56 protein-coding genes and 1 pseudogene (2 of these 57 running past the window's edge) are annotated in these 55,313 nt (G+C 60.1%); 17 read left to right on the top strand and 40 right to left on the bottom strand.

Annotated features, from left to right (window positions below; all coding sequences use genetic code 11):
* From hemN to ccoN (C4J94_RS19705), 16 genes are all read right to left on the bottom strand, one after another.
* Window positions 1-456 carry the beginning of an oxygen-independent coproporphyrinogen III oxidase gene (gene hemN / locus C4J94_RS19780; RefSeq protein ID WP_124387695.1) on the bottom strand. Its footprint begins 927 nt before the window's first position, so the window shows 456 of its 1,383 coding nt (coding positions 1-456); the start codon lies at window positions 454-456; its stop codon lies beyond the left edge, outside the window.
* A 102-nt stretch (window positions 457-558) separates the two neighbouring features.
* Window positions 559-1,242: a sulfite exporter TauE/SafE family protein gene (locus tag C4J94_RS19775; protein WP_124387694.1), complete on the bottom strand. Its 684-nt coding sequence runs from the start codon at window positions 1,240-1,242 to the stop codon at window positions 559-561.
* Window positions 1,235-1,447, bottom strand: a complete 213-nt coding sequence (gene ccoS, locus C4J94_RS19770) for a cbb3-type cytochrome oxidase assembly protein CcoS (protein ID WP_124387693.1) — start codon at window positions 1,445-1,447, stop codon at window positions 1,235-1,237. Before ccoS ends, C4J94_RS19775 begins: the two co-directional genes overlap by 8 nt.
* A 22-nt stretch (window positions 1,448-1,469) precedes the next feature.
* A complete protein-coding gene (locus C4J94_RS19765; RefSeq protein ID WP_124387692.1) occupies window positions 1,470-3,914 on the bottom strand; it encodes a heavy metal translocating P-type ATPase in 2,445 nt (814 codons plus the stop codon).
* A gap of 106 nt (window positions 3,915-4,020) precedes the next feature.
* On the bottom strand, window positions 4,021-4,560 hold the full coding sequence (locus C4J94_RS19760) for a FixH family protein (RefSeq protein ID WP_124387691.1): 540 nt from the start codon (window positions 4,558-4,560) through the stop codon (window positions 4,021-4,023).
* 15 nt (window positions 4,561-4,575) lie between these two features.
* Entirely contained in the window at window positions 4,576-5,979 is a 1,404-nt protein-coding gene (ccoG, locus tag C4J94_RS19755; RefSeq protein ID WP_124387690.1) for a cytochrome c oxidase accessory protein CcoG, read from the bottom strand.
* 207 nt (window positions 5,980-6,186) lie between these two features.
* A complete protein-coding gene (locus C4J94_RS19750; RefSeq protein ID WP_124387689.1) occupies window positions 6,187-6,597 on the bottom strand; it encodes a type II toxin-antitoxin system VapC family toxin in 411 nt (136 codons plus the stop codon).
* Window positions 6,597-6,851, bottom strand: coding sequence for a type II toxin-antitoxin system Phd/YefM family antitoxin (locus tag C4J94_RS19745; RefSeq protein ID WP_124387688.1), 255 nt, complete (start codon window positions 6,849-6,851; stop codon window positions 6,597-6,599). The genes C4J94_RS19750 and C4J94_RS19745 overlap by 1 nt, the downstream gene beginning before the upstream one ends.
* A 166-nt stretch (window positions 6,852-7,017) precedes the next feature.
* Window positions 7,018-7,995 (bottom strand): cytochrome-c oxidase, cbb3-type subunit III, encoded by a 978-nt coding sequence (gene ccoP / locus C4J94_RS19740; protein WP_124387687.1) that lies wholly within the window; start codon window positions 7,993-7,995, stop codon window positions 7,018-7,020.
* Window positions 7,992-8,177, bottom strand: coding sequence for a CcoQ/FixQ family Cbb3-type cytochrome c oxidase assembly chaperone (locus C4J94_RS19735; RefSeq protein ID WP_005790274.1), 186 nt, complete (start codon window positions 8,175-8,177; stop codon window positions 7,992-7,994). Before C4J94_RS19735 ends, ccoP (C4J94_RS19740) begins: the two co-directional genes overlap by 4 nt.
* Window positions 8,178-8,182: 5 nt before the next feature.
* Window positions 8,183-8,791 (bottom strand): cytochrome-c oxidase, cbb3-type subunit II, encoded by a 609-nt coding sequence (gene ccoO / locus C4J94_RS19730; RefSeq protein ID WP_078734203.1) that lies wholly within the window; start codon window positions 8,789-8,791, stop codon window positions 8,183-8,185.
* Window positions 8,791-10,233 carry a cytochrome-c oxidase, cbb3-type subunit I gene (gene ccoN, locus C4J94_RS19725; RefSeq protein WP_124387686.1) on the bottom strand — a complete coding sequence of 481 codons (1,443 nt, stop codon included), beginning with the start codon at window positions 10,231-10,233 and terminating at the stop codon, window positions 8,791-8,793. The genes ccoO (C4J94_RS19730) and ccoN (C4J94_RS19725) overlap by 1 nt, the downstream gene beginning before the upstream one ends.
* 421 nt (window positions 10,234-10,654) lie before the next feature.
* Window positions 10,655-11,602: a cytochrome-c oxidase, cbb3-type subunit III gene (gene ccoP / locus C4J94_RS19720; RefSeq protein ID WP_124387685.1), complete on the bottom strand. Its 948-nt coding sequence runs from the start codon at window positions 11,600-11,602 to the stop codon at window positions 10,655-10,657.
* Window positions 11,599-11,799 (bottom strand): cbb3-type cytochrome c oxidase subunit 3, encoded by a 201-nt coding sequence (locus C4J94_RS19715; RefSeq protein ID WP_124387684.1) that lies wholly within the window; start codon window positions 11,797-11,799, stop codon window positions 11,599-11,601. The genes ccoP (C4J94_RS19720) and C4J94_RS19715 overlap by 4 nt, the downstream gene beginning before the upstream one ends.
* A 3-nt stretch (window positions 11,800-11,802) precedes the next feature.
* Entirely contained in the window at window positions 11,803-12,411 is a 609-nt protein-coding gene (gene ccoO, locus C4J94_RS19710) for a cytochrome-c oxidase, cbb3-type subunit II (protein WP_034108140.1), read from the bottom strand.
* 10 nt (window positions 12,412-12,421) lie between these two features.
* Window positions 12,422-13,846: a cytochrome-c oxidase, cbb3-type subunit I gene (gene ccoN / locus C4J94_RS19705; protein ID WP_124387683.1), complete on the bottom strand. Its 1,425-nt coding sequence runs from the start codon at window positions 13,844-13,846 to the stop codon at window positions 12,422-12,424.
* Between the two features lie 79 nt (window positions 13,847-13,925).
* Here ccoN (C4J94_RS19705) and C4J94_RS19700 point away from each other — a divergent pair, with 79 nt between their 5' ends.
* Window positions 13,926-14,645, top strand: a complete 720-nt coding sequence (locus C4J94_RS19700) for an alpha/beta family hydrolase (RefSeq protein ID WP_124387682.1) — start codon at window positions 13,926-13,928, stop codon at window positions 14,643-14,645.
* Between the two features lie 67 nt (window positions 14,646-14,712).
* Here C4J94_RS19700 and C4J94_RS19695 read toward each other — a convergent pair whose 3' ends face one another.
* The 3 genes from C4J94_RS19695 to C4J94_RS19685 all read right to left on the bottom strand — a co-directional run bounded on the left by C4J94_RS19695 (window position 14,713) and on the right by C4J94_RS19685 (window position 18,135).
* Complete coding sequence (locus C4J94_RS19695; protein ID WP_124387681.1) at window positions 14,713-16,278, bottom strand: PAS domain-containing methyl-accepting chemotaxis protein; 1,566 nt, start codon at window positions 16,276-16,278, stop codon at window positions 14,713-14,715.
* A 97-nt stretch (window positions 16,279-16,375) separates the two neighbouring features.
* The gene (locus tag C4J94_RS19690) at window positions 16,376-17,167 is read right to left on the bottom strand and encodes a CPBP family intramembrane glutamic endopeptidase (protein ID WP_124387680.1); all 792 of its coding nucleotides are present in this window, start codon (window positions 17,165-17,167) and stop codon (window positions 16,376-16,378) included.
* A 68-nt stretch (window positions 17,168-17,235) separates the two neighbouring features.
* Window positions 17,236-18,135: a DMT family transporter gene (locus C4J94_RS19685; protein WP_124387679.1), complete on the bottom strand. Its 900-nt coding sequence runs from the start codon at window positions 18,133-18,135 to the stop codon at window positions 17,236-17,238.
* 154 nt (window positions 18,136-18,289) lie between these two features.
* Between C4J94_RS19685 and aceK the strand changes: the two genes are divergently transcribed.
* Complete coding sequence (aceK, locus tag C4J94_RS19680) at window positions 18,290-20,005, top strand: bifunctional isocitrate dehydrogenase kinase/phosphatase (RefSeq protein ID WP_124387678.1); 1,716 nt, start codon at window positions 18,290-18,292, stop codon at window positions 20,003-20,005.
* An 85-nt stretch (window positions 20,006-20,090) separates the two neighbouring features.
* On the opposite strand, the gene C4J94_RS19675 is transcribed toward aceK, so the two are convergent.
* Genes C4J94_RS19675 through C4J94_RS19670 form a run of 3 tightly spaced genes read right to left on the bottom strand, consistent with a single transcriptional unit; the run spans window position 20,091 to window position 21,876 of the window.
* Complete coding sequence (locus C4J94_RS19675; RefSeq protein ID WP_256657709.1) at window positions 20,091-20,921, bottom strand: IS3 family transposase; 831 nt, start codon at window positions 20,919-20,921, stop codon at window positions 20,091-20,093.
* Between the two features lie 8 nt (window positions 20,922-20,929).
* Complete coding sequence (locus C4J94_RS27905) at window positions 20,930-21,238, bottom strand: transposase (RefSeq protein ID WP_256657553.1); 309 nt, start codon at window positions 21,236-21,238, stop codon at window positions 20,930-20,932.
* A gap of 23 nt (window positions 21,239-21,261) precedes the next feature.
* Window positions 21,262-21,876: a hypothetical protein gene (locus C4J94_RS19670; protein WP_124387677.1), complete on the bottom strand. Its 615-nt coding sequence runs from the start codon at window positions 21,874-21,876 to the stop codon at window positions 21,262-21,264.
* Between the two features lie 540 nt (window positions 21,877-22,416).
* Between C4J94_RS19670 and C4J94_RS19665 the strand changes: the two are divergent.
* Window positions 22,417-22,605, top strand: a pseudogene (locus tag C4J94_RS19665) (isocitrate dehydrogenase kinase/phosphatase-domain containing protein); the annotation flags it as partial.
* Here the strand turns inward: C4J94_RS19665 and C4J94_RS19660 are convergent.
* A complete protein-coding gene (locus tag C4J94_RS19660; RefSeq protein ID WP_124387676.1) occupies window positions 22,596-22,853 on the bottom strand; it encodes a hypothetical protein in 258 nt (85 codons plus the stop codon). The pseudogene C4J94_RS19665 and the gene C4J94_RS19660 overlap by 10 nt on opposite strands.
* Before the next feature lie 820 nt (window positions 22,854-23,673).
* Here C4J94_RS19660 and hrpA point away from each other — a divergent pair.
* The 4 genes from hrpA (at window position 23,674) to C4J94_RS19640 (ending at window position 30,043) form a co-directional block, all read left to right on the top strand.
* Window positions 23,674-27,585: an ATP-dependent RNA helicase HrpA gene (hrpA, locus tag C4J94_RS19655; RefSeq protein WP_124387675.1), complete on the top strand. Its 3,912-nt coding sequence runs from the start codon at window positions 23,674-23,676 to the stop codon at window positions 27,583-27,585.
* 468 nt (window positions 27,586-28,053) lie between these two features.
* On the top strand, window positions 28,054-29,175 hold the full coding sequence (locus C4J94_RS19650; protein ID WP_124387674.1) for a beta-ketoacyl-ACP synthase III: 1,122 nt from the start codon (window positions 28,054-28,056) through the stop codon (window positions 29,173-29,175).
* Window positions 29,176-29,201: 26 nt separating this feature from the next.
* Window positions 29,202-29,816 (top strand): RNA polymerase sigma factor, encoded by a 615-nt coding sequence (locus C4J94_RS19645; RefSeq protein WP_124387673.1) that lies wholly within the window; start codon window positions 29,202-29,204, stop codon window positions 29,814-29,816.
* A complete protein-coding gene (locus C4J94_RS19640) occupies window positions 29,810-30,043 on the top strand; it encodes an anti-sigma factor (protein ID WP_124387672.1) in 234 nt (77 codons plus the stop codon). The genes C4J94_RS19645 and C4J94_RS19640 overlap by 7 nt, the downstream gene beginning before the upstream one ends.
* Window positions 30,044-30,147: 104 nt before the next feature.
* Here C4J94_RS19640 and C4J94_RS19635 read toward each other — a convergent pair whose 3' ends face one another.
* Window positions 30,148-31,470, bottom strand: coding sequence for a putative porin (locus tag C4J94_RS19635; RefSeq protein ID WP_124387671.1), 1,323 nt, complete (start codon window positions 31,468-31,470; stop codon window positions 30,148-30,150).
* 285 nt (window positions 31,471-31,755) lie between these two features.
* Here C4J94_RS19635 and C4J94_RS19630 point away from each other — a divergent pair, with 285 nt between their 5' ends.
* On the top strand, window positions 31,756-32,880 hold the full coding sequence (locus tag C4J94_RS19630) for a GNAT family N-acetyltransferase (protein ID WP_124387670.1): 1,125 nt from the start codon (window positions 31,756-31,758) through the stop codon (window positions 32,878-32,880).
* Window positions 32,881-32,891: 11 nt separating this feature from the next.
* On the opposite strand, the gene aqpZ is transcribed toward C4J94_RS19630, so the two are convergent.
* The 5 genes from aqpZ to C4J94_RS19600 all read right to left on the bottom strand — a co-directional run bounded on the left by aqpZ (window position 32,892) and on the right by C4J94_RS19600 (window position 38,158).
* Window positions 32,892-33,593: an aquaporin Z gene (gene aqpZ, locus C4J94_RS19625; protein ID WP_124387669.1), complete on the bottom strand. Its 702-nt coding sequence runs from the start codon at window positions 33,591-33,593 to the stop codon at window positions 32,892-32,894.
* Between the two features lie 341 nt (window positions 33,594-33,934).
* Window positions 33,935-35,767: an ABC transporter ATP-binding protein gene (locus C4J94_RS19615; RefSeq protein ID WP_124387667.1), complete on the bottom strand. Its 1,833-nt coding sequence runs from the start codon at window positions 35,765-35,767 to the stop codon at window positions 33,935-33,937.
* 82 nt (window positions 35,768-35,849) lie between these two features.
* Window positions 35,850-36,413, bottom strand: a complete 564-nt coding sequence (locus C4J94_RS19610) for a peptidylprolyl isomerase (RefSeq protein WP_124387666.1) — start codon at window positions 36,411-36,413, stop codon at window positions 35,850-35,852.
* A 3-nt stretch (window positions 36,414-36,416) separates the two neighbouring features.
* The gene (locus C4J94_RS19605; RefSeq protein ID WP_124387665.1) at window positions 36,417-37,220 is read right to left on the bottom strand and encodes an alpha/beta fold hydrolase; all 804 of its coding nucleotides are present in this window, start codon (window positions 37,218-37,220) and stop codon (window positions 36,417-36,419) included.
* A gap of 14 nt (window positions 37,221-37,234) precedes the next feature.
* Complete coding sequence (locus C4J94_RS19600; RefSeq protein ID WP_124387664.1) at window positions 37,235-38,158, bottom strand: LysR family transcriptional regulator; 924 nt, start codon at window positions 38,156-38,158, stop codon at window positions 37,235-37,237.
* A gap of 49 nt (window positions 38,159-38,207) precedes the next feature.
* Between C4J94_RS19600 and C4J94_RS19595 the strand changes: the two genes are divergently transcribed.
* The 4 genes from C4J94_RS19595 to C4J94_RS19580 all read left to right on the top strand — a co-directional run bounded on the left by C4J94_RS19595 (window position 38,208) and on the right by C4J94_RS19580 (window position 40,836).
* Window positions 38,208-38,522, top strand: a complete 315-nt coding sequence (locus C4J94_RS19595) for a 3-phosphoglycerate kinase (RefSeq protein WP_124387663.1) — start codon at window positions 38,208-38,210, stop codon at window positions 38,520-38,522.
* Between the two features lie 152 nt (window positions 38,523-38,674).
* Window positions 38,675-39,274: an FMN-dependent NADH-azoreductase gene (locus tag C4J94_RS19590; RefSeq protein WP_124387662.1), complete on the top strand. Its 600-nt coding sequence runs from the start codon at window positions 38,675-38,677 to the stop codon at window positions 39,272-39,274.
* 203 nt (window positions 39,275-39,477) lie between these two features.
* Entirely contained in the window at window positions 39,478-40,353 is an 876-nt protein-coding gene (locus C4J94_RS19585) for a carboxylate/amino acid/amine transporter (protein ID WP_124387661.1), read from the top strand.
* Window positions 40,354-40,419: 66 nt separating this feature from the next.
* Window positions 40,420-40,836, top strand: coding sequence for an Lrp/AsnC family transcriptional regulator (locus C4J94_RS19580; protein WP_124387660.1), 417 nt, complete (start codon window positions 40,420-40,422; stop codon window positions 40,834-40,836).
* A gap of 35 nt (window positions 40,837-40,871) precedes the next feature.
* On the opposite strand, the gene C4J94_RS19575 is transcribed toward C4J94_RS19580, so the two are convergent.
* The 6 genes from C4J94_RS19575 to C4J94_RS19550 all read right to left on the bottom strand — a co-directional run bounded on the left by C4J94_RS19575 (window position 40,872) and on the right by C4J94_RS19550 (window position 47,299).
* Window positions 40,872-41,555, bottom strand: coding sequence for a phenylalanine--tRNA ligase beta subunit-related protein (locus C4J94_RS19575; RefSeq protein ID WP_124387659.1), 684 nt, complete (start codon window positions 41,553-41,555; stop codon window positions 40,872-40,874).
* 3 nt (window positions 41,556-41,558) lie between these two features.
* Window positions 41,559-42,785, bottom strand: coding sequence for an ATP-grasp domain-containing protein (locus tag C4J94_RS19570; protein WP_256657561.1), 1,227 nt, complete (start codon window positions 42,783-42,785; stop codon window positions 41,559-41,561).
* Between the two features lie 3 nt (window positions 42,786-42,788).
* Window positions 42,789-43,970, bottom strand: coding sequence for an MFS transporter (locus C4J94_RS19565; protein ID WP_124387658.1), 1,182 nt, complete (start codon window positions 43,968-43,970; stop codon window positions 42,789-42,791).
* Window positions 43,971-43,977: 7 nt separating this feature from the next.
* Window positions 43,978-44,292: a Rieske 2Fe-2S domain-containing protein gene (locus C4J94_RS19560; protein WP_124387657.1), complete on the bottom strand. Its 315-nt coding sequence runs from the start codon at window positions 44,290-44,292 to the stop codon at window positions 43,978-43,980.
* Between the two features lie 12 nt (window positions 44,293-44,304).
* Complete coding sequence (locus tag C4J94_RS19555; protein ID WP_256657560.1) at window positions 44,305-45,684, bottom strand: iron-containing redox enzyme family protein; 1,380 nt, start codon at window positions 45,682-45,684, stop codon at window positions 44,305-44,307.
* Window positions 45,685-46,009: 325 nt separating this feature from the next.
* Window positions 46,010-47,299, bottom strand: coding sequence for a mechanosensitive ion channel family protein (locus C4J94_RS19550; protein ID WP_124387656.1), 1,290 nt, complete (start codon window positions 47,297-47,299; stop codon window positions 46,010-46,012).
* 193 nt (window positions 47,300-47,492) lie between these two features.
* Between C4J94_RS19550 and C4J94_RS19545 the strand changes: the two genes are divergently transcribed.
* Window positions 47,493-48,839 carry a DEAD/DEAH box helicase gene (locus tag C4J94_RS19545; protein ID WP_124387655.1) on the top strand — a complete coding sequence of 449 codons (1,347 nt, stop codon included), beginning with the start codon at window positions 47,493-47,495 and terminating at the stop codon, window positions 48,837-48,839.
* An 81-nt stretch (window positions 48,840-48,920) separates the two neighbouring features.
* Here the strand turns inward: C4J94_RS19545 and C4J94_RS19540 are convergent, their stop codons facing one another.
* On the bottom strand, window positions 48,921-49,193 hold the full coding sequence (locus C4J94_RS19540) for a hypothetical protein (protein ID WP_124387654.1): 273 nt from the start codon (window positions 49,191-49,193) through the stop codon (window positions 48,921-48,923).
* Between the two features lie 154 nt (window positions 49,194-49,347).
* Here C4J94_RS19540 and C4J94_RS19535 point away from each other — a divergent pair, with 154 nt between their 5' ends.
* Window positions 49,348-49,749 carry a transcriptional regulator gene (locus tag C4J94_RS19535; RefSeq protein ID WP_124387653.1) on the top strand — a complete coding sequence of 134 codons (402 nt, stop codon included), beginning with the start codon at window positions 49,348-49,350 and terminating at the stop codon, window positions 49,747-49,749.
* A 48-nt stretch (window positions 49,750-49,797) separates the two neighbouring features.
* On the opposite strand, the gene C4J94_RS19530 is transcribed toward C4J94_RS19535, so the two are convergent.
* From C4J94_RS19530 to C4J94_RS19520, 3 genes are all read right to left on the bottom strand, one after another.
* Window positions 49,798-50,667, bottom strand: a complete 870-nt coding sequence (locus tag C4J94_RS19530) for a DUF6279 family lipoprotein (RefSeq protein ID WP_124387652.1) — start codon at window positions 50,665-50,667, stop codon at window positions 49,798-49,800.
* A 66-nt stretch (window positions 50,668-50,733) separates the two neighbouring features.
* On the bottom strand, window positions 50,734-51,456 hold the full coding sequence (locus tag C4J94_RS19525) for a TorF family putative porin (protein ID WP_124387651.1): 723 nt from the start codon (window positions 51,454-51,456) through the stop codon (window positions 50,734-50,736).
* 206 nt (window positions 51,457-51,662) lie between these two features.
* Window positions 51,663-51,842, bottom strand: a complete 180-nt coding sequence (locus tag C4J94_RS19520) for a hypothetical protein (RefSeq protein ID WP_003193095.1) — start codon at window positions 51,840-51,842, stop codon at window positions 51,663-51,665.
* Between the two features lie 324 nt (window positions 51,843-52,166).
* On the opposite strand from C4J94_RS19520, the gene C4J94_RS19515 reads away from it, so the two are divergent.
* From C4J94_RS19515 to C4J94_RS19505, 3 genes are all read left to right on the top strand, one after another.
* Window positions 52,167-53,003 carry a S1 RNA-binding domain-containing protein gene (locus C4J94_RS19515; RefSeq protein ID WP_057721276.1) on the top strand — a complete coding sequence of 279 codons (837 nt, stop codon included), beginning with the start codon at window positions 52,167-52,169 and terminating at the stop codon, window positions 53,001-53,003.
* Between the two features lie 53 nt (window positions 53,004-53,056).
* Entirely contained in the window at window positions 53,057-53,455 is a 399-nt protein-coding gene (locus tag C4J94_RS19510; protein ID WP_124387650.1) for a DUF2177 family protein, read from the top strand.
* 196 nt (window positions 53,456-53,651) lie between these two features.
* Window positions 53,652-55,094, top strand: a complete 1,443-nt coding sequence (locus C4J94_RS19505; protein WP_124387649.1) for an NCS1 family nucleobase:cation symporter-1 — start codon at window positions 53,652-53,654, stop codon at window positions 55,092-55,094.
* Here the strand turns inward: C4J94_RS19505 and C4J94_RS19500 are convergent.
* On the bottom strand, window positions 55,006-55,313 hold the end of the coding sequence (locus tag C4J94_RS19500; protein WP_124387648.1) for an MFS transporter. Its footprint extends 892 nt past the window's final position; the window shows 308 of its 1,200 coding nt (coding positions 893-1,200); its start codon lies beyond the right edge, outside the window; its stop codon occupies window positions 55,006-55,008. The two genes, C4J94_RS19505 and C4J94_RS19500, sit on opposite strands and share 89 nt — an antisense overlap.

Below are 55,313 nucleotides of genomic sequence, written 5' to 3'. Positions count from 1 at the left end.
AGGGTCGATTTCGATGCCGTAGTCGCCCGAATCGTCGTCCAGCACATTGAAGTGCTGGCGCAGGTGTGCCATCACCTGGCGCAACTCGTCGTGGCTGAGAAAGGTCGGCGTACCACCGCCGAAATGCAGTTGCTCCACCGGCTGTTTCGGGTCGAGGTGGCAGGCCACCTGCTGGATCTCTTGCATCAGGCGCTGCAGGTAGGCCTGGGCGCGACCGCGGTCCTTGGTGATCACTTTGTTGCAGGCGCAGTAGTAGCAGATGTTGGCGCAGAACGGCACGTGCACATACAGCGACAACGGCCGGGTGGCTTTGCGACTGTCGCGCAACGCATGCAGCAGGTCGAAGGTGCCGACCTGGCTGTCGAATTGTACGGCGGTGGGGTAGGACGTATAGCGCGGCCCCGCCAGGTCGTAGCGGTGAATCAGGTCTGTGTCCCAACGAATGGCGTCGAGCATGCGGGCGGTCCCCCGGATTGGCAAGTGGGCCGAGTCTAGGGGCAGGGTGGGGAGGGCATGTTGATTTGCGTCAACGGGGAGCGGCGCTATGCCACAGGCGGGTCAGTGGCCCATCAGCCAGTGCTGGTGCGGCCCCGGCAAGGTCCAGAGGCCGAACAGCACCACCAGCAAACCACCGGCCCGGCGCACGCTGCGCTTGCGCAATAGCGTGGTGACGCGTTCGGCGGCCAGCCCGGTGGCCAGCAACACCGGCCAGGTGCCCAGGCCGAACGCCAGCATTAGCAAGGCGCTGTCCAATGCATTGCCCTGGCTCGCGGCCCACAGCAGGGTGCTGTAGACCAATCCGCACGGCAACCAGCCCCACAGCGCGCCCAACAGCAAAGCGCGGGGCAGGCTTGAGACCGGCAGCAGGCGGTTGGCAATCGGCTGGATGTGCCGCCACAGGCCGCGGCCGAGGCTTTCGATACGGGTCAGGCCGCTCCACCAGCCGGCCAGGTACAGGCCCATGCTGATCAGCAGCAACCCGGCCAGTACCCGCATGAACATCGCCGCCGGACTGTTGGCGACCGCCCACCCGGCCAGGCCGATCAGCAATCCGGCAGTGGCGTAACTGACGATGCGCCCCAGGTTGTACGCCAGCAGCAGACGAAAACGGCGGCTGCGCTGTTCCTTGGGAATCGCCAGGGTCAGCGCCCCCATCAACCCGCCACACATGCCCAGGCAATGGCCACCGCCGAGCAGGCCGAGGATCAGCGCAGAGACCAGCAAAGGCGCCAAATCAAGCATGCGGCGGCGCTTTGGGTGGCGGCTCGGCGCGGTTGGCTTCGTCGATGGCGGCCAGGTGATTGGGGTCCTGGTCGTCGAACAGCACGCTGTGGGCCGGGCCGTCGAGGTCTTCGTACTGACCGCTGTCCACCGCCCAGAAGAAAATGTAGATGGCCACGCCCACTAACAGCAGCGCCGCCGGAATCATCACGTATAGAGCTGGCATCTGCACTCCATGCCCGCGCGGCTCAGGCCGGCAGCGGGCGATTGATCAAGGGGGCACTGGCGGCCGGCGCACTCGGCAGGCGAGTCAGGCGCAGGGCATTGAGCACCACCGTCAACGAACTGAGGGACATGCCGATAGCCGCCCAGATCGGGGTGATCCACCCCAGGGCGGCGAACGGCAACATCAGGCCATTGTACAACCCGGCCCACAGCAGGTTTTCAATGATGACCCGGCGTGTGCGACGCGCCAAGGTAAAAGCCTGTACCAGCGCTTCCAGGCGGTTGGACAGCAGCACCGCATCGGCGCTGGTTTTGGCCAGGTCCGTGGCCGAGCCCATCGCCACGCTGATATCGGCGGCGGCCAGTACCGGCACATCGTTGACACCGTCGCCGAGCATCAGCACCTTGCGGCCTTCTTTGTGCAGGCGTTGCAGCACGTGCAGTTTGTCGTCGGGACGCAAGCCGCCGTGCGCTTCATCGATGCCTAATTCGGCAGCGACGCTGGCGACCATCGGCGAGCTGTCCCCCGACAGCAGCAGGGTACGCCAGCCACGGGCCTTGCACGCGGCGAGCAAAGCTGGCGCATCGCTGCGCAGGCGGTCGTCGAGCACGAACCAGGCGAGCGCACCGCGCTGGTCGCCCAGCAGCAGCCATTGCCCTGCGTCGTCTGGAGATGCCGGGACCGGGCTGGCGCTCAGTTCACAGACAAAACCGGGTTGGCCGATGCGCAGCAGGCGCTCGCCCACACGTCCTTCCAGGCCCAGACCGGGGCTGCTCAACACGTCATCGGCAGCCAGTGGCGCGCGCCCGAAGGCGCGGGCAATCGGATGTTCGGAGCGGTTTTCCAGCGCCGCGGCGAGGCCCAGGCACTGGTCGCTGTCCAGTTCGCCCAGGGGCCTGATGGCGCGCAATGCCAGGCGCCCTTCGGTGAGCGTGCCGGTCTTGTCGAAAATCACCGTGTCGATCTGGTTCAGGCCTTCCAGCACATGACCACGGGTCAGCAGCAAGCCGAGAGTGTGCAGCGTGCCGGTGGCGGCGGTGAGGGCGGTGGGGGTAGCCAGGGACAGCGCGCAGGGGCAGGTCGCTACCAGCATTGCCAATACAACCCAGAACGCCCTCGATGCATCAAGCCCCCACCACACCAGGCCGATCACCGCAGCCGCCAGCAGGGAGCCGAGCAGAAACCACTGCGCGGCGCGGTCGGCGATTTGCGCCAGGCGCGGTTTTTCGGCCTGGGCACGCTCCAGCAGGCGCACGATGGCAGACAGGCGCGTGTCGTGGCCCAGGGCACGCACCTGGACGGTCAGCGCACCTTCGACGTTGAGCGTGCCAGCGGTGACGGCATCGCCGGCGCAACGTGGCTGCGGCAGGTATTCGCCGGTCAGCAGGGATTCATCGACGCTGGACTGGCCTTCCAGAATTACGCCGTCCGCTGGCAGCACCGCGCCAGGATGCACCAGCACCCGATCACCCACGATCAGTTCGCCGAGCAGGATGCGTTCGCTCTGCCCGTCCGCTGCCAGGCGCAGGCACGAGGCGGGCAGCAGGTTGACCAACTGCGCGGTGGCGGCGGCGGTGCGTTCGCGGGCACGCCGCTCCAGGTAGCGCCCGGCCAGCAGGAACAGCGCGAACATGCCGACCGCATCGAAATACAGCTCGCCAACGCCGGTGATCGCGGTCCAGATTCCCGCCAGATAAGCCCCGCCAATGGCCAGGGACACCGACACGTCCATGGTCAGGTGGCGTGTGCGCAGGTCGCGCAGCGCTCCTTTGAAAAACGGCGCACAGCTGTAGAACACGATGGGGGTTGTAAGAAACATCGCGACCCAGCGCAGGATCACATGCAACTCGGGGCTGAGGTCGATATTGAATTCAGGCCAGGTGGCCATGGTTGCCATCATGGCCTGGAACCACAGTAGCCCGGCAACGCCCAGTTGGCGCAGGGCCAGGCGATTCTCGCCGGCCAGTTGTTCGGCGGCACGGTCGGCTTGATAGGGGTGGGCGGCATAGCCGATATGGCGCAGTTCACCGAGCAGTTGGCTCAACGGTAACTGGTCGTCGGCCCAGCGCACATGCAGGCGGTGGTTGGACAGGTTCAGCCGCGCCTCGGCCACCGCCGGCAGGCCGCGCAGGTGTTTCTCGATCAACCAGCCACAGGCCGCGCAACTGATGCCTTCCATGAGCAGGGTGGCTTCAGCGAACTCGCCGGTGTGGCGCACGAACGGCTTTTGCACATCGGCGCGGTCGTACAGCGCCAGTTCGTCCACCAATTGCACCGGCAGCGCCTCGGGGTTGGCCGAGGCTTCGCTGCGGTGCTGGTAATAGCTTTCCAGCCCGCCCGCCACAATCGCCTCGGCCACTGCCTGGCAACCCGGGCAGCAGAGCTCGCGACGCTCGCCGAGGATGTCGGTGGTGAACCGGCTGCCGGCGGGGACGGGCAGGGCGCAGTGGTAGCAGGGGGTGGTCATGGTCGGGATCTTTGGTGGCTGGAAGGGCCTCAGCGCGGGCAAGCCCACTCCCACAGGGGATACGCGTTCCAATGTGGGAGTGGGCTTGCCCGCGAAGCGCGATCTTTTACTTCTTCAGGTCTTCGGCGCCTTGCAACGGTTCGTCTCCGAGCAGCAAATCCTTGTCGTGGCTGACCTCTTCTTCTTCGAACAGGCGCCAGGTCTTGTCGCCTTCCACACCGAGCAGTTCCACGAAGCGGCGGCCCTCGACCTTGTCGGTGACCTGGCCGATGTAGCGGCCGGGTTCGCTGTCGCTGCGGGTCAGGTTGATCTTGCGATCCTTCTCTGGCTGGGTTGGCGAGATCAGGTTCAGTTCCAGCGTGTTCGGGTTGCTGTAGCCGGTCAGATGCAGCTCGACTTCACCGGTCAGCTCGTCCAGGTGCAGCTTGCCGCGCAGTTGCAGGGTCTGGGCCAGACGTTCGCGGTCCAGGGAGCGGTTGATGCCTTTGCCAGCCTCGTAATAGTTGTCGTTGACCAGGTTGTCCGGGTGGTTCACGGCGATGGTCACCATGGACAAGGTCAGCGTCACCGAGCAGGCCAGGATCCCGATGATGATCCAGGGCCATAGGTGCTTGTACCAGGGGCTTGCGGCAGTGGTGGCGGGCATTCTTGTGTTCCCTGTTTAACGAACTTGGGGGCCGATGAATCGGCTCTTGGCTTCAATGTGAACGCTGGTGTCGTCGGCATCTTCGAGGATGAAGGTCACCTCGTTGGTGCTGGACGGCAGCTGTTCGGGTGCACTCGACAACTCGACCGGCAGGCTGACGATATCGCCGGCGGCCACCTTGATTTCGCGCCGGCCCTGCAGCTTGAGATCGGGCAGCCCGGCGGCGTCGAGCACGTAGGTGTGGTCACGCTGGTCCTTGTTCATGATCTTCAGGCTGTAGACGTTTTCGATGCGTCCTTCGGCGTTTTCGCGGTACAGCACGCGATCCTTGCTCACGTCGAAGCCCACCAGCGAGCGCATGAAGAATGCGGCCACCAGCAGGCTGATCATTGCCAGCAACACCAGGGCGTAACCGATCAGGCGCGGGCGCAACGTGTGGGTTTTCTGCCCGGACAGGTTGTGCTCGGTGGTATAGCTGATCAGGCCGCGGGGGTACTCCATCTTGTCCATGACGTTGTCGCAGGCGTCGATGCAGGCGGCGCAGCCGATGCACTCGATCTGCAGGCCGTCGCGGATGTCGATACCGGTGGGGCACACCTGCACGCACATCGTGCAGTCAATGCAATCGCCCAGGCCCTGGGCCTTGTAGTCGGCCCCCTTCTTGCGCGGGCCACGTACTTCGCCACGACGTGGGTCGTAGGAAACGATCAGTGTGTCTTTGTCGAACATCACGCTCTGGAACCGCGCATAGGGGCACATGTAGATGCACACCTGCTCGCGCAGCCAGCCGGCGTTGCCGTAGGTGGCGAGGGTGAAGAAGCCCACCCAGAAATACGACCAACCGTCGGCCTGGCCGGTGAAGAAGTCGAACACCAGTTCGCGGATCGGCGAGAAGTAGCCGACGAAGGTCATGCCGGTGACGAAACCGATCAGCAGCCACAGCGTGTGCTTGCTGAATTTGCGCAGGAATTTGTTGGCGCCCATCGGTGCCTTGTCCAGCTTGATGCGCTGGTTGCGGTCGCCTTCGGTGACCTTTTCGCACCACATGAAGATCCACGTCCACACGCTTTGCGGGCAGGTATAACCGCACCAGACGCGCCCGGCGTACACCGTGATAAAGAACAGGCCGAACGCCGCGACGATGAGGATGCCCGACAGCAGGATGAAATCCTGCGGCCAGAAGGTTGCGCCAAAAATGAAGAACTTACGCTCCGGCAGGTTCCACCACACCGCCTGGTGGCCGCCCCAGTTCAGCCACACCGTGCCGAAGTACAGCAGGAACAGACCGGCCCCGCCAAGCATGCGCAGGTTGCGAAACAGCCCGGTGAAGGCGCGGGTGTAGATTTTCTCGCGTGCGGCGTAAAGGTCGACGGTTTTGGCAGGCGGGGTAACGTCGTGTACCGGTATCTGGTCGCTCATCATTGCATCCCACGGCGGTGGAGATTTGCCTCGGCCAGTACGTGCCAACCGGGGTCAAAATAAGGGTGTTGCAGTGGCCCAATGATACGCCCCTGGTGGTAGGTGAAGGCTGCGACCTTTGGTCGCATTGGGGGTGATCAAATGATGGTGTATGTGATCTGGATCAATTGACTTGTGAAGTATGGATGGTTTTCGCGGGTAAGCCGATCATTCGCCCCATGGATTGATCAGAGGCACGCCGCTGGACCTGAAGTCGCTGACGTTGCGTGTGACAACGGTAAGCCCATGAACCAGCGCCGTAGCGGCGATCAGCGCATCACTTTCATTGGCTCGATCTGGCACATGCAGATGGGCGCAGCGCAGCGCAACCGCAGCGTCTACGGGCAGGATTCGCGCATCGAAAGCGGGCATAACATGACGTTTGAGCCAGGTCCGCAATACCTTCCCCTGCGCCGGGTCTCGGCGCTCGATGCGCAATACGCCGGTTTCCAGTTCTTTCAACGTAATCGCAGAAATAAACATTCGTGGCGCACTGACGCTTCTGGCCCAGGCGACGACGTTTGCGTCCGCCTGGGTTTTACGAAGTTCGGAAATAACGTTGGTGTCGAGTAGATACATCAAGACAAGTCCACGGGGCGATGAGTGATCAGGGCACGTTCGGTTTCGAAGTCGATATCGGCCGCTTCCGGCATTACCAGCAGGTCAACGATGTCGGCCTTCAGGCCTGTAAGTTTCTGGTAGTCCTCAATGCTTAGCAGTACATGGGCAGGCTTGCCGCGATCAGTGATAAATACCGGCCCTTGGCGTGCGGCTTTTTTGGCACCACTTGTGTCTTGGTTGAATTCGCGGCTGGAAATGGTCGTGATGGTCATGGGACGACCTCTTCGTAGAATTTGATGTAGTTACGTTACTACTTTGCGATTGCGCGTAGCAAGTACGAGGCTACGAGCGGTAGCGCGGTTCTATTTTGGGAGTTTGAAAGCCAGAAAAAAAAGCCCCGTCAGCATTCGCTACGCGGGGCTTTATGTACTCAACGATCTACTGCTCTTCAGCCTTCTTGTCCCCATGGGACAAACTGTAAACATACGCCGCCAGCAAGTGCACCTTGTCGTTGCCCTGCAGTTGTTCCTGCGCCGGCATCTGGCCCTGGCGGCCATAGCGGATGGTCTGCTGCAGTTGGGCGAAGCTCGAACCGTAGATGAACGCACCCGGATGGGTCAGGTCCGGCGCGCCCATGGCCGGGGTGCCTTTACCCTGTGGCCCGTGGCAGGCCACGCAGTTGGCGGCGAAGAGTTTTTCGCCGTTGGCGACGTCGGCCTTGGCGCCTTCGGGCAGCTTGCGGCCGTCGAGCTTGGTCACCACGAAGGCGGCGACGTCGGCCACGCCTTGCTCGCCGATCACTTCAGCCCAGCCTGGCATCACCGCATGGCGGCCTTGCAGGATGGTTTGCTTGATGGTCGCCGCATCGCCGCCCCAGCGCCAGTCGGCGTCGGTCAGGTTGGGAAAGCCGTAGGCGCCCTTGGCGTCGGAGCCGTGGCACACCGAACAGTTGGAGGCGAACAGGCGGCCGCCCATCTTCAGCGCTTGCGGGTCCTTGGCCACTTCTTCAATGGGCATCGAGGCGAACTTGGCGAAGATCGGCCCGAACTTGGCCTGCGACCTGGCCATTTCCTTTTCCCATTCATGCACGCCGGTCCAGCCGGTCTGGCCGTTGGCAAATGCGGTTTGCTTGTCGTTGTCGAGGTAGTTGTAACCCGGCAGCAGGCCTTTCCAGTTGCCCAGGCCTGGGTAGAGCACCAGGTAGCCGAGGGCGAAGACGATGGTGCCGACAAACAGCATGAACCACCATTTTGGCAGCGGGTTGTCATATTCCTCGATGCCATCGAACGAGTGGCCGACGGTCTCGTCCGTCTGCTCGGCGCGCTGGCCCTTGCGGGTCGACAGCAGCAGCCAGGTCAGGGCGAAGATGGTACCCAGACTGAGGACTGTGACGTACAGACTCCAGAACGTAGTCATTCTTTGTTACTCCTAGACGCTTGCTCGACGTGCTTGATGGCTTCGGGGTCATCTGCAAAAGGCAGCATGGTCGCGTCGTCAAATTCCGATTTGCGCCGTGGGCTGAACACCCAGAGCGCCAGGCCGACAAAGGCCACCATCACCACGACGGTACCCAGGCCACGAATCATCCCGATATCCATGCCGGTCACCGTTTGCTTTTGATGATGGTGCCAAGGCCCTGCAGGTAGGCCACCAGTGCGTCCATTTCGGTCTTGCCCTTGACTGCGGCAGCCGCACCGGCGATGTCTTCGTCGGTGTAAGGCACGCCCAGGGTGCGCAGGACTTCCATTTTTTTCGCGGTGTCCTTGCCGTCGAGCTTGTGTTCCACGAGGAACGGATACGCCGGCATTTTCGATTCAGGCACTACGTTGCGCGGGTTGTACAAGTGCGCCCGTTGCCAGTCATCGGAGTAACGCCCGCCCACGCGCGCCAGGTCCGGGCCGGTGCGCTTGGAGCCCCACAGGAACGGGTGGTCCCACACGCTTTCACCGGCGACCGAGTAGTGGCCATAGCGTTCGGTTTCGGCGCGGAACGGGCGGATCATCTGCGAATGGCAGCCCACGCAGCCGTTGGCGATGTAGACGTCACGGCCTTCCAGTTCGAGGGCGGTGCGCGGTTTCATGCCTTCGACCGGCTTGTTGGTCACGTCCTGGAAGAACAGCGGGACGATCTGGGTCAGGCCGCCGATACTCACGGCAATGACCATGAAGAAGGCCAGCAGGCCGATATTCTTCTCGACTACTTCATGCTTCATCAGTGGGCTCCCACGACGGCGATCTTGGCGGCGGCTTCAGCTTGCTCTGGATCGGAGGCACGCACGGTGCGCCAGACGTTGTAAGCCATGAACAGCATGCCGGCGGCGAAGAACGCACCACCCAGCGCACGGACGATGTAGCCCGGATGGCTGGCTTGCAGCGCTTCGACGAAGGAGTAGGTGAGGGTGCCGTCATCGTTGATCGCACGCCACATCAGGCCCTGGGTAATGCCGTTGACCCACATCGAGGCGATGTAGAGCACGGTGCCGATGGTGGCCAGCCAGAAGTGAGTGTTGATCAGCCCGACGCTGTGCATCTGCGCGCGGCCGAACAGCTTGGGGATCATGTGGTACAGCGCGCCGATGGAGATCATCGCCACCCAGCCGAGGGCACCGGCGTGTACATGGCCGATGGTCCAGTCGGTGTAGTGGGACAGCGAGTTGACGGTCTTGATCGCCATCATCGGGCCTTCGAAGGTCGACATGCCGTAGAACGCCAGCGATACCACCAGAAAGCGCAGGATCGGGTCGGTGCGCAGCTTATGCCAGGCGCCCGAGAGGGTCATCATGCCGTTGATCATGCCGCCCCAGCTTGGCGCCAGCAGGATGATCGACATCGCCATGCCCAGGGACTGAGCCCAGTCCGGCAGCGCGGTGTAGTGCAGGTGGTGCGGGCCGGCCCAGATGTACAGGGTGATCAGCGCCCAGAAGTGCACGATGGACAAGCGATAAGAGTAGATCGGACGCTCGGCCTGCTTCGGCACGAAGTAGTACATCATCCCGAGGAAACCGGTGGTCAGGAAGAAGCCGACGGCGTTATGCCCGTACCACCACTGGATCATCGCATCCGTCGCGCCGGAATAGGCCGAGTAGGACTTGAACAGGCTGACCGGCAGGGACGCGTGGTTGACGATGTGCAGCATCGCCGTGACCAGGATGAACGCGCCGTAGAACCAGTTGCCGACGTAGATGTGCTTGGTCTTGCGCTTGACGATGGTGCCGAAGAACACCACGGCGTACGTCACCCACACGATGGCGAGCAAAATGGCGATCGGCCATTCGAGCTCGGCGTATTCCTTGGTGGTGGTGTAGCCCAGGGGCAGGCTGATAATGGCGCCGACGATGACCGCCTGCCAGCCCCAGAAGGTAAAGGCGGCGAGGCCATCGGAAATTAGTCGCGTCTGGCAGGTGCGTTGCACGACGTAGTAGGAGGTGGCAAACAAGGCACATCCACCGAAGGCAAAGATCACCAGGTTGGTGTGCAGCGGGCGCAGGCGGCCGAAGGTCGTCCAGGGCAGGTCGAAATTCAATTGCGGCCAAACCAGTTGCGAGGCGATGAACACCCCGAGCCCCATGCCAAGGATCCCCCAGACCACCGTCATGATGGCGAACTGGCGGACTACCTTATAGTTATAAGCAGTCGGACTGATTGCTGTGCTCATTCTAAGGTTCCACGGTTTAGGTTTTTTTATAGGTAAAATCGGCCGCAAGTATGTAGAAAGCGAGGGGCCATTGCAACGCAATGGCTGACCTGTATCAATGCGTTCCACGCCAGATTCTGCGCCCTTTCCATGTTTGGCGTAAGGATAAAATCCGAAATCAAAAGCTGATCAAGTGGACAAGAAAATTTCGAGGCCTCGACAGCGCTTGTCGCGTACGCCGAAATCGCTTCGCTTGAAAGCAAGCGTAGACCCGAATCCGGGGTGGGGAAAGTTGGATCTGGGAAGGGTGCGACACTTGGTCGCGCAAGCAGTGGCGAACCGTGGCGAGGGAGCTTGCTCCCGCTGGAGTGCGGAGCGCTCCCAGATTTTTGGGGCCGCTTCGCTGTCCAGCGGGAGCAAGCTCCCTCGCCACAGCTAATGGTTATTGAGGTTGGCTTTCCGGCGTTGCGCCGTCAGCGTTATGAGAAAGGCTGTAGACATAGGCCGCCAGCAGATGCACTTTGTCATTGCCTTGCAGCACTTCCTGCGCCGGCATCTGGCCTTGGCGGCCGTGGCGAATGGTCTGTTGCAGCTGCGCCAGGCTAGTGCCGTAGATAAACCCGGCTGGCTCGGTCAGGTTCGGCGCGCCCATGGCTTGCACACCATGGCCCTGCGGGCCGTGGCAGGCGACGCAGGTGGTGTTGAAGGCAGCTTGGCCCGCCGCCAGGTCGGCCGTGCTGTCGGCCGGCAAGGGCAGCTTGGCCAAGTCATGGCGTACGTAAGCGGCGACATTCTTCACCCCGTCTTCGCCCAGCACTTCGCCCCAGGCCGGCATCGCCGCGTGGCGACCGCCCATGATGGTCGCCTTGATCGCTTCGGCCGAACCGCCCCAGCGCCAGTTGCTGTCCGCCAGGTTGGGAAAGCCATACGCGCCCTTGGCATCCGAGCCGTGGCACACCGCGCAGTTGGAGGCGAACAGGCGACCGCCCATTTTCAAGGCCTGCGGGTCCCTGGCCACGTCTTCCACTGGCATGGCCGCGAATTTGGCGAAGATCGGCCCGAACCGGGCGTCGGCCTTGGCCATTTCCTTGTCCCATTCCTTGGCCTGGGTCCAGCCGCCTTCATAGCCCGGCAATATGCCTTTCCAATTGCCCAGGCCCGGGTAGAGGACCAAGTAGCCGACAGCAAACACCAGGGTGCCGGCGAACAGCATGAACCACCACTGGGGCAGCGGGTTGTCGTATTCCTCGATCCCGTCGAAGGCGTGGCCCATGGTCTGGTCGACGCTGCCTTTGGTTTCGCCCTTGCGGGTGCCGACCAACAGCCAGGTCAGGCCGACCAGGCTGCCCAGCGTCAGTACGCAGATCCATGTACTCCAGAAGGTGGTCATGGCCGAGTGCTCCTTGTTGCAGGCTCTTCTTGAGCGTCCGGTGGAGAAGGTTCATCGGCGAACGGCAGCAGGCGCGCCTGCTCGAACTCCGCATTGCGCCGGTTGTTGAACACCCACAGCGACAGGCCGATAAAAGCAATGGCGACCACCAGCGTGCCAAGGCCGCGGATGGTGCCTGCATCGAATTCAAATCCCATGGCTCACCTCTTGCTCTTGATGGCAGTGCCGAGCACTTGCAGGTAGGAAACCAGCGCGTCCATTTCGGTCTTGCCCTTGAGGCTGGCCACCGCGCCACTGATGTCGTCGTCGGTGTACGGCACGCCGAGGGTGCGCATCACCTTCAACTTGGTCTCGGTGTGGCTGCTGTCGACCTGGGCGGTGACGAGCCACGGGTACGCCGGCATTTTCGACTCCGGCACCACGTTGCGCGGGTTGTACAGGTGTGCGCGGTGCCAGTCGTCGGAGTAGCGTGCGCCAACCCGGGCCAGGTCCGGCCCGGTGCGTTTGGAGCCCCACAGGAACGGGTGGTCCCACACGCTTTCGCCAGCCACCGAGTAATGGCCGTAGCGCTCGGTCTCGGCGCGGAACGGGCGGATCATCTGCGAGTGGCACTGCACACAGCCCTCGCGGATGTAGATGTCGCGGCCTTCCAGTTGCAGCGCGGTGTAGGGCTTCATGCCTTCGACCGGTTTGTTGGTCACGTCCTGGAAGAACAGCGGGACGATCTGGGTCAGGCCGCCGATGCTCACCGCAAGCACCATCAGCAGCATCAGCAGGCCGACGTTCTTTTCAATCGTTTCGTGTTTCATTAAGGACTCCTCAGGCCATCTGCACAGAAGCGACGGCCGCGGCCGGTTGTGCCGAACGCACGGTGCGCCAGGTGTTGTAAGCCATCAGGAACATGCCGCTGAGGAACACCGCACCGCCTACCAGTCGCACGATGTATCCCGGGTGGCTGGCCACCAGGGTTTCGACGAAGGAGTAGGTCAGGGTGCCGTCTTCGTTAATCGCACGCCACATCAGGCCCTGGGCGATGCCGTTGACCCACATCGAGGCGATGTAGAGCACGGTGCCGATGGTGGCCAGCCAGAAATGCGCGTTGATCAAGCCGAGGCTGTACATCTGCTCGCGGCCGAAGACTTTGGGGATCATGTGGTACAGCGCGCCGATGGAAATCATCGCCACCCAACCGAGTGCGCCGGCGTGGACGTGGCCGATGGTCCAGTCGGTGTAGTGGGAGAGGGCGTTGACGGTCTTGATCGCCATCATCGGGCCTTCGAAGGTCGACATGCCGTAGAACGCCAGGGACACCACCAGAAAGCGCAGGATCGGGTCGCTGCGCAACTTATGCCAGGCGCCCGACAACGTCATCATGCCGTTGATCATGCCGCCCCAGCTCGGCGCCAGCAGCACCAGCGACATCACCATGCCCAGTGACTGCGCCCAATCCGGCAGCGCGGTGTAGTGCAAGTGGTGCGGGCCGGCCCAGATATACAGGGTGATCAGCGCCCAGAAGTGCACGATGGACAAGCGATACGAATACACCGGGCGTTCGGCCTGCTTGGGCACGAAGTAGTACATCATCCCGAGAAAGCCGGCGGTGAGGAAAAAGCCTACCGCGTTATGCCCGTACCACCACTGCACCATGGCATCCGTCGCACCGCCGTACAGCGAGTAGGACTTGGTCAGGCTGACCGGGATTTCCAGGTTGTTGACGATATGCAGGATCGCCACGGTGATGATGAACGCACCGAAGAACCAGTTGCCCACATAAATATGCTTGGTGTTGCGCTTCATGATCGTGCCGAAGAACACGATGGCGTAGGCCACCCAGACGATGGTGATCAGGATGTCGATCGGCCATTCCAGCTCGGCGTATTCCTTGGAACTGGTGTAGCCCAGCGGCAGGCTGATCGCAGCCAGCAGGATCACAAGCTGCCAGCCCCAGAAGCAGAACGCGGCGATTTTCGGCGCGAACAGCTGCGTCTGGCAGGTGCGCTGCACCGAATAGAAGGAGCTGGCGAACAGTGCGCAGCCGCCGAAGGCAAAAATCACCGCGTTGGTGTGCAGTGGGCGCAGGCGACCGAAGCTGGTCCAGGGCAAATCGAAGTTGAGCGCAGGCCAAACCAATTGGGCCGCGAGAAAAACCCCGAGCCCCATGCCGACGATGCCCCACACCACCGTCATAATGGCGAATTGGCGGACCACCTTGTAGTTATAGGCGGTACTTAAAGTAGTGTTCATGGTTCCCCATCCACGGTTCAACCCAAGCCAATGCGGCGCTTGGGCTGGAGTTATAGGCAGACTAAAAAGCGAGGCAAGCATGGGCAAAGAGCACAAGGCCAGTATTGACGGGGATCAATGGGCGCAGTGTGTGCGCGAACGCGGCTGGCTGTGGGATGTCGCGGCGGATGGGAAGTGCGGCAACCCCGTCACGTTGATCCTGGCCCACGGCGCCGGTGCACCGATGGACTCGGCGTTCATGAACGACATGGCTGCGCGCCTTGCCGGGCATGGCGTCAACGTGGTGCGCTTCGAGTTTCCCTACATGGCCCAGCGCCGACTGGATGGGGGCAAGCGCCCACCGAACCCGGCGCCGAAACTGCTGGAAGCGTGGCGTGAGGTGTACGCCCAGGTGCGACGTCATGTCGCTGGGACAGTGGCGATTGGCGGCAAATCCATGGGGGGGCGGATGGCCAGTTTATTGGCCGATGAACTGGGTGCCGATGGCTTGGTGTGCCTGGGTTATCCGTTCTATGCGGTGGGCAAGCCGGACAAACCTCGGGTGGAGCATCTGGCCGCGCTGAAGACGCCGACGCTGATCGTGCAGGGCGAGCGTGATGCGCTGGGCAATCGAGCGGCGGTGCAGGGGTATGCGCTGTCACCGAGCATCGAGGTGATGTGGCTGGTGGCGGGGGATCATGATTTGAAACCGCTGAAGGCTAGCGGGTTTACCCATGAGCAGCATCTGGAGGAGGCTGCGGTGAAGGTGGCTGGGTTTCTGTTAGGGCCCTATCGGGGGCAAGCCCCCTCCCACACTTGACTGCATTCACACATAGAAATGTGTGAACCCAATCCAATGTGGGAGGGGGCTTGCCCCCGATAGCGGTTTACCGGTTAAACCGTTCCACCAGCGAATACTGCGTATTGGCCGTATGCGTCAACTCTTCACTCAACTGTGCCGAGTTCATCGCCTGCTCCGAGGTCTGATCCGCCAACAGCGCAATCGTGCTGATATTGCGGCTGATCTCTTCAGCCACCGCGCTTTGCTCTTCAGTCGCGGCGGCGATCTGAGTGGTCATGTCGGTGATATTGGCCACCGCCTCACTGATCCCCACCAACGCCTGATCCGCTTCCATCACCCGTGCCACACCTTCTTCGGCCTGGCGGTGCCCGGCGTCCATGGTTTGTACGGCGGCTGCGGCAGTCTGTTGCAGTTTGGCGATCAGGGTGTGGATCTGCCCGGTCGATTCTGCGGTGCGTTGCGCCAACTGGCGCACTTCATCCGCCACCACCGCAAACCCACGGCCCATCTCACCGGCGCGCGCCGCTTCGATGGCAGCGTTCAAGGCCAGCAGGTTGGTCTGGTCGGCAATGCCTTTGATCACATCGACCACGCCGCCGATTTCATCGCTGTCCTTGGCCAATTGCGTGACGGTGACACCGGTTTCGCCCACCGCCACCGACAGGCGCTGAATCGCCTCGCGGGTTTCCCCGGCGATATCGCGGCCGCGCCCGGTCAGGCGATTGGCTTCCTGGGTGGCGTCTGCCGTGCGCTGCACATGGCTGGCGACTTCCTGGGTGGTCGCAGCCATCTGGTTGACCGCGGTGGCCACCTGTTCTGTCTCCACGCGCTGGCGTTCCAGGCCGCTGGAGCTGTTGTGCGCCAGGGTGTTGGACTGCGCTGCCTGGTCGTTGAGGTGTTCGGCGGTGTCCTGCAGGCGGGTGAGGCAGGTCTTCAGGCGTGCTTCCTGGCTGAGGATCGACATTTCCAGCCGCGCCTGGGCGCCACGGCTGTCGGTATACATCTGCGCGATCAACGGGTCGGAGGTGGTCTGCTCGGCCAGGCGCAGCAGACGCTTGAGGCCGCGCTGCTGCCAGCTCAGGCCCAACAGGCCCAGCGGCACCGACAGCCCAGCCGCCAGGGCAAAACCCCAGTGGGAGTTGAGAGTGGCGCCGATCATGAAGCTCAACTGGCTGACCAGGATAAACGGCAGCCAGTCCTGCAACACCGGCAGCCACTTGTCCCGCTGGGGAACGGCCGACTTGCCCTGGTTGATGCGTTGGTAGAGCGCTTCGGCCCGGCGGATCTGCTCGGCGGTGGGCTTGATGCGCACCGATTCGAAGCCGATCACCTGGTTGCCGTCGAACACCGGTGTTACGTAGGCGTTAACCCAGTAGTGATCACCGGTCTTGCAGCGATTCTTGACAATGCCCATCCATGGCAAGCCTTGTTTGAGCGTGGACCACATGTGCGCGAACACCGCCGCCGGAACGTCAGGGTGACGCACCAGGTTGTGCGGGGCACGAATCAGTTCGTCGCGGGTGAACCCACTGATTTCGACGAAAGCGTCGTTGCAGTAGGTGATCACACCCTTGGCGTCGGTGGTGGAGATCAACCGTTGCTGAGCGGGGAAGGTACGTTCGCGCTGGGTAATGGGTTGGTTATTACGCATGATTGTTCAATCCGCAAGGCTTTCAGGGGTTATCGGCCATGCAGGGCATTTATTTAACTTATTTTTTGCAACAATCCCTGGAGAACGCTGCGGCAGATCAACCGGCCAGCATTGGGTAGGTAAACAAACCGAAGTGCAGCAGGTTCAAGCCAAAATGCGTGGCAATCGCCGCGCCCAGGCCGCCGAATCGATACGCCAGGCCGTAACCTGCGCCCGCAATGCTCGCCAACAGCACCCATTGCCAGCCCGCGCCTAGATGCACCAGGCCGAACAGCAGCGAGGCCAGCAGCAGTGCGAGGTTGTCGCCGTAAGGCAGGTGTTTGAAGCGCTGGCTCAGGCCGCCCTGGATATAGCCGCGGAACAGCGCTTCTTCCACCAGCGTCACCAGCAGCAGGTTGTTCAACACCCACAGCCACGCCGCGTCCGGCCATTTCGGTGCCCAACTGATCATCCCCAGCAGCGCTGCGCCACCCAAGGCTGCGATGGCCGTCAGGGTCACGGCCAGGGCGGTGACGCACATCGACAGGCGCAGTGAGCGCCGCGCCACGATCCATGGGCAGGCCAGCAGCAACCAGAAGCCAATCAGCGGTTTGTCCTGGTTCAGGTACATCGAGAACGGTACGGCATCGGCGGTAAAACGCTGCGGCTCAATGCCCCGGCCATTGTAGAAACCCGGCAGCCAGTGCATCGCCAGGCCCAATGCGAGCACGATGAACAAACCATGGCCGAGGTAGCGTGCCCACGGGTTGCGTTGCTGGCGCACGGCATACCCGGCGATCAGCAACAGCGCCACGGAAACCGCCGCCAGCATCCCCAGTTGCCCGTGGATCAAGGCCACGACGTAGCCAATGGAAAGCAGCGCAAGGTACAGCCAGGGCAGAGCAGTCATGTCAAATCCTTCGAAAAAAACCGGGCGCATTATAGCGAGCGGTCTGGTTCGATGGCATGAAAGCTCCGTTATTGTAAGACGCTTGCTAGTTTCTGCGGCCGCAACACCAGCCACAACGCCCCGGCAATCAGCACTCCGCCATACAGATGCGCCAGTGACAGCGGCTCACCCAGCAGCAACGCGCCCCACAACACGCCGAATGGCGGGATCAGGAAAGTCACGGACATCGACTTGACCGGGCCGATCGATGACAGCAGGCGGAAGTACAAAATGTAGGCGAATGCCGTACACACCAGGCCCAACCCCAGCAACGACAGCCACACCGGCCAGCCACCCCAGCTCGCCGGTGGCTGGCTGATGGCGCTGTACGCGAATAACGGCAGCAGAAACAACGTCGCGCCCAGCATGCTACCCAGTGCCGACAGGCGGCTGTCCAGCCCGCCGCGCTGATCCAGCCAGCGCCTTGCGAGAAAGCCGGCAAAGCCGTAGCACGTGGTGGCCAGCAGGCAGGCCAGCGCGCCCATCAACAACTGCATGTCAAACGCCACCGGCCCTGCGCGGGTCAGCACGCCCACGCCGAACAGGCCAAGGCACACCCCGGCGATTTTCGACGGGGTCAGGCGCTCACTGAAAAACATGCTGCCAATCAGCACGCCCATCAATGGCGTGGTGGCGTTGAAAATTGCCGAGTAACCCGCCGGCAATACCTGCGCGGCCACCGAATACATCGTGGCCGGAACCCCCGAATTGATCACGCCGAGCAGCAGGACGGTCTTGAACTTGCCCTGGAAATCCCAGCTCACGCCCATTAGCGCCAGAATCACCAACAAGCCGGCGGCAGCGATCGACACGCGAAAAAACGCGGTCGGCACGCTGCCGATTTCCGGCGCGATGATGCGCATGAACAGGAAACTCGCGCCCCAGATGGCGGCCAGTCCCAGCAAGTACAGGGTGTCTACAGGTCTCACGGAAAACTCCTACGCAATCAGGCGGCGGAGTGTTGCCCAGCGTTCCGGTCGACACAATCGCTAAGTACTGTGGTCGGTAAAAAATCCTTCTTCTCCTGTCTCGGTTGACTGGCTAAGCTCAGGGCTTCCCGATACCCGTTCGAGGTTTTTCCGCATGTCGCAGCCTGCCCTCGCTATCGCCCGGATGATCCTCGACGGTTTCGACGACTACCGTGAGCACTTTCGCCAGATCACCGATGGCGCTCGCGAGCGCTTCGAAAAGGCCCAGTGGCAGCAAGGGCAGGCCGCTTCGGCGGCGCGCATCAACCTGTATGAAGAGAAGGTGGGAGAGGTCACGGCGCGTCTGCAGGCCGCTTTCGAGGCAAGTGTGTTGCAGGACATTGACCTGTGGCCACAGGTGAAAAGTGCCTACATCGGCCTGATTGACCTGCGCTTTGACGATGAGCTGTCCGAAACCTGGTACAACTCGGTGTTCTGCAGCCTGTTCAGCCATGACCTGATCAGCGACGGCTGCATGTTTATCCACACCACGCGCCCCAGCTTGCGTCGGGCGCGGGCGGCGCAAACCCGCACCTACACGCCTGCCGGCAAGATCGCCGACATGCTCGAGCAGGTATTCGCCGATTATAGCTTCAGTGAGCCCTACGCCGACTTACCTGCCGACCTGCGCCGCCTGGAAGCCCAACTGCGGGAAAACCTGCCGGATTGGGTGTGCAAAGACCCCGATTTAAACGTCGAGCTGTTTTCCTCGGTGCTTTACCGCAACAAGGGCGCCTACCTCGTAGGGCGTATCTACACCCGCGACGAACAGTGGCCGTTGGTGATTCCATTGCTGCACCGCGAAGGCCAGGGGATCCAGATCGATGCGTTGATCACCGATGAAGCCGAGGTGTCGATCATCTTTTCCTTTACGCGCTCCTATTTCATGGTCGACGTGGCCGTGCCGGCGGAGTTCATCGACTTTCTCAAGCGTATCCTGCCCGGCAAGCACATCGCCGAGCTGTACACGTCCATCGGCTTCTATAAACACGGCAAGTCGGAGTTCTATCGCGCACTGATCAACCACCTCGCGACTACCGATGACCAATTCATCATGGCGCCCGGCGTGCGCGGCATGGTCATGAGCGTATTTACCCTGCCGGGCTTCAATACCGTGTTCAAGATCATCAAGGACCGTTTTTCACCGTCGAAAAACGTCAACCGCGCCACGGTGATCGAGAAGTACCGCCTGGTCAAAAGCGTCGATCGGGTAGGGCGCATGGCCGACACCCAGGAATTCGCCGACTTCCGCTTCCCCTTGAGCAAGTTCGAGCCCGACTGCCTCGCCGAGTTGCTGGAAGTGGCCGCAGGCACCGTCGAAGTGGAAGGGGGCACCGTGTTGATCCGCCACTGCTGGACCGAACGGCGCATGACCCCGCTCAACCTCTACCTGGAAAACGCCAACCCCGCCCAGGTACGCGAGGCCCTGGAAGACTACGGGCTGGCGATCAAGCAATTGGCGGCGGCGAATATCTTTCCCGGTGACATGCTGCTCAAGAACTTCGGCGTTACCCGCCACGGTCGAGTGGTGTTCTATGACTACGATGAAATCTGCTTTCTGACCGAAGCCAACTTCCGCCACATCCCCGCACCGCGCACGCCCGAAGACGAAATGGCCTCCGAGCCCTGGTATTCCATCGGCCCACTGGATGTATTCCCGGAAGAGTTTCCACCCTTCCTGTTTGCCGATGCCGGCCAGCGCAGGCTGTTCGATGAGTTGCATGGCGAGTTGTATAACGCCGATTACTGGAAGGGCCTGCAGGAGGCGATACGTGCAGGGAAAGTGATCGATGTGTTTCCGTATCGACGCAGAGAGAACGCTCACTCATAGAGAACGAGCGTTGCGCTGGATGCTGTTGAAGTGCGGGGGAGCCTAAATGTTCTGGTCAAGTTTTTCCGGACACCGATTACGGTGATTAAGCCGCCTCCTGCTCCATGGCTATTGGCGACAGGTAGTTGTTGTAGCTGTGGAGCCTGATTCGGTTGTATCGCATGAAGAAGCGGGTCATATCCTGCTTGGCTTCTTCAACTGTCGTATAGCCTTTGGTGGGCACCCACTCTGATTTGAGCGTCCCGAAGAAACGCTCTGTTGGCGCGTTGTCCCAGCACTGCCCCCTGCGGCTCATGCTTTGCGTTATTCCATGCTCCAGCAGCTCGGACTGAAAGAGCTGGCTGGTGTATTGGCAGCCTTGATCCGAATGAAACATCAAGCCTGCATGTTTGCCTCGAACCTCTACCGCCATTCTCAGCGCCTTGCTTACCAGGTTGGCGTCATTGATCAGAGAAAATGCCCAGCCAACGATTCGGCGGGCGAACAGATCGATCACCGCTGCCAAGTGATACCAGCGTTTCCCAACCATCAGGCTGGTAACGTCGCCGCACCAGACCTGATTAATTGCGGTTGGCTCGAAGTTACGCTCGAGCAGGTTCTTGGCCACAAATGCTTCGACGCCTCTAGAACGATACTGATGGCGGCGGCGCTGTTTGCTGGCCAGATTTGCCTCCGCCATGAGCTTTGCAACTAAATACCTTCCCACCTTGATCTGCTGGGCCTTCAAGCGCTGAGAGATCATCCGCGCGCCTGCACTTTCCCGGCTTTCGACATGCAATTGCACGACTTTTGCTCTAAGCGCGTCACGCTCGGCATTCGGCGCTGAGCGACGCTTAATCCAGTCATAAAACGCGCTGCGAGAAACGCCTAGCGCACTGCAAAGCAGGCTGGTCGGATATGAACTCGACTCCCTCAGTTCCTCGATCAGGAAAAACGATCGGGATCCGACATCAAGAGAGCCGTAGCCTTTTTTAAGATTTCAGCCTCAGTCTCCAGGCGCTTGACCTTGGCTCGTAGCTGTTGAAGCTCTCGCTGTTCGTCGCTGATAGCTTTGGTACCTGCCACTGGCTGCCCTTTGTGACGCTCTTTACGAACCTGATCAACCCAGCGGCGCAGAGCCGTAGGGCCAACGTCCATCGATGCACAGACGTCGGGAACTGAGCAGTTATCATCAAGAACCATGCTTGCAGCACGTTGCTTGAACTCGCGGGTATAGGTCTTTCGCTGTTGCATTTGGAACCTCCTGATTGGGCGAATCATATCGCCCTTAAGAGGTGTCCGGGATCATTAGGCCAGTTCAAAACGCCTCCTTTGCGGTTTTCTTTGCGTACTTGTTCCAGCCAGGGCTGTCCTTTTCCCAGCACCGTCAGTTGGTCGGTGACATTGCTTGCTCGGTTCTTGTCGGTTTGGTTGGTGCCGTTGGTCTGAACGTCACGCGCTTGTTTGTACAACGTCACCATTTCTTTATTGAACGCTTTATCGGTTTTTTTATCTTCTCGATAATGACTCAGTTTCGTCAGCGGGTTACTGGTTTCAGAGCGAGCTTCAAGATTTTTGATCCGCTGTTCCAAGAGGTTGATAGGGGCTTGGTAAGCCGTTTTGGGTAAGGCCGGCGTTGGGAAGTCAGTCGGTAATTTTTCCAGGGCGGCTTTGGTCGTATTGGCCTGGTCAAACTGTTGTCGATTAGATGGGCCCATCGTGGAGTAGGGTAGATTGCTGACTAGCGGTGTCGATGAATTGGAACTGCTAGACGATTGTCTCCAGGAACCTTGCGTCGAACTGGTTTGCGGCGCAATGCTCTGGTATTTATCACCGTATCGATCGGAATAGTTGTTGGAATGGCTGGAGTAGTGACTGGAGTCAATTGGCATAGGAAATCCTCTGATATGAAATTGGAACGCTCATGTTGAAGATGGCTACGCGATGTAGGGCGGAGCGAATTCATAACGCGGTGGTAGCTGCGTTTCTACCGAGCACGGTTGGGCCCACATGGATTCATGGTGGGTCGGCAGGTGCGGAGTAACTGAATCGATTGGCATTTCAAGCTCCATGTTCAATGGCAGACGTTCTGATTGGCCAGACGTATCTGGAGACCTATTGAAACGTAGGTATCTCATCCATCAAATCGGATTTTCACTTCTCAATAGTGCGAGAAGGCTCAAAAGGATGTACTAAAATTCGTTATTTGCTTGAGTACGGGAGACCATCGCAAAGTGAGGGGACACCTCATGACGGGTCGAAATCTGCGACAGTCCTCGCCTGCTTACTAAAAGACTGTTTTCGCCCTGATGACTGACCAATCGCCCACGATTGACCAACTGCTGAAAAACTTCGATCACGCCATGCTCGCCGATCGTCAGCGCTTACGGCACCAGTTGCTCGAGCTGCGCAAGAAGCCTGACGAACATCGGCCCACTGGAGTATTTCCGGAAGAGTTTCCACCGTTCCTGCTTGCCGATGCGGGCCAGCGCAGGTTGTTCGATGAGTTGCATGGCGAGTTGTATAACGCCGATTACGGGAAGGGCCTGCAGCAGGCGATACGTGCAGGGAAAGTGATTGATGTGTTTCCGTATCGACGCAGAGAGAACGCTCACTCATAGAGAACGAGCGTTGCGCTGGATGTTGTTGAAGTGCGGGGGAGCCTAAACGTCGCCTTGCGATTCTCTTCAAGTGTTTGCTCCAGCCGGGGCTGGCTTTTTCCCATCGCCCCTAATTGGTCGTTGATACTGTTTGCACGGGGCTTGTCGGTTAGGTTCGTGCCCTTGGTTTGCAGCGCGATGTTCTTGTGTTTGCAGTCGTATCGATCGGCATGGTTTCGCGTGCCGTTGGCATAACTCGACTTTGGCATCGGGTCATCGTGAGTTGCTGGCTCCAGAGGGAATCGGGAGCACAGCATCCGGGATCATCTGACCGCGTTGAATGTCGGGTTCATGGAGCGGTTACGACCTATTGAAGCGTCAAGATTCATTAGGCCCGTTCAGCAAGGTTTCATCTTGCAATTCGGTCATCGGGGTTCTCCGATCATTGCTAGTGCGTTTCCTGCAGGCTGGTACGCAAAACGCAGGGCCGTCAAGTTTGTTGCGCTCCCTTGCTCCGTTCGTCTGTTATCAGTAGAAGGAGGTTTTTGTGAATAAGGCGGTGGGAATTCATAGCTGGGCGGTGGCCATGATTCGCGGGACCGCGGTTGAGTTTGCATGGATTCTTGGTAGCTCGGCAGGCGTGGTGTGACGGAATCGATTGGCATTTTAAACTCCGGTTTCAATAGGCAATGTGTTGATCTTCTAGACGTATCTAGGGCTTCATTGAAACTCGCGTATTTGGTCTATTACATCGGATTTTCGCTTTTCAACCAGCAGAAACGGGATTAAGGATTTGTAGTAAAAGTCGCTGTCGAGGTAGGTGAGAGACCGAAGTGATGGAGCGTCACCCCCAATATTTTATTGCGCCAGTTGCTCGCGCGGTTGCGGTCCATTTTGGCTGATGGTGAAGTCGGAAAAAGCTTGGGCAGACTTCTCAGCGTTTCAATCGATAACTGCTGCAACCCTACGAAGCCGCCGTATTACGCTGACGAAAGGGCCTGGTTAGTTCACAGGGGTAGAAATCTGCGACAATTGCCGCCTACGTCACCGCAGGCTTACCTGCCTCATTAAAAGACCTTTGCGTACCTGATGACTGACCAAGCGCCCGCTATCGACCAACTGCTGAAAAACCTCGACCACGCCATGCTCGCCGACCGTCACCGCTTGCGGCGCCAGTTGCTTGAGCTGCGCAAGAAGCCCGATGAGCAGAAGCTGGCGCAGTGGGTGGCGCGCATGCAGGCGTCCTGTGCCCAGGTCACGGCGCGGCGGGCCAGCCTGCCGGTGATTCGTTACGACGACAGCCTGCCGATTGCCGCCAAGCGCGATGAAATCAAGGACGCGCTGAACAAACACCAGGTGCTGATCATCGCCGGTGAGACCGGCTCGGGCAAAACCACCCAGCTGCCGAAGATCTGCCTGGAAATCGGGCGCGGTCAATACGGCCTGATCGGTCATACCCAGCCACGCAGGATCGCGGCGCGCAGCGTGGCCAGCCGCGTCGCTGAAGAATTGGCGACGCCCTTGGGCGCACTGGTCGGCTATCAGGTGCGTTTTGAAGACCAAAGCGATTCCAACACCCTGATCAAACTGATGACCGACGGTATCCTGCTGGCGGAAACCCAGAACGACCGCTACCTGGAACGCTACGACACGATCATCGTCGACGAAGCCCACGAGCGCAGCCTGAACATCGACTTCCTGCTGGGTTACCTCAAGACCCTGTTGCCGCGTCGCCCGGACCTGAAAGTCATCATTACCTCGGCAACCATCGATCTGGAGCGTTTCTCCAAACATTTCGACGATGCGCCCATCGTGGAGGTGTCAGGCCGTACCTTCCCGGTGGAAACCTGGTACCGCCCGCTGACCCTGGAGCAGGACGAGGAGGGCAACCGCGTCGAGGACGACTTGACTGTCGACCAGGCGATCCTCGCCACTCTCGACGAAATCGCCGCTTATGAACGCAGCGAACGGCGTAGCCCCGGCGATGTGCTGGTGTTCCTGCCCGGCGAACGCGAAATTCGCGACGCCGCCGAGATGTTGCGCAAGGCGCAGCTCAAGCACACGGAAATCCTGCCGCTGTATGCGCGCCTGTCACCGGCCGAGCAGCAGCGCATTTTCCAGTCACACCCCGGCCGTCGCGTGGTACTGGCGACCAACGTTGCGGAAACCTCGCTGACGGTGCCGGGCATTCGCTATGTGATCGACAGCGGCACTGCGCGCATCAGCCGCTACAGCTACCGCGCCAAGGTGCAGCGCCTGCCGATCGAGGCAATTTCCCAGGCCAGCGCCAACCAGCGTAAAGGCCGTTGCGGCCGTGTCGAGCCGGGCATCTGCATTCGCTTGTACAGCGAAGAAGACTTTATCGGGCGCCCGGAATTTACCGACCCCGAGATTTTGCGCACCAACCTCGCGGCGGTGATCCTGCAGATGCTGCACCTGCGCCTGGGTGAAATCACTGACTTCCCGTTCATCGAACCGCCGGATGGCAAGGCCATCAGCGACGGTTTCAACCTGCTGCAAGAGCTGTCGGCGGTGGACCGCAACAGCCAGCTCACGCCGTTGGGTCGCCAACTGGCGCGCCTACCGGTGGACCCGCGCATGGGCCGCATGCTGCTCGAAGCCGCCAAGCTGGGCAGTCTGCAGGAGGTGCTGATCGTGGCCAGCGCCATGTCCATCCAGGACCCGCGCGAGCGCCCGCCGGAACGCCAGCAGGCCGCCGACCAGGCTCATGCGCAGTGGAAAGACCCGGACTCGGACTTCGCCGGGCTGGTTAATCTGTGGCGCGGCTTTGAAGAGCAGCGCCAGGAACTGACCGCCAGCCCGCTGCGCAATTGGTGTCGCAAGAACTTCCTGAACTACCTGCGCCTGCGCGAGTGGCGCGATTCCCATCGCCAGTTGAGCCTGATCTGCCGCGACATGCAGCTGACGATCAACAAGGAACCGGCGGATTTCCCGAAACTGCACAAGGCGGTGCTGTCCGGCTTGCTCAGCCAGATCGGCCAGAAGACCGAGGACGGCGACTACCTCGGTGCCCGTCAGCGGCGCTTCTGGATTCACCCCTCTTCGGGCATCGGCAAAAAGCGCCCGCAATGGCTGATGACCGCTGAGCTGGTGGAAACCACCAAGTTGTATGCGCGCATGGTGGCCAAGATTGACGCCGACTGGATCGAACCGCTGGCCGGGCACCTGATCAAGAAAAACCACTTCGAACCCCATTGGGAAAAGAAGCGCGGCCAAGTCGTGGCCTTTGAGCAGATCACCTTGTTCGGCCTGATCGTGGTCGGGCGCCGGCCGGTGCATTACGGGCCGATCGACCCGGTGGTGTCCCGCGAGCTGTTTATTCGCGAAGGCCTGGTGCGCGGGGAAATCCAGTCTCGCGCCAAGTGCCTTGCGGCCAACCAGCAGTTGCTGGAGCAGCTCGATGAGCTGGAAGCCAAGGCGCGCCGGCGCGACATCCTGGCCGACGAGGAAACCCTCTACGCCTTCTACGATGCGCGCTTGCCGGCCGAGATTCATCAGACGGCGACGTTCGACAGCTGGTACAAGGTCAACAGCCAGAAAGACCCGCAACTGCTGATCATGCGCGAGGAGGACGTGCTGGCCCGCGAAGCCAGTGAAGTCACCGCGGCGCATTACCCGGACACCTTGCACCTGGGCGATCTGGCCCTGGCCTTGAGCTACCACTTCGAACCCAACCACCCGCGCGACGGCGTGACCCTGCGCGTGCCGGCACCGCTGTTGCCGGCCTTGCCCGCCGAGCGCCTGGACTGGCTGGTACCCGGGTTGATCGAAGCCAAGTGCATTGCCCTGGTGCGCAACCTGCCCAAGGCGCTGCGTAAAAACTTCGTGCCGGTGCCGGATTTCGTCAAGGCGGCGTTGCAGCGCATCGAGTTTGGCCAGGGCTCGCTGCCCCAGGCGTTGGGCCGCGAGCTGTTGCGCATGACCGGCGCGCGGGTCAGTGATGAAGCCTGGGCGGAAGCTGCGCAGCAGGTGGAAAACCACTTGAAAATGAACCTGGAAGTGGTCGACGGCCAGGGCAAATTCCTCGGCGAGGGCCGTGACCTGGCGCAGTTGACCGCGCGTTTCGCCGAAGCCAGCCAGGCCGCCCTGGCGGTGCCGCAAACCGCAAAAAGCCAACAGCCGGTGCAAGCCAAGGCGTTTGCGCCGGTGGCCGAAAAAACCCAGCAAAACATTGCCGGCCTTTCGATGACGGTGTACCCGGCGCTGGTGGAAGAAAACGGCACGGTCAAGGAAGGGCGTTTCTCCACGGCCGCCGAAGCCGAATTCCAGCACCGCCGTGCTCTGCAGCGCCTGCTCATGCAACAGCTGGCGGAACCGGCCAAATTCTTGCGCGGCAAATTGCCGGGGCTCACCGAGTTGGGCCTGATGTATCGCGAGCTGGGGCGTGTCGATGCGCTGGTGGAGGACATCCTGCTGGCGAGTCTCGATAGCTGCGTCCTGGAAGGCGAAGCCACGCTGCCCCGCGACGGCGCTGGGCTGGCCGCGCTGGCCGAGCGCAAGCGTGGCGGCTGGACCGAACATGCCGAGCGTCTGGCGCGCCTGACCCTGGAAGTGCTGAAACTCTGGCATGGCCTGCAAAAGCGCTTCAAAGGCAAAATCGATCTGGCCCAGGCGGTAGCTTTGAACGATATCAAGCAGCAGTTGAGCAACCTGGTATACCCAGGGTTCGTGCGCGAAACCCCGGCACAGTGGTTCAAGGAGCTGCCGCGTTTCCTCAAGGCTATTGAACTGCGCCTGGAAAAACTGCCGAGCCAGGTGCAGAAGGACCGCGTGTGGAGCACCGAGCTAAGTGGTCTGTGGGCGCAGTACCAGAATCGCTTGAACAAGCATGCCCAGGAAGGCAAGCGCGATCCGCAGCTGGAGCTGTATCGCTGGTGGCTGGAGGAATACCGGGTGTCATTGTTTGCTCAGCAACTGGGGACCAAGGTGCCGATTTCCGATAAGCGTTTGAGCAAGCAATGGAGCCAAGTAGAGCCTTGAGCCTACCGAAACTGAACAGGTCCAAATGTGAGAGGGGGCTTGCTCCCGATCGCGGTGTGTCAGGGACAGATTCAGTGGCTGGTACTGCGCTATCGGGGGCAAGTCCCCTCCCACACTGGTTTTTGTGTTTTTACCTTGAGGACTCACCAGGCCGGCGAACAACGGCACTGGTATGACCTGCCCAATCTGAGAGGCAACACAGCTTAAATGTGGGAGGGGGCTTGCCCCCGATGGCGGTGTGTCAGCGACAGATTCGTTGGCTGGTGCTGCGCAATCGGGGGCAAGCCCCTCCCACAGTAAGGTGTTTGTCTGGCATATGGCGCCAAATCACCGGCGTTGTGGCAAACTTCGCGGCTACAAGATCCAATAAGCGTTGCCAGTTTGATACCCGCTGGACGGAATCGAACGACTTACAGTTTGGTACGACGGTACCAATATCTTCTGCCTGACAGATTTAGAGGAACGACCGTGCATAACGTCGTCATCAGCGGCACTGGCCTGTACACCCCGGCCAACAGCATCTCCAACGAAGAGCTGGTGCAGTCTTTCAATGCCTATGTGCAGCAGTTCAACAGCGAAAACGCCGCTGCCATCGAGCGCGGTGACGTGCAGGCGCTGACGGAGTCCAGCGCGGCGTTCATCGAAAAGGCCTCGGGCATCAAGAGCCGTTTCGTGATGGACAAGGACGGCATCCTCGACCCGCAGCGCATGGCCCCACGCTTGCCCGAGCGCAGCAACGACGAATGGTCGGTACTCTGCCAGATGGCCGTCGGCGCCGCCGAACAGGCCCTGCAGCGCGCGGGCAAGACTGCCGCCGATATCGATGGCGTGATCGTCGCCTGTTCCAACCTGCAGCGGGCCTACCCGGCCATCGCCATCGAGGTTCAGGAAGCCCTGGGTATCCAGGGGTTCGGTTTCGATATGAATGTGGCCTGTTCCTCGGCCACGTTTGGAATCCAGAATGCCGCCAACAGCATCCAGTTGGGCCAGGCCCGGGCGATCCTGATGGTCAATCCGGAAGTCTGCACTGGTCATTTGAATTTCCGTGATCGCGACAGCCACTTCATCTTTGGCGATGCCGCCACGGCGGTGATCCTCGAGCGAGCCGACCTGGCAACGTCCGAGCACCAGTTCGATGTAGTGAGCACCAAACTGCTGACCCAGTTCTCCAACAACATTCGCAATAACTTTGGCTTTCTCAACCGTACCGCGGAAGAGGGCATTGGCGCGCCGGACAAGTTGTTCGTGCAGGAAGGTCGCAAGGTGTTTCGCGATGTCTGCCCGATGGTGGCGGAGCTGATCGGTACGCACTTGGCGGAAAACCAGCTGGGCGTCAACGATGTAAAGCGCTTCTGGCTGCACCAGGCCAACCTGAGCATGAACCACCTGATCGTGAAGAAACTGCTGGGCCGCGAGGCGTCGGTGGAAGAAGCACCGGTGATCCTCGATACCTACGCCAACACCAGCTCGGCGGGTTCGGTGATTGCGTTTCACACCTATCAGGATGACTTGCCCAAGGGCTCCGTGGCGGTGCTCAGCTCGTTCGGTGCGGGCTATTCCATCGGCAGTGTGATCCTGCGCAAACGCTGATGTGCTCGTTTACATCGAGGTGTTGAATGGCAGCAGCGGACGACGCGCACCTGCTCGAGCGCCTGCTCAAGGGCGAGCAGCAGGCCTACAAGGAACTGGTCACCACTTACCAGAGTGCGATGCGGGCGGTGGCCTATGCCATCGTCGGCCAGCGGCATGCCGATGAGGTGGTGCAGGACGCCTGGTTGTCGGTGGTTCGCAACCTCGCCAGGTTCGAAGGGCGTTCGAGCCTGAAGACCTGGTTGCTGACGATCACGGCGAACGCCGCCAAGGGCCGCTACAAGCAAAATCGTCGCGAGGTGTTACTCGACGATCTGCCTTCGCCCCATGGGACCATTGGCGATGAACGCTTCACGCCTGACGATGGTCATTGGGCTGTGGCCCCTTACGCCTGGCACCAGGACACCCCGGAAGCCTTGCTGACCGAGGAGGAATTGCGTAAATGCCTGGAACATACGCTGCTGAGCTTGTCCCAGTTGCAGAGCAGCGTGCTGGTGCTGCGCGAGCGCCAGGGCCTGGAGCTGGAAGAAATCTGTAATCTTCTGACGCTCTCACTCTCGAATGTACGTGTGCTGCTGCACCGGGCACGGCTTAAAGTCTTCGCTACCGTGGAGCATTTTGAGGAAACGGGTGAATGCTGACCTGTAAAGAGCAAGTGGCACGTTCCAGTGACTACCTCGATGGGCAATTGTCCTTTCGAGAGCGTCTGCTGGTGCGGCATCACTTGATGTTCTGCCCGAATTGCCGGCGGTTTATCCGTCAGATGCGCTTGATGCAGGCGACGTTGCGCATCATGCCGCAAGAGCCGGTGAAAGATGCGGATGCACTGGCCGAACGGCTCGCGGCCGAGCGGCGCCAAGACATGTAGGAGCGAGCTTGCTCGCGAAAAACGTCAACGATAGCGCGGGTATCCTGGATAAACGCGCCGCCTTTTCGTTCTTCGCGAGCAAGCTTGCTCCTACAAGGGGGAGGTTAGAACTTGGCTTCGGCGTCCAACTGCAAGGTGTTGGCGTTGGCATCACGCTGGGTACGGCTGGCGTAGTCGGCCTTGGTCAGGAAATAGGTGGCGCCGAGGGCGAAGTTCTTGTCGATGTCGTAACTGACCTTCAGCTTGTGGCCACGCGAACCGGTGGTGCCGTTGGCGAAGTCCGAATCGGTGAACGCGCCCACCACCGCGTCACGTTGGGTATCGCGGTAGTTGTAGTCCAGGTTGAAACCGAACACCTTGGACTTGGCGCCCAGCAACCACGCGGTGTCCTGATCGGTCACGGCATCGTTGTTCTTCACGTACTGGCCGTAGAACGCCAGAGGCACCGCCAGGCCGCCGATGTCCGCTTGGGCAAAACCTTCATACAGACGGAATTCACCGTTGGCCGAGTTGCCGTTGACCGCCAAGGCGCACGGGGTAGTGGTGGTCGTGCAGCGGCTGTCCTTGTCGTTCTGGTAAGCGTAGACACTGCCGCCCAGGGTCATTTTCAGGTTGTCGGTAAGCGAGAAACGCGTGCCCAGTTGGCCGGCGGTCAGGCGCAGGTCGTGGCGAAATTGCACGCCGTCGCCGTCGACGTTGTCCTTGAGGTTGTAGTTACCCAGGCTGCCGAACAGTTCGGCACTGCCGCCCAGTGGGTATTTGTAGGTGAGCGCCAGGCCTTCAGGGTTGATGTCGCTATCCCAGATCACATCGCCCATGTTCACCCACGGCTGCAACATCTTGCCGCCGATCACGTGCAGGTTCTTGATCTGGTCCGGGTGGTAGTCGATGTAGCCAAGGTCCAGCCAGATCGATTTCTTATCGAAGTAGCCATCCTGGTCCTGATTGGTGGAGCGCGCATCGTCGCCGCCGCCCGTGGCGATACGGATGCCGGTGTCCACTTGCGGGTTGATTTCGGTGTAGGCGCCCAGGCGCGCGCGGATACGTTGACGATCCTTGTCACGCCCACCATTGTTAGGCTCGCCATCGATCTTGATGGTTTCCTGGCGAAAGCGCACATCGCCCTTGAACTGGGTCTTGGCGGCCCAGGCCAGCTTCTGGTCGAAGCTGCTCAGCTCGTTGGTTTTTTTCGCGGTGGCAGCGATCTGTTCGTTGGTTTCCTGCTGAGCTTGCCGCGCGATCTGCTGTTCCTTCTGGTCTTTGGCCAATTCGTTTTGCAATTCGGTGTACTGCGACGCGGTGATTTGGCCGTTGGCCTTGAGCATGTCGAGCAACTTGGCGTCGACTGCAGCGCTGGCCGGAACGCTAAGGGCCAGCAACAGGCCGCCACACAGGGCCGCCGCAGTTTTAGTGGAAGCAAGACGCATATCAATCTCCGAAAGTGGGGAAGGGCTAGCAAGCCCTCCAGGACACAACCGACCGATCACGGGCGGAAAAAATGCCACCTGGCAATATCCAGATGCTCTAAAAACAGGCGTCAGTATCGCGACGGTTTATGACGGAGTAGTGGCTAAGTGATTTCATCTGCATGACAGGTTCGTTGCCAGCGGAACTATTGGTGTTGAGTTCTGTCCGGCTTTTTCGAGGTGTGTACGCGGCTGTGATAGGCGATACTCGCCAGGCTTTCACGCCAAGAAACAGTGAGGATGCCGATGCCGTTGCAACGCCTGGACAGCCTGTCCGAAATCACCCCGCAGGTCTGGGATGCGCTGGCGCCGCAAGCCCAGCCGTTCGTGCGGCATGCGTTCCTCAGCGCGCTGGAAGACAGTGCCAGCCTGGGCCCGCATTCGGGCTGGCAGCCGGAGCATCTGCTGCACTGGGAAGGTGACCGGCTGGTGGCGGCCTTGCCCGGTTATCGCAAGTTTCATTCCTATGGCGAGTACGTCTTCGATCACGGTTGGGCCGACGCCTGCGCGCGGGCCGGCATCGACTATTACCCCAAGCTGCTGACGGCGGTGCCGTTCAGCCCGGTCAGCGGCCCGCGGCTGTTGGCCGCCAGTGCCGAGGACGGCTCCGAGCTGCTGAGCAGCCTGCCCGGTTACCTGGAAATCGAAGGGCTCTCCAGCGCCCATATCAACTTCACCGATCCATTGGCCGACGACGCACTGGCCCGGCAACCCGGCTGGTTGCAGCGCCTGGGCTGCCAATTTCACTGGCAGAACCGCGGCTACCGCGACTTCCAGGACTTTCTCGACGCCCTGAGTTCACGCAAGCGCAAACAGATGCGCAAGGAACGCGAGCAGGTGGCGGGGCAGGGCATCGAGTTCGAGTGGCTGCAGGGGCATGAACTGAGCGAAGCCCAGTGGGATTTTGTCTACGCCTGCTATGCCAATACCTATGCGGTACGGCGGCAATCGCCCTACCTGACCCGGGCGTTTTTCAGCTTGCTGGCCGAGCGCATGCCCGAGGCGATCCGCGTGGTGCTGGCCAAGCAGGGATCACGCCCGGTGGCCATGGCCTTCAGCCTGATCGGCGGTGACAGCTTCTACGGTCGCTATTGGGGCTGCCTGGCGGAGTTCGACCGGCTGCATTTCGAGACCTGCTTCTACCAGGGCATGGACTTCGCCATCGCCCACGGGCTGCAACGCTTCGACGCCGGTGCTCAAGGCGAGCACAAACTGATTCGCGGCTTTGAGCCGGTGATCACGCGTTCGTGGCATTACCTGCGGCATGCGGGATTGAAAAACGCCGTGGAGGATTTCCTCGAGCGCGAACGGGTGGGCGTTCTGGCGTATGCCGAAGAGGCGAGGTCAGCGCTGCCTTATCGGCAGGGCTGACCTTATTTACCTCAGGCCGGCTGCTCCTTGCCCAGCCATCGATACGCCACGCCTGCGATCACCGCACCCAGGATCGGCGCCAGCCAGAACATCCACAGCTGCTGGATCGCCCACCCGCCCACTATCAATGCCGGGCCGGTACTGCGGGCCGGGTTGACCGATGTGTTGGTGACAGGAATGGAGACCAGGTGGATCAGGGTCAAGGCCAGGCCGATGGCGATGGGCGCAAGGCCTTTGGGGGCGCGGCTGTCGGTGGCGCCGAGGATGATCAGTACGAACATCGTGGTCATCACCAGCTCACACACGAACCCCGCTGCCATCGAGTAGCCGCCCGGCGAATGTTCGCCGTAGCCGTTGGACGCCAGGCCGCCCGCCAGCTCAAAGCCCGGTTTGCCGCTGGCGATGAAGTACAGCAACGCGGCGGCGACCACCCCCCCTATGACCTGGGCTGCGATATACGCCGGCAGCTCCCTGGCGGGAAACCTTCCGCCGACTACCAGCCCCACCGATACCGCCGGGTTAAGGTGACAACCGCTGATATGGCCGATCGCAACGGCCATGGTCAGCACCGTCAAACCGAATGCCAGCGCGACGCCCAGCAGACCAATCCCGACGGCGGGAAACGCTGCGGCCAACACCGCGCTCCCGCAACCGCCCAACACCAGCCAAAACGTACCCAAGCCCTCTGTGACTGAACGTTTGAACAAAGACATGCGACACATCCTTGATAGATCGCTCTACCGAATCAGCAAATCAGTGATGCTCCCTGCAGATTTACTTCAGCACCCCTCTGGGCACTGCACTGATTACAGCACGGTTTTGACACAAATCCAGGGCATGAAAAAGCGCCAGGGCCCTTTGGGCGCTGGCGCGCGGTGCAAATTGTGTTAACCCATTACGATCAAATATGAGAGCGGGCTGGTTGTGGCGAGGGAGCTTGCTCCCGTCCGACAGCGCAGATGGAGCCGGCTTTTTTGGGGGCGCTTCGCACCCCAGCGCAAGCAAGCTTGCTCGCCACAACAAGCCTGCTCCTACTGTTTGGAGGGTGTTTGGTTCAGTCAATGCCGACAAAGCCACCGGTCTGATGCTGCCACAACCGCGCATACAGCCCGCCATGGGCCAGCAGCTCGGCGTGGCTGCCCGTCTCGGCGATCTGGCCTTTATCCAGCACGACCAGGCGGTCCATACGTGCGATGGTCGATAAGCGGTGCGCAATCGCGATCACGGTCTTGCCCTGCATCAGCGTTTCCAGGCTTTCCTGGATCGCGGCTTCCACCTCGGAGTCCAGCGCCGAGGTGGCTTCGTCCATGATCAGGATCGGCGCATCCTTGAGCAGCACGCGAGCGATGGCGATCCGTTGGCGTTGTCCGCCGGAGAGCTTCACCCCACGTTCGCCGACGTGGGCATCCAGCCCGGTGCGGCCCTCGGCATCCGACAGCAGCGGGATAAACTCGTCGGCGCGGGCTTTGTGCACGGCGGCCCAGAGTTCTTCGTCGGTTGCATCCGGCTTGCCATACAGCAGGTTGTCACGGATCGAACGGTGCAGTAGCGAAGTGTCCTGGGTAATCATGCCGATCTGTGCACGCAGGCTTTCCTGGGCGACTTCGGCAATGTTCTGGCCGTCGATCAGGATGCGTCCGCCCTGCAGGTCGTACAGGCGCAGCAGCAGGTTGACCAGGGTCGACTTGCCCGCGCCGGACGGGCCAATCAGGCCGATCTTTTCCCCGGCCTTGATCTCAAGGTTGAGGCCGCCGATGATCCCGCTCTTCTTGCCATAGTGAAAATCCACCTGCTCGAAACGCACTTCGCCACGGGGCACGCTCAGGCGCGGAGCGTTGTCGCGGTCGATCACGGCCAGCGGCTGGGCGATGGTTTTCAGGCCGTCCTGCACCATGCCGATATTCTCGAAAATGCCGTTGACCACCCACATGATCCAGCCGGACATGTTGACGATACGAATCACCAGCCCGGTGGCCAGGGCAATCGCGCCCACGGAAATCAGCGACTGGGTCCACAACCACAGGGCCAGGCCGGTGGTGGTGACGATCAGCAGGCCGTTCATGGTAGTGATCACCACGTCCATGCTGGTCACCACACGGCTGGCCAGCTGGGTTTTTTCGGTCTGCTCGACGATCGCTTCCTTGGCGTACTGCTGCTCGTACTGGGTATGGGCGAACAGCTTCAAGGTGGTGATATTGGTATAGCCGTCGACGATGCGGCCCATCAGCTTGGAGCGCGCTTCGGAGGAAATCACCGAGCGTTCCTTCACGCGCGGCACAAAGTAACGCAACGCCAGGCTGTAGCAGACGATCCAGCTCACCAGCGGGATCATCAGGCGCCAGTCGGCCTCGGCGAACAGCACCAGCGAACTGATGGCGTAGATCGCCACGTGCCAGATCGCATCCACCGCCGCCACGGCGGAGTCGCGCAGGGAGTTGCCGGTTTGCATGATGCGCTGGGCAATACGCCCGGCGAAGTCGTTCTGGAAAAAGTTCAGGCTCTGCTTGAGCACGTAGTTGTGGTTCTGCCAGCGGATCAGGCTGGTCATGCCGGGGCTGATGGTCTGGTGCACCAGCAAATCATGCAGCGCGCCGAAGATCGGGCGCAGCAATAACGCGACCACCGCCATCCAGATCAGCTCGGTGCTGTGGAGCTGGAAGAAATTGGCGGGCGGCGTGCCCTGCGCCAGATCGATGATGCGGCTCAGGTAGCTGAACAGCGCCACTTCGATCAAGGCGCCGATCAGGCCCACCACCAGCAAGGCGGCGAAATGCGGCCACACCTGACGCAGGTAGTAGAGATAGAAGGGCAGGACTTGGTCGGGAGGGGCCGCGCTGGGAGCGTCGCGGAAGATGTCGATCAGTTGTTCAAAACGACGATAGAGCATTAGGCTTGACGCCCGCCGTGCGGGCTCTCCTTTCAAATGCGCACGTTGCCTTGTGAGCAACGTGCGAAGTTTCCTGCTGACCTCAGTCGATGCGCTTGGCCGACTTGATCAGGACAGGATCGATGGGCACGTTCTGCATGCCTTGCTTGGTGGTGGTCTGGGAGTTGACGATGATATCGACCACGTCCATGCCCTTGACCACTTTGGCGAACACGGCGTAACCGGCATCGCGACCCGGGTCGAGGAAGGCATTGTCGGCCACGTTGATGAAGAATTGGCTGGTGGCCGAGTTCGGGTCATTGGTACGGGCCATCGACAGCGTGCCGCGAACGTTATGCAGGCCGTTGCTGGCTTCGTTCTTGATCGGTGCTTCGGTCGGCTTTTGCGACATCTGCTGGGTGAACCCGCCGCCCTGCACCATGAAGCCCGGGATCACACGGTGAAAAATCGTGTTGGTGTAGAAGCCTTTGTCGACATAGGCGAGGAAATTCTTGCTACTGATCGGCGCCTTGACCGGGTCCAGTTCGATTTCAATGTCGCCATTGGTGGTGGAGATCAATACGTGGGGTGCCTTGGCGGGCTCGGCGGCCATCAGGTTGGCAGCGAACAGAACGGAACCGGCGAAGAAGGCGATTTTTTTCAGCATGGGTCAGTGATCCTGGGTAGTGGCATCGACGCTCTTGAGAAAGTCGAGCAGGGTAGCGTTAAAGACTTCGGGTTGATCCAGGGGCGTGGCATGGCGGGAATCTTCAATCACCACCAGTCGCGCGTTGGGCAGCAGTTTTACATAGATTTCTTTCTGCGCAACGGGGGTGTAATCGTGGTCGGCGCTGATGACCAGGGTTGGACAGGTGATCCTGGAAAGATGTTCCTGTACGCCCCAGCCTACAATCGCGTCGAAGCTGGCGAGATAAGCACGTTTGTCATTCTTTGCCCAGCGTTCGGCCATCTTGCGGCGCAGGTCGAACTGCTCGGTCTTGGGAAACAGCCGCTCGCCCAGGGCCTTGCCAATGGTACTCGGGCTGAGCAGGCGGGCCAGGCCGCGGCGCTTGGCCCACTGCCAATAGTCAGCGGCGCTGCGCACCTTGACCTCGGGCGCGCTGTTGACGATGCACAGGCTTTTGACCAGCGCAGGTTCGTCCACCGCCAGCTGAAAGGCAATCATACCGCCCATGGACAAGCCGACCACATGGGCCGCTGGCAGGGCCAGGTGTTCGATCAGGGCGCTCAGGTCGAAGCTGAATCCCTTGATGCTATAGCGCCCGCTGGGTTTGTCGGAGCGGCCATGCCCGCGCACATCCACCACGATCAGGCGATAGTACCTGGCCAGTACGGGCACTTGCAGCTCCCAATCCTGGCTGCTTGAGCCCAGGCCATGGATCAGGATCAGCGGGGCGCCGTGGCCGTATTCCTCGTAGTGCAGGCTGCAACCTTCATGGTCGAACCAGGCCATGGGTGAACTCCGTTTCAGGCTTGCCGTGGGGCGGCGAAGGGCGCGTCCAGCGGAGCGGTATCAAAGGTGCGCAACAACTCCACGAGGATCTGCGTCGCCGGCCCCAGGGGTTTGTCCTTGTTCGAATACAGATAGAACGTGGGATGGCGGCTGCCGCCCTGTTCCAACGGCAGTTGCTTGAGTACGCCTTCGGCAAGTTCGCGCTCGATCATGTGCCGGGGCAACCAGGCAAACCCCAGGCCGCTGCCCACGAACGCGGCGGCGGTGGCCAGGCTGCCGACGGTCCAGCGCTGTTCGGCGCCGAGCCAACCGACGTCCCGCGGTTGCTGGCGGCCCGAATCACGGATGACCACCTGCATCTGGCTTTCCAGGTCCTGGAAGCTCAGTTCCCGCTGCATGCGGTGCAACGCATGCTCGGGGTGGGCCACGGCGACGAATTCCACATCGCTCATTTCGGTGCCCAGGTAACCGGGGATGCTGAAACCGCAAATCGCCAGGTCGGCCACGCCTTCTATCAACAGCTCCTCGACGCCGGACAACACCTCTTCACGCAGGCGCACCCGGCACCCTCGGCTCTGCGGCATGAAGGCGGTGAGGGCGCGTACCAGGCGTGCGTTGGGATAGGCCGCATCCACCACCAGGCGCACTTCGGCCTCCCAGCCTTGTTCCATGTGGTGGGCGAGGTCTTCCAGCTGGCTGGCGTTTTTCACCAGTTGCCGAGAGCGGCGCAGCAGCACTTCACCCGCATCGGTGAGTACCGCCTTGCGCCCGTCGATGCGCAGCAGCGGCACGCCGAGTTGGTCCTGCATGCGCGCCACGGTGTAGCTCACCGAGGACTGCGAACGGTGCAGCGCTTCGGCCGCCTGGGCGAAGCCGCCGTGGTCGACCACGGCTTGCAGCGTGCGCCATTGATCGAGGGTAACGCGGGGCGCTTTCAAGATGAGCTCCTCTTGTCCTAAGCTGGCGGTCCTTATTGGAGACTGCCGAATGAGAAAATTCTGTTGTGTGTTGCTGGCGCTGCTGCCGATGAGCGCGTTCGCCTATCCCATCGACGTGACTAAAAAGATCGACGGTGTGAGCATCGATTACACGGCGTCCGACGTGGACGGCGATATCAGTTCGATTCAACTGAACAACTATGGCACTCAAGATGCTGTGTGTTCGGTAGTCTTTACCAACGGCCCTGAATCGCCGCGTCGGCGTACCGTCACGGTACCAGCAGGCAAAAGCACCAACACCACGGTCAAGTTCAACCGCGCGATTATCAAGATGCGCATCGCGCTGAGCTGCGCGCCCAAATAAAGCAAAAAGCGGAGCGTGCCCATCGCGACACTCCGCTTATAAACAAATTTATAGATTGGTTATAGCAGTTTTTTGCGCTTTTTAATCGAACTAGCCCTGGTTAATCTTTTCTCCATCGCCTTACAGCATTTACCGATGGAGCCTACATAGCCATGTCCAACGTTCTGATCATCGAAAGCAGCGCTCGCCAACAGGATTCGATTTCCCGCCAACTGACCCAGCAGTTCATCAGCCAATGGCAGGCTTCCCATCCAGGCGATCAGATCAAGGTACGCGACGTGGCGCTCAACCCGGTGCCCCATCTGGACGCCAACCTGCTGGGCGGCTGGATGAAACCCGCCGATCAGCGCAGCCCGGTCGAACAGGCGTCGCTGGACCGCTCCAACGAACTGACCGACGAATTGCTCGCCGCCGACGTCCTGGTGATGGCCGCGCCGATGTACAACTTCGCCATCCCCAGCACCCTCAAGGCCTGGCTGGACCACGTATTGCGCGCCGGGGTGACCTTCAAGTACACCGCTACCGGGCCGCAAGGTTTGCTCACCGGCAAGCGCGCCATCGTGCTCACCGCTCGTGGCGGCATTCACACCGGTGCAGCATCGGACCATCAGGAACCGTACCTGCGCCAGGTCATGGCGTTTATCGGGATTCACGACGTCACCTTCATTCACGCCGAAGGGGTGAACCTGAGTGGTGATTTCCAGGAAAAAGGCATCAACCATGCCAAGGCCCTGCTGGCGCAGGTGGCTTGACCCTTTAATCGCCAGATAATCCGCCCGTGTTTATCTAGGCCCACGCAATCCCTTCAAGTACGCGTACCGAACCTCCCTTTGCACTTGTTGCTCCTGAGTGCTCCTGCCCGACTGCCGCTTTAGCGAGGTCGGGTTTTTTTTGCCTCGAGTTTCTTCAAGCATCGAAAAGCTTTAATGTCGCGCCCATTCGAAACGAGGCGCACATGGGCTATCTACTGGTTGTCACCCTGATTCAGGCATTTTCCTTCAGCTTGATCGGCGAATACCTCGCCGGTCACGTCGACAGCTACTTCGCGGTGCTGGTGCGCGTGGTGCTGGCCGGGCTGATCTTCATCCCGCTGACCCGCTGGCGCTCGGTGGAACCGGCTTTCATGCGCAGCATGCTGATCATCGGTGCGCTGCAATTTGGCGTGACCTACGTGTGCCTCTATCTGAGCTTTCGCGTACTCACAGTGCCCGAGGTGCTGCTGTTCACCATTCTCACGCCGCTGCACGTAACCTTGATCGAAGACGCACTCAACCGGCGGTTCAATCCCTGGGCGCTGGTGGCCGCACTGGTAGCGGTGGCGGGCGCGGCGGTGATTCGCTTCGACCAGATCACCCCGAACTTCCTGATGGGGTTTCTGCTGCTGCAACTGGCCAACTTCACCTACGCCGCGGGGCAGGTGATGTACAAGCACCTGGTGGCGCGCTATCCGAGTGATCAGCCGCACTACCGGCGCTTCGGTTATTTCTACCTGGGCGCCTTGCTGGTGGTATTGCCTGCATTTCTACTATTCGGCAAGGCCGACTTCCTGCCCCAGGCGCCGCTGCAATGGGGTGTGCTGGTGTTCCTGGGGCTGGTCAGCACCGCGCTGGGCATGTACTGGTGGAACAAGGGCGCCTGCCTGGTCAATGGTGGCACCCTGGCGGTGGTGAATAACCTGCATGTGCCGGTGGGGCTGCTGCTGAACCTGCTCATCTGGAACCAGCACGAGCCGCTGGGAAGGCTGGCCCTGGGTGGCCTGGTGATTCTGGGGGCAGTGTGGATCAGCCGATTGGGTATCAAGCCGGGCTCTGGCGTAGAGTCTGCGACCTGAGGGTTCAGCGATGTGTGAGCGGTAATGAAAGTCTGTTATCGAAAAGAACTGTGTGGGGGTGGCCGAGTGGACAAGGTTGATGAACAGATAATTGCCGCCTTGAAGGACGACTCCCGAGTCAGCCTGGCGGAACTGGCGCGCCAGGTTCACAAGTCTCGGACCGCCGTGGAGTCGCGGGTTCAAAAACTCATCGAAAAGGGCATCATCCTAGGCTTCACCATCAATGTGGCCGGCGGGGATGAAGCCCAGCAATCGGCGTTTTTGATGCTCAAGCTCAACGGGAGCACTTGCCATCTGGTGTTTCCGAAAATCTACCAGTATCGCGAAGTGGTGCATGCCTATTCACTGTTCGGCGACCTGGACATGATGCTCGACGTGCGATACCGCAATTTTGAGGAATTGATGGTGCTCAAGGAGGATCTGCTGAAGATCGAACACGTGAATGAGGTGGTGGTCAACCCGGTGCTCAAGGCCTGGCGGTAGCCGATGCCGCCTGGGACGGCAGCGGCTTTGCGGTATCAGGCGCCAGCGTGGTCGTGGAGGGTTTCGAGAAAATAATGATTCAAGGCAGGCATCGTCTGGCGCAGGGTATCCACGAACTCCGCGATGACCGTCTGGTTGAACGCAAGCGTCGTGTCGTCATGCCCCAGTACGACCACCAGCAGAGTCGAGGATGCGTCCGTCAACCGGAAGTCATGGGCATCGGCATCCACCTTGCCGATGCTCGCCAACGGCTCGTCGCCGCAGGTATAGACGATGTCGCCCGCCGGAATCATGACGTCTTTCTTGGCAAACAACGGGCGGAAGGCCCTCGGTGCTGGCGAACGCATGACGTAGATATCGTCCCTCTGATGATAAGTGTGTACGCCGATGCTGACGCCGTGTCGGATCGCCACCGCGTTATAGGCATCGACAACGTTGTTGATGGGGCGTATGCCGTTGGCGATGAAGCGCCGCAGCAGTTTTTCGTTGGCACTCACCGTATTCGTGTAGCCGAGCTTTTCAAGCTGCCTGGCAAACCCTTCATAAACCAGGTTGGAGTCCAGTTCCTGGAGGTGTGAGGCCACATGATTCAAGTTGCTTTGCAGAAGGCCGACGAAACTCTGGTCATCAGACACGCTGATGTTTTCGACAACGGCGGCGCACGCGTTGTGCAGGCCCACGTCAAGGGCAGACTTGCGGATGATCAAACGACTTTTCATGCCTTAACTCCAGAGCTTTTTACGCAGAAGATCGGTGCTGGCATCCAACTGTTGTGTGCTCTGGTGTTGCAGCCAGAACAGCCCAGGGCAGGTGGCAAAGTCGATGGTGACCGGCGTGGTATCCCCTGGGCTGATGAAGAAGCGATGGCCGCAATAGGCTTCGTCCAGCATCGCGCTCTGCAGTGCCTGCGGCGAAGGGGCGTTGAAGGTGCGGCGTTCGTCTGAACAGAAAAAGCCAATACGGCCATGGCTGATCTGACGCGCAGCGCCGGCCGGCGGGCGAGGGCGCCCGAGGTAGCTGTCGATGGCCAGCGATAGCAGGTCCGGCTGGTACACCTGCTGAAACAGCAATGGAGCGATACCGCCATGCAAGCGGCCTCCCGCTTCAATCATCACCGGGCCGCTGTCGGACCAGATGATTTCCATATGAATTGGCCCTATCTCGATGCTCAAGGCCGCCGCTGCCTGGCGGGCGTAGTCGATCAGCGGTTGCAGCTCCTCTGCCTGGGGGTCGAGTGTGTCCAGGCTTTCATAGACGAACTTGCTGCCGTTTCTGTGGATCTTGCTGTACTTGCACACCGTGGCAATGGTGTATTCGCCATCAAAGGCAACCATGTCCACCACGTACTCGGGGCCTGCCACGAACGGCTGCACGATAAAACCGAGGTTGTATTCCCCCAGGTCGTTTTTCTGTCGCCAGGCCGCGTTGTTCAAGGCGGTTTCCACCTCGTGCCTGCCCTGGGCGAACACCACCCCTTCGGTGGCGGCCGAATTCAGGGGTTTGACCACATAGGTGGCCGCTTCCTCTAGGGAATCGACCACTTCGCGGATGCGGGTGGGCGAACTCAGCAGTTGTGAAGCAATGTTCGCCAGCCCGTGTTTCTTGAGCGCTTGCTGCATGGAAAACTTGTTGCGCCGCAGATCGCTGGTGATGCGACTGTTGCCTGGGATACGCAGGACTTCGGTGAGGTAATCGGTGAGGTAGATGGCGGTTTCGCAGCCCGCGATCACCGCGCTCAACCCCAGCTTTTCAAGGGTTTCCAGCAGGCTCTCTTCCCAGTGGTAAACCTGTTCGAAATCTTCCCTGACCAGGTCATCAGTGAAATGTCTGGGCAGGGTGTCGGTGGAAATCACTGCGATACACTTCACGCCCTGAGCCTTGAGCAAAGGCGCGTAGAGTCTGCCCGTGGAGAACGGGTCGACGATCAGTACGGTATTCAATTCAGGCATTCCTTATTCAAGGGTCGCGGTGGCCGGGACCGCCGGCGTGAGATTCCACGCCAGTACGGCAGCGGCCAGCAGGCCGGCGGAAACGATCATCAACAGGCGCGCACCTTCCAGCCCGAGGAATCCGGCCGTAGTAAAGAACGTCAGGATCATTGGCGCCGAACCGCTGACCAGCAAATAGTAGAGCGAGCTTTTTGCCGCAATCACGTCGGCAACCCGAGCATTGGGCGCCGAGTCGATCAGGTTCTTACGCAATTGAATCCGCAGGCTGTTGATGCAAAAGCCCAGCAGGAAAGCGGCCGCCATCATCACGTAGAGGTTCTGGAAGTAAACGATTGCCACGTCGGCCAGCAACACCAGCAGGATCGCGCTGTAGCTGTTGAGCTTGATACGCGGCAATACCGCCGCGCTGAACGCACCCAGGCCCGCCAGGCCGCTGGCCACGCCGAACAGGGTGGCGTTCCACTCATTCAGTTTTTGAAAAACGATCGGCACCAGGCTGTTGAAGGCGCCGATATGGAACCCGATCATGCTTAACACGATGATCAGCACGTAGAGATTTCGCGGCAGGTTCAGCGCTTGAGCGGCCGGGGTGTCTGTTGCCTGCTCGGTGGTCTCGGCGCTGGGCGTCGGCTGCACGAAAAGAATGGCCGCCAGCGACACAATCGCGGCCAGGCTGATGATCTGAAGCGTCTGGCTGACCGAGAACACGTCAACGATCACCCCACCCAGCAGCGCGCCGCCAAAGGCGCCGATCTGGATAGACGTTTGCATCAGCCGCGCCGAGGTGTCGCTGTTGGTCGCGCCGGCCAACACCAGTTTGGTGTTTTTCGACTCCAGGGTGCTGATGGTGAAATAGTCGGTGACCCCGACCACAAAGGCGATTGCCAGGAAGCCGATAGGCAGCACGGCGGCGTCGGTGAACGACAGCCCAAGCACGGCGGCGAACGCGGTCAGGCGTATGTACAACAGTCGCTTCATGCTCAGTTCAATGGTGAAGAATTTACCGATGTATTGTTCGCACACATACGGCACCACGGTTGCCACGCACAGGGTGGCCCCCACCAGGAATGTCGAGCCGGTGGTTTCCAGGCCGAACCAGACCATGGCAATGACAATCGCCATGTCCAGGCCGGTAAACAGGGTCACGATCGAATAGAACGCTGTGAGTGTTGATTTATGAGTCATAGGATCATCAGTCGTAACGAGAAAGTTTGAGTAAAGGCACGCACCGCTCGGTGTCGCCCACGACGGTACTGAACTGGTTTCTGACGCGAACGGTGGGGGGTGATTTCTTTTCCAGGTTGCACACCTTGTAAGCGTTGTCGTGCCACGGGCAGATCACGCTTTGCCCGTCGCCCGTGGTTTCACCCATGTGCAACGGGCCGCCCCGATGGGGGCAGGTGGTGGGCAACAGCTGAGTCGAATAGGTGTGGCGTTTGAGAAAGTAGGTTTTGTCTTCTACCGCCACGTAGTTGGCATCGGTAAGGTTCAAACGGATGGCTTTCATGGAGTCGCCTACTCAAAGGGCTGTGACGGTATAGGTGCAGGATGGGCTGACGACACGGGTGCCATGCAGCATGCCCTTGGGGATCACCACGCCTTCCCCTGCCTTCAGGCGCACCGTGAGTTCCGGGCTGGCGACAAAATCCAGCTCGCCGGTTTCAACCCAGAACAGCTCGTCATTGGGGTGGGTGTGCGGGACCGAAAGTTCGTGTTCGGTCTCGGTGATCCGCAGGTCCACCGGCTTCAGTCCTTGCTGGGCCGCAGCCTGCGCGCGGTGTTCATCCAGTTCGTCATGCCATTTGATATGGGCATAGAGTTCTTCGTCGGCGATGTCCTGCAGCAACCTGAATTCCTCGAAACCGCGAATGAGGTCGGGAATGATCTTGCTGCCAAATTGCTTGATCATGGGAAGAATGAGGCGTTGCAACGCCATTCTTCCGTGATGGACATCGATGTGTGAGTGCTCATCGAAATAGTCCGTGGAGACGCTGCCGTTGAAAATGGTCTTGATAGCGCTCGACTGGTGTTTGGTGGTGAGCGCCAGGGTGGCCTCGGTGTAATACATCGCGCCAATGTAGCGAAACAGCTCGCCATGGTTGGCTGACACGTAATGGAAGTAATTGGTCAGCGACAGCGAAGCCGCCGTGTAGAACTGCCAGTAATGGTGTACGTGGTGAGACATGCCCATGTCGTTGAGCATGTCTTCAAAGATGGTGCTGTGCTTCTTCTTATCGACGCCATAACCATATTCGTCGATCAGGATCTTGAACAACTCGCTGGTGTATACGCCGCAGTTGCCCAGCACATTACGCGCCATCGCCGAGGCTTCACTGAGGAAGTCGCCGGCGCATTGCGTCATGAAAAAACGCGCGGCACGTTCAGGGTTGCGGCTGGTGGTCAGCACCTGGTGCAGCTTGGACTCGGACTGCGAAACTTCCTCCAGGACCTTGTCGGTGTGAGCGACAAACGAATCCAGGCACCACGACCCATTGATATGCACCTCTTCCTTGAGCCAGTCGTACAGGTACTGCTCCAGCAATGGGCGGATTTTCTTGCCGCTGGCCGCGTGCTGGGGGTCATAGAACTGTTTGAATGCCTTGAGATCGAGCTCCATGGGCGCCTTGGGCAGAAATACCAGGTCCTGCTCATAGATATTCAACAGCAACCGTTGCGCCAATAGATGCTGGCTGTTTGAAAGCTGATCGCTGGTCAGGCGAGTGCTGATAATTGAATCGCAGATGTCCTGCGGTCGGGAAGGGCGCTGGTAGGGGCTGTTGGTATAAAAGCTGCGTGGCTGGGCGAAGGCGGTGGCGGCACAATAGTGGTTCAGTGCTTCGGCATCCGAACTGAGTGCGAAGTGCGGCGCATCATCTGACAGCTTAGTCGTCCATAACATAAGGAATGCCTTCTGGCTGATTTGTTCGATGGCCAGATGCTATAGATTTGGTTTTTCTAAAAACAGTTTGAAAATCGGGTGCGCAGATAGTGAATTTCACTAAACGCGTAGGTGGAGTGTTCTTTGTTATTTGGGTGAGTTGATTTGTTTGGAGGCGGCGACTACATACGCTCGCCGGCTTTTTAAGACGTGTCCGGGGTGCCTGTCAGTCGATAATGGTGTGATGTAGTGTTGTTATTTCTTTAGTTGAAGCGTGTAGTCCAGGACGACTGGGTGGCTAAATAGTCGCCACTGCGAGGGGCCGGTCAGCCCCTTGCCCACTGTGTCAGTGTTCCAGGGCTTCGACGGCCTGGGCATTTTGCGTCATCGCAAACAACCCGCCGCGCAGGTCCGTACCGCTTGGCTGCTGATACAGGCTCAAGCCAAATTCCGGCAACACCGCCAACAGATAATCGAATATATCGCCCTGGATCCGCTCGTAGTCCGCCCACGCCGTGGTACGGGTAAAGCAGTAGATTTCCAGCGGCACGCCCTGGGCGGTGGTTTGCATCTGGCGCACCATGCAGGTCATGTTCGGCTGGATGTCCGGGTGGCTTTGCAGGTACGCCAGGGCATAGGCGCGGAAAGTCCCCAGGTTGGTCATGCGGCGGCGGTTGGCCGACAGTTGTGCGCTATGGCCCTGGGCCTCGTTCCAGGCCTTGAGTTCGGCCTGCTTGCGGCTGATGTAGCCGGTGAGCAGGTGCACCTGGCTCATGCGCACTTCTTCGTCATCGCGCAAAAAGCGCACGCCGCTGGCGTCGATGAACAGGCTGCGCTTGATGCGCCGGCCGCCGGAGGCCTGCATGCCGCGCCAGTTCTTGAACGACTCGGACATCAGGCGCCAGGTGGGAATGGAGACAATGGTCTTGTCGAAGTTCTGCACCTTGACCGTATGCAGGGTGATATCCACCACATCGCCATCGGCGCCGACCTGGGGCATTTCGATCCAGTCACCAACTCGCAGCATGTCGTTGCTGGTCAACTGCACACTGGCGACGAACGACAGCAGGGTGTCCTTGTATACCAACAGGATCACTGCCGACATCGCACCCAGGCCCGACAGCAGCAACAGCGGCGAACGGTCGATCAGGGTGGCCACGATGATGATTGCGCCAAACACGAACAGCACCATCTTCGCCAGCTGCACATAACCCTTGATCGAGCGGGTACGGGCGTGTTCGGTGCGCGCGTAGATGTCCAGCAGCGCGTTGAGCAGGGCGCTCATCGCCAGCACCATGAACAGAATGGTGATTGCGAGGGCCACGTTGCCAATGAACAGAATGGCGGTCTTGCTCAGGTCCGGCACCAGGTACAGGCCGAACTGGATCACCAGGGACGGCGTCATCTGCGCCAGGCGATGGAAGACTTTGTTGTGCCGCAGGTCGTTCAGCCAGTGCAGGGCCGGTTGCCGCCCGAGCAATTTGACCGCATGCAGGATGAGGTAGCGCGCCATACGTCCCACCAACAATGCCACTACCAGCAGGACCAGCAAGCCGAGGCTGGAATGCAGGACCGGGTGTTCGTCGAGGGCGCCCCAAAGGTCCTGGACCTTGAGCCAGAGCTGTTTGATATCCATGAGTGAACCGATTCTTCTGTAAGACAACACGGGGGCGATTAGAGCATTTAAGTGCAACAAAGTTGACGCCATGGACAAAATCGCTGACAAAAAAGCAGCTGATTGGCACCGTTCGCGTAAAGAAACTCGGTTTGGACGTCCGAAACCGGTAACCTATGCCGCTGATATTTTGTATTTCTTCGAGGTAGCACCCGTGTTTTCCCAATTCGCCCTGCACGAACGCCTGCTCAAAGCCGTGGCCGAGCTTAAATTTGTCGAGCCTACGCCTGTGCAAGCAGCGGCCATCCCGCTCGCGCTCCAAGGGCGTGACCTGCGGGTGACGGCGCAAACCGGTAGCGGCAAGACCGCTGCTTTTGTCCTGCCGATCCTAAACCGCCTGATCGGCCCGGCCAAAGTCCGCGTCAGCATCAAGACCCTGATCCTGCTGCCGACCCGCGAGCTGGCCCAGCAGACCTTGAAGGAAGTCGAGCGCTTCTCGCAGTTCACCTTCATCAAGTCCGGCCTGATCACCGGCGGTGAAGACTTCAAGGTCCAGGCCGCCATGCTGCGCAAGGTCCCGGATATCCTGATCGGTACTCCGGGCCGCATGATCGAGCAACTCAATGCTGGCAACCTCGACCTCAAGGAAGTCGAAGTGCTGGTGCTTGACGAAGCCGACCGCATGCTCGACATGGGCTTTGCCGACGACGTGCAACGCCTGGTGGCCGAATGCGTGAACCGCCAGCAGACCATGCTGTTTTCCGCCACCACCGGCGGTTCGACCCTGCGCGACATGGTCGCCAAGGTCCTGAACAATCCCGAGCACCTGCAAGTCAACAACGTCAGCGATCTGAACGCGACCACGCGTCAGCAGATCGTTACCGCTGACCACAATGTGCACAAGGAACAGATCCTCAACTGGCTGCTGGCCAACGAGACCTACCAGAAGGCCATCGTGTTCACCAATACCCGGGCCGCTGCCGACCGCATCTACGGCCGCCTGGTGGCGCAGGAATACAAGGCGTTCGTGCTGCACGGCGAGAAAGACCAGAAGGATCGCAAGCTGGCCATTGACCGCCTCAAGGCCGGCGGCGTGAAGATCCTGGTCGCCACCGACGTCGCCGCTCGCGGCCTCGATGTGGATGGCCTGGACCTGGTGATCAACTTCGACATGCCGCGCAGCGGCGACGAATATGTGCACCGTATCGGCCGTACCGGGCGTGCCGGCAACGATGGCCTGGCCATTTCGCTGATCTGCCACGGCGACTGGAACCTGATGTCGAGCATCGAGCGCTATCTGAAGCAATCGTTCGAGCGCCGTACCATCAAGGAAGTCAAAGGTACCTACACCGGGCCGAAGAAGGTCAAGGCCTCGGGCAAGGCCGTCGGCGTGAAGAAGAAAAAGACCGACGCCAAGGGCGACAAGAAAAAAGCCGGCGCCAAGTCGCCGACCAAGCGCAAGATCGCCAACCGTCCGAAGACCGACAACCTGTCGCTCGTCAGCAAGGACGGTATGGCCCCGCTCAAGCGCCGCAAGCCGGAAGCACCCGCTGCCGAGTAAGGCCTGTGTGGTAAAAAAAACCGGACATTGTCCGGTTTTTTTTCGTGCGCAGTTTGATCGTTTCCATGCGCGGCGCCTCGTTCATTTGGCCTTGGCTGCCGCCTCCTTCAGCTCCTTGAGCCGGGCATCGATCAACTGACACTTGTCCGGAAATTGCGCGCTTTCGGTATCCAGATCCATTTTCTGTAACTCGTCATTCATTTCCTTGGCTTTGGCAGGGTTCTGCTCGGTGAGCCTTGTCACTTCCTTGGCCAGCTCCTCGCGCTTGGCCGTGGCCTCGTCTGGCGTGCAGGCCCAGGCGGGCAAGGCGTACAACAGCGTGGCGGCGATGACCAGGTTCTTCAGGGTGCTCATGGGTCGGACCTCCTTGGCGATGATGCTCGGTTGAGGGGGCAAACGTCTGGAAAGTTCAGAGAAATGGCGCCCGTCTGTTCAGCTGAACGGCCAGCGCGCGGGCGGGTCACTAGCTTTGACGGGCTAATTTTTCAGGCCTGCAGGAGGAATCAGGATGACGACTTACAATTGGGATCTGATCGAGCGGCTGTTGCACGAAGTACAAAACGGCGAGGGCAGCTTTGCTCCGCGTAAATATGCCGAGCAGGAAGCCGCCGAAAAGGCCACGGCGGGCGAGTCCACCGGTAATCTGGATGCGTTGAAAAAAACCGCTGCAGATTACGAGGCGCTGCTGTTCAAGCGTGGGTTTATCGAGTCGCGCCCCGAAGAAGAGGGTGGCAATGGCGAGAATTTCATTCTGACCCCGCGAGGCGCGAGCCTGCTCTCGCTGATCGACAGCTCGATTCCGGGCAATGACCACCCGCGTCATGTGATGGACCAGCAGGACGATGCGCTGGATGAAGACACCTTTGATCGTGTGGCTTGCGAGGCCGCCATTGCCGGCGGTGCGATTTAGCGGTCACGCGCCATACGAAGGTGGGAGCGAGCAAGCCGCTCCCACTTTTCATTGCGATGATGCGGCTTTCAGGCACTTTAAAGCCTTGAAATCGTTGCGCACACCGTCGATTTTCTGGGTCAGCTTAAGACGCTGCTGCGCTGTGCTTTGAGCCATCAAGTCAACGATCAAGCTGCGCGCGGCGGCTTCCGTCTGTGCGTAGGCCGTGCGGTATTGCGGGGTCCACAGGCTTTCGCGGTCGACCAGCAGTTGCTGCATCCTGCGCGGGAAGTCGGGGCTTTGGCGCTGCTGCACGGCGTCAATGAATTGAGCCTGCCAGCGGGCGCGGTTGCCGATCCACTCGGTGTTCTGATCACCCAAAGCGACGGACCATGCCGTCACCCGGCTCTGCTGGCTGGGGCTGAGTGGGCCGATCCAGGCGTCCAGGCGTTTGCTCATGCGTTCGGCGCGCTCTTTGATTTGCTGGGCCAGTGGCGGTTTCAGGTACTCGTCCTGGCGCTTGCGCAGGTCTTTGGCCAGCGCCTCGTTCATTTCCTTGACCTGTTGGTCATCCAGGCCTTGCAGCAATTGAACTGCCGTCGGGGTGATTTCACGCGCAATCTCGGCGATGGCCTGCTTGGCTTCCAGCGTACGGGTTTGCAAGGCGACGTCTGTGACCTGATTGCTGTCGACCATCAACTGCAGGCGGTCCAGCCAATCCAGGTAACCGGGCAACTGGGTCGTGCAGTGCCACGCCAGGTGCTGCTTGAGGCTGTCGTTGAACCAGCTCTTTTGCCCGGCATTCATGTCCAGGTAGTCGTTGAGGGTCCAGGGGATGATCACATCGAGATTGCGGTAGGCCAGGCCTACGCGGTTGCAGCCGGCGAGCACCAGGCTGAGGGTCAGCAATAACGCCACGAATTTGAGCCGACGCAACATGGGCGGGTCCTTGCACGGAGGGGGTTAATGCATGTGAACCTGCGGCGGGTGCGACAGTTCAGCCCGTCAATAAAACGATCGCACAGCCTTCAAGGTCAACAGCCCATCACATTGCGAATTGTGTCCGGAGTAGGCCGAACAGTCACCGCCGCTGAGGCTGGAGTCGCTGTAGATCAGGTCCAGGTCAATGCCCTTCCAGGCGCGGGAGAACTGTACCGACCAATCGCTGAAGCTGTTGATGGTGCCGCCTTCCACCGAGGCAGGGGTGCCCAACTGGTGGGTGGTGTATTTCATGCTGACGCCGATGCCGAAAGGCTGCGTGCCGCCGAGGTCGGCGAACAGCGTGCTGTCACGGCGGTCGGGGTCGTTGCTGAAGGAGGCGCCGAAACGATTGCCCAGCAGGTTCAGGCCGCCGTAGAACTCCTGGCTGTCGAGAGGGCTGAGCGTGGGATAGCTGTAGTGAATCAGACCCACCTCGTAGCCCAGGGTCTGGTCGAACGGGTGCTTGAAACCCATATAGGAGTCGACTTCCAGATTGCTGGTCGAGGAGAGACCTATGTTCGGCGAAAACTGGCCGAAATACAGACCGCTGTTGTGGCTCAGGTCCAGCCCGCCATGGAATGAGTCGCTGCCTGGCGAGGTCGGCTTGACCAGGCCCTGGGCCATGCTTCGAGTGGGTGTGGTGCCTAACTTCAGATCAAAGTCGCCCAATTCACGCTGAAAGATCTGCGCTTCGGCGAGGGGGCTGGCAGCGAGGGCCGCGATCAGAAAAAAGCAGGGTTTGAGCATGCTTCACTCCATGAAAAGCGAGGAGCAGTGATGAAAAAAGTCGGGAGATGCCCGTGCTAGACGTGTGCAAGCATACCGGCGAAAGTCGCTGGCTTAAGGGCCGTTCGTCGATTGGCGGATCATGGGGTCAAGCAAGTGGGTGTTTCGGGCTCTAGCCCTAGCGCCTTGGGGGCAAGACGCTTAGGAACCAGGTGTGTTGCGAGGTCTTACTTTTTACCCAGGCTGATCTGCTTGGACGGGCCGAAAGTCTGGCCGCTCACGCCCTTGGCAATTTGCTGGATTTCACCACCGGACTTGAGGAACGCAGCAATCTGGCTGTTGATCGATTCGCTGGTTTCAACGGCGGGAGCTGGCTTTGCTTTGCTGTTGGATGCTTTTACGCGCATGGCGGCCACTAACCTGTAGAAAATTAACTTGGCCAGGCATCGTACAGGAAATACTTGACAATTGCTTGGCAAATATCCTCGTGAAATTAATAGCGTGACTGAGAAAGGGCCGAACTTGACCAGTGAATTAATTCTCTAACTTACTGTTTTAACTCGAAACCAGAGGATGAACAGGTGCTGGTGAGTGGCAAAATTCCCAAGAATGATCAGACGAGCGGGGCAGTGCCACTGGAGCGCCACGTCAGCCGATGGATTTTTCAGGCGCACGCGCGTGCCTGGCCCAACTCGGGTAGAATGCTGCCCACGTAACGAGGGTATTTGGAAATGGCTTTAGTCGGGCGCTACAACAGCTTGCAAGTGGTTAAACACACTAACTTTGGTTTGTACCTCGATGGTGCGCAAGACGGTGAAATCCTCTTGCCTAATCGGTATATCCCCAAAGACATTCCCAGCGAAGATGAAGACTGGCTTAACGTTTTCATTTATCTGGACAGCGATGACAAACTTATCGCCACCACTGAAAAACCCAAAGTTCAAGTCGGCGAGTTTGCCAGTTTGAAAGTGGTTGAAGTCAACAGTATCGGCGTTTTTCTCGATTGGGGACTGCCCAAGGACCTGTTGCTGCCCTATTCGGAAGAAAAGCGTCAATTGAGCGCTGGTGAGTATTGCGTGGTGCATGTCTACCTCGACAAGCACACCAAGCGCATCACCGCCACCGCGCGTCTTGACCGCTACCTGGACAAGACTCCGGCCAATTACCAGGTGGGCCAGGAAGTCGATCTGTTGGTGGCCGAAGCCACAGACATGGGCTTCAAGGCAATCATCAATAACAAGCACTGGGGCCTGATCCACAAGAACGAGGTGTTCAAGTTCCTGCGCCCAGGCAAGGAAGAGAAAGGCTTCATCAAGGAAATCCGCGCCGACGGCAACATCAGCCTGAGCTTGCAGCCGGTGGGCCAGGAAGCGGCGTCCAGCCTCAACTCGAAGATCCTGGCCAAGTTGCGTGACAACAACGGCACCTTGCCGGTCAGCGATAAAAGCGACCCGGCAGTGATCAGCAACTTGTTCGGCGTGAGCAAAGGCAACTTCAAAAAGGCCATTGGTGCGCTCTACAAGCAGGGCCAGATTGTGATTCATGCGGACCGCATTGAACTAAGCTGAGTGCGGTTCGCTCTGCTGTAGGAGCGCGCTCGCTCCTACAGTGGATGGGTCAAATGTCGAAGAAAACGTTGTTTGCCTATCTGGGCACCTTGCTCGCCTTTCTGGTGCTCGACGGCCTCTGGCTGGGTGTCATCATGGGCCCCACCTACAAAAGCCTGCTCGGCTCGCTGATGCTCGATCAGCCCCGCCTTTTTCCCGCGGTTGTGTTTTACCTGCTGTACGTCCTCGGTTGCGTGGTCTTCGTCGTGATACCCAGTGCAAGCTGGCAGCGCGCCGCGCGTTTGGGTGCCTTGCTCGGGCTGGTTGCCTATGGCACTTACGACCTGAGCAATTGGGCCACCCTGCAAGGCTGGTCGGCGGGCTTGACGGTGATGGACATGGCATGGGGCACTGTTCTGACAGCGATCTGTTGCACTGTTGGCTACCTGTGTGCACAACGGGTGCACCGTTGATTGTGTACAGGATTGTTGTGCACCGTTGCTGCGCGTAACCTTCATGCCTGAATCTTCCTAACTCCTTTGGAGCCGTGTTCCAGGGGGATTGTGTGCTATTGGCACGCATTCTGCTGAATACCTCGTATACAACCCATGTCGTCTTCCGTATGCATACCGCCACGGCAGCGCGGGGCGATATTCGAGGACTCCAGCGATGACTGAACACTTGCCCAAAGGCTATAGCCCACGGCTCTACAATCAGGACCTGGGCCCACTGCCGCAAAAGTGGACCTGGTACAACATCTTTGCCTTCTGGATGAGCGACGTGCACAGCGTCGGCGGCTACGTCTTCGCCGCCAGCCTGTTTGCCCTGGGTCTGGCGAGTTGGCAGGTGCTGATCGCCTTGCTCGCGGGCATCTGCATTGTGCAACTGATCGCCAACCTGGTGGCCAAGCCGAGTCAGCAAGCGGCGGTGCCTTATCCCGTGATCTGCCGGTTGGCATTTGGCGTGTTTGGCGCGAATATTCCTGCGGTGATCCGTGGCCTGATCGCCGTGGCGTGGTACGGCATTCAGACGTACCTGGCGTCGAGTGCCTTGATCATCGTAGTGCTGCGCTTTTTTCCGTCGATGGCCGTGTATGCCGAGCCGCATTTTGCTGGGTTGTCCTACTTGGGCTGGTTCGGTTTCCTAACCTTATGGGTGTTGCAGGCCGCTGTGTTCTGGGCGGGCATGGAGTCCATCCGCCGCTTTATCGACTGGGCCGGCCCGGTGGTGTACGCGGTGATGTTTGCCCTGGCCGGCTGGATTGTCTGGAAGGCCGGCTGGGCGAATATCAGCTTTACCCTGGCGGAAAAGTCGCTGTCGGGCTGGCAGGCGTTCGGCCAGGTGATCGTGGCTACCGCGCTGGTGGTGTCGTACTTCTCCGGGCCGACCTTGAATTTTGGCGATTTCAGCCGCTACTGCCGCAGCATGCAGGACGTACGGCGTGGCAATTTCTGGGGGCTGCCAGTGAATTTCCTGGCGTTCTCCCTGGTAACCGTGGTGATCGTCTCGGGCACCCTGCCGGTGTTTGGCCAAATGCTGCATGACCCCATCGCTACCGTGGCGCGTATCGACAACAGCATGGCTGTGTTGCTGGGCGCCTTTGCGTTCGTCACCGCCACCATCGGCATCAATATCGTCGCCAACTTTGTCTCGCCCGCGTTCGACTTTGCCAACATTGCGCCGAGCAGAATCAGCTGGCGTGCAGGCGGGATGATCGCTGCAGTGGCCTCGATCTTTATCACACCGTGGAACCTGTTCAACAACCCGCTGATGATCCACTACACCCTGGATATCCTCGCCGCGTTTATCGGGCCGCTGTTTGGCATCCTGCTGGTGGATTTTTACCTGGTCAAAAAACAGCAGATCGACGTGGATGCGCTATTCGATGACAGCCCGAGCGGGCGCTATTACTTCGACGGCGGGGTGAACTGGACGGCGATCAAGGCGCTGGTGCCGGCGACGCTGGTGGGCGTCGCAATCACCTTCACGCCGGCGTTGCAGGGCTTGGCCAATTTCGCCTGGTTTACCGGATGCTTGTTGGGTGGGCTGTTTTTCCTGGTGCTGGCGCGACGCGAGCAGGCTCACGCGCCGACGCCTGCGGTCGCCGGCTGATCAATACACCACCGGCCACCAACAGGCCGCAACCTGCAATCACCAGCGCCGGTTGCAGGCCGCCGCTCAAGTGGCTGCTCACAGAGGCCAGCAGCGGCCCGCACAATTGGCCAATGGCAAAGCTGGCCGTCAACAGTCCGGTGCTGCGCTGGTAGCCGTTTGGCGCTACTTCGCGCAGACGGGCCATGACCAACTGCATGCAGGCCAGAAACGGTGCCC

Origin of the sequence: Pseudomonas sp. R5-89-07 (genome assembly GCF_003851685.1) — a bacterium.
Classification (GTDB): Bacteria; Pseudomonadota; Gammaproteobacteria; order Pseudomonadales; family Pseudomonadaceae; genus Aquipseudomonas.
The sequence above is the reverse complement of the archived record's forward strand: the minus strand, read 5'-3'. Positions and strand labels throughout refer to the sequence as shown.

What these genes read in the sequence shown, in the direction of transcription:
- C4J94_RS19775 (WP_124387694.1), bottom strand. Translation starts at nt 1,242, where the DNA reads ATGCTTGATTTGGCGCCTTTGCTGGTCTCTGCGCTGATCCTCGGCCTG.
- ccoS (WP_124387693.1), bottom strand. Translation starts at nt 1,447, where the DNA reads ATGCCAGCTCTATACGTGATGATTCCGGCGGCGCTGCTGTTAGTGGGC.
- C4J94_RS19765 (WP_124387692.1), bottom strand. Translation starts at nt 3,914, where the DNA reads ATGACCACCCCCTGCTACCACTGCGCCCTGCCCGTCCCCGCCGGCAGC.
- C4J94_RS19760 (WP_124387691.1), bottom strand. Translation starts at nt 4,560, where the DNA reads ATGCCCGCCACCACTGCCGCAAGCCCCTGGTACAAGCACCTATGGCCC.
- ccoG (WP_124387690.1), bottom strand. Translation starts at nt 5,979, where the DNA reads ATGAGCGACCAGATACCGGTACACGACGTTACCCCGCCTGCCAAAACC.
- C4J94_RS19750 (WP_124387689.1), bottom strand. Translation starts at nt 6,597, where the DNA reads ATGTATCTACTCGACACCAACGTTATTTCCGAACTTCGTAAAACCCAG.
- C4J94_RS19745 (WP_124387688.1), bottom strand. Translation starts at nt 6,851, where the DNA reads ATGACCATCACGACCATTTCCAGCCGCGAATTCAACCAAGACACAAGT.
- ccoP (WP_124387687.1), bottom strand. Translation starts at nt 7,995, where the DNA reads ATGACTACGTTCTGGAGTCTGTACGTCACAGTCCTCAGTCTGGGTACC.
- C4J94_RS19735 (WP_005790274.1), bottom strand. Translation starts at nt 8,177, where the DNA reads ATGGATATCGGGATGATTCGTGGCCTGGGTACCGTCGTGGTGATGGTG.
- ccoO (WP_078734203.1), bottom strand. Translation starts at nt 8,791, where the DNA reads ATGAAGCATGAAGTAGTCGAGAAGAATATCGGCCTGCTGGCCTTCTTC.
- ccoN (WP_124387686.1), bottom strand. Translation starts at nt 10,233, where the DNA reads ATGAGCACAGCAATCAGTCCGACTGCTTATAACTATAAGGTAGTCCGC.
- ccoP (WP_124387685.1), bottom strand. Translation starts at nt 11,602, where the DNA reads ATGACCACCTTCTGGAGTACATGGATCTGCGTACTGACGCTGGGCAGC.
- C4J94_RS19715 (WP_124387684.1), bottom strand. Translation starts at nt 11,799, where the DNA reads ATGGGATTTGAATTCGATGCAGGCACCATCCGCGGCCTTGGCACGCTG.
- ccoO (WP_034108140.1), bottom strand. Translation starts at nt 12,411, where the DNA reads ATGAAACACGAAACGATTGAAAAGAACGTCGGCCTGCTGATGCTGCTG.
- ccoN (WP_124387683.1), bottom strand. Translation starts at nt 13,846, where the DNA reads ATGAACACTACTTTAAGTACCGCCTATAACTACAAGGTGGTCCGCCAA.
- C4J94_RS19700 (WP_124387682.1), top strand. Translation starts at nt 13,926, where the DNA reads ATGGGCAAAGAGCACAAGGCCAGTATTGACGGGGATCAATGGGCGCAG.
- C4J94_RS19695 (WP_124387681.1), bottom strand. Translation starts at nt 16,278, where the DNA reads ATGCGTAATAACCAACCCATTACCCAGCGCGAACGTACCTTCCCCGCT.
- C4J94_RS19690 (WP_124387680.1), bottom strand. Translation starts at nt 17,167, where the DNA reads ATGACTGCTCTGCCCTGGCTGTACCTTGCGCTGCTTTCCATTGGCTAC.
- aceK (WP_124387678.1), top strand. Translation starts at nt 18,290, where the DNA reads ATGTCGCAGCCTGCCCTCGCTATCGCCCGGATGATCCTCGACGGTTTC.
- C4J94_RS27905 (WP_256657553.1), bottom strand. Translation starts at nt 21,238, where the DNA reads ATGCAACAGCGAAAGACCTATACCCGCGAGTTCAAGCAACGTGCTGCA.
- C4J94_RS19670 (WP_124387677.1), bottom strand. Translation starts at nt 21,876, where the DNA reads ATGCCAATTGACTCCAGTCACTACTCCAGCCATTCCAACAACTATTCC.
- C4J94_RS19660 (WP_124387676.1), bottom strand. Translation starts at nt 22,853, where the DNA reads ATGCCAAAGTCGAGTTATGCCAACGGCACGCGAAACCATGCCGATCGA.
- hrpA (WP_124387675.1), top strand. Translation starts at nt 23,674, where the DNA reads ATGACTGACCAAGCGCCCGCTATCGACCAACTGCTGAAAAACCTCGAC.
- C4J94_RS19645 (WP_124387673.1), top strand. Translation starts at nt 29,202, where the DNA reads ATGGCAGCAGCGGACGACGCGCACCTGCTCGAGCGCCTGCTCAAGGGC.
- C4J94_RS19640 (WP_124387672.1), top strand. Translation starts at nt 29,810, where the DNA reads ATGCTGACCTGTAAAGAGCAAGTGGCACGTTCCAGTGACTACCTCGAT.
- C4J94_RS19635 (WP_124387671.1), bottom strand. Translation starts at nt 31,470, where the DNA reads ATGCGTCTTGCTTCCACTAAAACTGCGGCGGCCCTGTGTGGCGGCCTG.
- C4J94_RS19630 (WP_124387670.1), top strand. Translation starts at nt 31,756, where the DNA reads ATGCCGTTGCAACGCCTGGACAGCCTGTCCGAAATCACCCCGCAGGTC.
- aqpZ (WP_124387669.1), bottom strand. Translation starts at nt 33,593, where the DNA reads ATGTCTTTGTTCAAACGTTCAGTCACAGAGGGCTTGGGTACGTTTTGG.
- C4J94_RS19615 (WP_124387667.1), bottom strand. Translation starts at nt 35,767, where the DNA reads ATGCTCTATCGTCGTTTTGAACAACTGATCGACATCTTCCGCGACGCT.
- C4J94_RS19610 (WP_124387666.1), bottom strand. Translation starts at nt 36,413, where the DNA reads ATGCTGAAAAAAATCGCCTTCTTCGCCGGTTCCGTTCTGTTCGCTGCC.
- C4J94_RS19605 (WP_124387665.1), bottom strand. Translation starts at nt 37,220, where the DNA reads ATGGCCTGGTTCGACCATGAAGGTTGCAGCCTGCACTACGAGGAATAC.
- C4J94_RS19595 (WP_124387663.1), top strand. Translation starts at nt 38,208, where the DNA reads ATGAGAAAATTCTGTTGTGTGTTGCTGGCGCTGCTGCCGATGAGCGCG.
- C4J94_RS19590 (WP_124387662.1), top strand. Translation starts at nt 38,675, where the DNA reads ATGTCCAACGTTCTGATCATCGAAAGCAGCGCTCGCCAACAGGATTCG.
- C4J94_RS19585 (WP_124387661.1), top strand. Translation starts at nt 39,478, where the DNA reads ATGGGCTATCTACTGGTTGTCACCCTGATTCAGGCATTTTCCTTCAGC.
- C4J94_RS19575 (WP_124387659.1), bottom strand. Translation starts at nt 41,555, where the DNA reads ATGAAAAGTCGTTTGATCATCCGCAAGTCTGCCCTTGACGTGGGCCTG.
- C4J94_RS19570 (WP_256657561.1), bottom strand. Translation starts at nt 42,785, where the DNA reads ATGCCTGAATTGAATACCGTACTGATCGTCGACCCGTTCTCCACGGGC.
- C4J94_RS19565 (WP_124387658.1), bottom strand. Translation starts at nt 43,970, where the DNA reads ATGACTCATAAATCAACACTCACAGCGTTCTATTCGATCGTGACCCTG.
- C4J94_RS19560 (WP_124387657.1), bottom strand. Translation starts at nt 44,292, where the DNA reads ATGAAAGCCATCCGTTTGAACCTTACCGATGCCAACTACGTGGCGGTA.
- C4J94_RS19555 (WP_256657560.1), bottom strand. Translation starts at nt 45,684, where the DNA reads ATGTTATGGACGACTAAGCTGTCAGATGATGCGCCGCACTTCGCACTC.
- C4J94_RS19550 (WP_124387656.1), bottom strand. Translation starts at nt 47,299, where the DNA reads ATGGATATCAAACAGCTCTGGCTCAAGGTCCAGGACCTTTGGGGCGCC.
- C4J94_RS19540 (WP_124387654.1), bottom strand. Translation starts at nt 49,193, where the DNA reads ATGAGCACCCTGAAGAACCTGGTCATCGCCGCCACGCTGTTGTACGCC.
- C4J94_RS19535 (WP_124387653.1), top strand. Translation starts at nt 49,348, where the DNA reads ATGACGACTTACAATTGGGATCTGATCGAGCGGCTGTTGCACGAAGTA.
- C4J94_RS19530 (WP_124387652.1), bottom strand. Translation starts at nt 50,667, where the DNA reads ATGTTGCGTCGGCTCAAATTCGTGGCGTTATTGCTGACCCTCAGCCTG.
- C4J94_RS19525 (WP_124387651.1), bottom strand. Translation starts at nt 51,456, where the DNA reads ATGCTCAAACCCTGCTTTTTTCTGATCGCGGCCCTCGCTGCCAGCCCC.
- C4J94_RS19520 (WP_003193095.1), bottom strand. Translation starts at nt 51,842, where the DNA reads ATGCGCGTAAAAGCATCCAACAGCAAAGCAAAGCCAGCTCCCGCCGTT.
- C4J94_RS19515 (WP_057721276.1), top strand. Translation starts at nt 52,167, where the DNA reads ATGGCTTTAGTCGGGCGCTACAACAGCTTGCAAGTGGTTAAACACACT.
- C4J94_RS19510 (WP_124387650.1), top strand. Translation starts at nt 53,057, where the DNA reads ATGTCGAAGAAAACGTTGTTTGCCTATCTGGGCACCTTGCTCGCCTTT.
- C4J94_RS19505 (WP_124387649.1), top strand. Translation starts at nt 53,652, where the DNA reads ATGACTGAACACTTGCCCAAAGGCTATAGCCCACGGCTCTACAATCAG.